The organism is Leptospira dzoumogneensis, assembly GCF_004770895.1.
GTDB lineage: Bacteria > Spirochaetota > Leptospiria > Leptospirales > Leptospiraceae > Leptospira_B > Leptospira_B dzoumogneensis.
On sequence record NZ_RQHS01000015.1, the window covers coordinates 1 to 57,671 of the forward strand.

Consider the following 57,671-nt stretch of genomic DNA (forward strand, 5'->3'; position numbering starts at 1 on the left):
TTCCCCTCCCGGGTGAACTCCTTCAGGCGTAAAGACCATATTAATTACGTCACTCAACCGGTCAAATCACTTTTGTAAAAATTGATTCGAATTTCCGGAGAAAATTCAAAGAAAACAAAGGAATTTTTGGAAGTTTTTCGGAAGAAATTCCATAAAAGGATTCATGATTTCGTTTTAAGATCCGACAGACTTTCGGACGCAAGAATTAATAATTTATTTCAAAATGAATATTATAAAAATATAAAGTTTTTCTTTTACTTACGGCTTCTTGTGAATATTTTTGAATAACAATTTTGATTCACACAGAGGCGCAAAGACACGGGGGTTTCTTGTCTTTGCGGCAGAGATACGTAGGACTTTAGTCCTGGCGAAGCCAGGATGAGCGCGACTGCGCGAATCCGTAGTAGCTCGACCCGAGTGAAACGAGGGGGCCGCCCCCATTGAGATCGCTGCGGAATGTTGCAAAAAAGTCTATGTTTAGGAAGAAAAAGGAATTCGAATTTAGGGTTTAGAATTTCAAGTTTCTTGCAAATGGAGAAGGGTCGAAAATTTTATCTTTAGATGAGTTCGTATTTTTCTCCTGGAGAATCGGAACAGACCGGTATGATGGTCGGCTTGCCCAAGGCCAAAAAAGGCGCGAGGGCATTGGTGGTCGCGGGCGGAGGAATGAAAGGTTCCTTTGCAGGCGGGGCTTTGTATGCGATCAATCAGGCAGTGCCTTCTACATACTTCGATCTAATTTTAGGAGTTTCTTCCGGCTCCTGCGCGGCGGCTTATTATACGACCGGCTATGAGACGGATCATGCCCATGGTTTGAAAATTTTGGATATTTGGAGAAAAGAGCTCACGGGCAATCAATTGATCTCTTTTTTAAATCCTTTCCGAGGCAAAACTTTTCTAGATCAAGAATATCTAATAGACTATTTGTTCGGAACTAAGTATAGGCTTCCTTCCGAATATTTGGAGAAGAAGGAAACTTCTCCTTTTTATGTGGTGGTCACGAATCTTGCAAAAGCAAGAGCGGAATATGTGAAGGCCACCGCTTCTAACGTTCTGAATTTATTGAAGGCAGCAACTTCTTTGCCTATCGCCACTAGAGGAAAATGGAAATTGGGCGGGCAATATTATGGGGATGGCGGGATCTCGGATCCGATCCCAGTAGAGTCTGTTATCCAAGCGGGTTATAAGGATATTACGGTTGTATTAAATAGTCCCGAGGACGAATTTTCAGATCCGATCCCCGGATTCCAAGGCTGGCTTTCTTATCCTTCTAATAAAAAACTTTCTCATATGATCACTAAGGTGCATCATACTATGTACAATCGTGCGGTCCGTATCATCCAATCTCCTCCTAAAGGTGTAAAGATCAGAGTGATCTCTCCGGATGAATCCGAATTGAGCATGGTAACTACCAGCTCTAAACTTTTGAATCGTTCCGTTACAAAAGGTATGGAAGCCGGACAAAGATTGGTCGCGAATATGATCGCAGAGATCTCCGAACTCAAAAACAAATCCAAACTTTTAAGAAAACTTTGGCTTCCTACGATCCGTCCGGAAGAAGGTAAAGGTTGATCTAAGCGGCTTCCGAAAATCTGATCTTTTTTAGATCTTCTTTTCTTTTTAATTCGGAAATTGCAAAATAATATGCTTTTCGAACGGAATGTTCGCTGAGTCCCAAATACCATCCTATCTTTTTGAAACTTTTTTCCTCAGTTACTGCCCCGCATATTTCGAGTAATTGTTTTCTGGAAATTTTCCATCTTTCTAAATTTTCGAAATGATGGATCTGCATGTTTTGGTAAAGTCTGGAAAGTTTTTCGTTTAGTTCTTTTTTTCTAAGCCAGGATTTTCTTTCTTCTTCTATATCTTTTGAATAATAATCCTTCAGTTTTAGTTTTTTCTTTTTGAGTTTAGAATAGAATAATCTAGATTCTTTTAAATTCAAAGGGACCCTATGTTTTAGCTTGAGAATAAGAGAAGAGATCGGGTCCATTTCGGATAGAATGTTTTGGACCAAACCGGAAGTTTCCTGGGTTTGGCTGAGTATTTCGTTAGTGAACTCCGATCTTGGATCGTAAAATCTTTCGAATCCATCGGACAAAATTTCGCTTCGATTGAGTCGGATCTCTTTTCTTCTTTGGTTCCATATTAAATTTTTGGTATATGTTGTGAAAAACGCTGGGAAATTGGAATATCCTCTTTTTTTGAATAAATGTAATACTTCTTCCGCGTCCAAAACCAGTTTTAGAACGATTTCCGAACAGGAATCTTCGTCCAAATGGTATCTTCCTTTGGCGAGTGCCCAGGCCCAGATCCATGCTTCTTTTAGAAAATTTTCGGAGTTCCCTTCCCTAAAATAGAATTCAACGGAAGAGATCAGTCTTTTGTCTTTTTCGGTGTATTTTTCCATGATCGGATTTCGAAGAAGAAGACCCGATCTTCTACAAATATAAAAATGGAACCGTTCGCCTTAGATCCTAAATCGGGAACTAAGACGAACTTTTTCGTATTTTTTAATTCGCGATCCCTACCGTAAGATTTGCGATATATCCTCCGGTAGAAGAATCCTCAGTGATCGTACATAATTCCAAACTTAGATCCGAACTAGAGTTATTGAATATATTATCATAACAATTTCCCGGAACGGAAGTATTTTGGCCATGAGCGGAATACAGAGAAGTAGTATATACTGTTTTTGTAATATCTTCCGGGAAAGCGATTTGAGAAGTTGCCACAAGCCCGCTATTCAAATATACCTGAAAATGGATATGAGTCACCCTTCCCGCATACCAACCTGGATAGATCGTGGTAAAGTTCACGATCCCGGAACTATCAGTGAGTTGTATTCCTCTGCAAAAAGTTTCTCCTATATAATTTTTGTTACCCAAATATCCGGATTCATTGTATCCTGAATAATATCCGTCCTTATCACAATGCCATACATCCACTCTTGCATTCGAGATCGGATTACAATTATCGTTTATATTCTGGATCGTTAATACAAGACTCAAAGGGATCCCTGTCTTTCCCTCGGTGATATCTTGGCGGAAATAAGAAGAATTAGAACTCAGATCCAAAGGATAAGGGCCTTCCGTTTCGTGTGGGATCAAAGCGCATACGGAAGAATCGGAAACATCTGCAGCATTACAGGAAGAAGTATCCAGAATTCCCTGCAATAAGCCAAGATTAGAAGGAGAACTATCCTTTTGAGAATTACAGGAATTAGCAAGCCCTGTAAAAACGGCACCGGACACGAATATACTTTTCAGAAAATCTTTTCTTTTCAATGCAAACTCCGTATTCTCTCAAATTGAACGAGAGAATGATTTAGATATTTTTTGCATCTAGATAAACCCGGTCGAAGCAGAAGGTTCCCGGAAAAATAGAAGAGAAAGTTTTTTACAAAATAAAAATCATAATTCTTCGGATAACAATGTTCCTTAAGGATGAAAGATCTAAAATGAAACCAAATCCGATTAAATTAGGTCGGAATAAAAAACAAAACCAAGGAACTAACAAACTCCCGCAAGAGACAAACATTATGAAAAAACTAATTTTACATTCTATACTAGCGCTCACCTTAACAGGAGCAGCATTCGGACAACCCGGCGGAGGACCTGGAGGTCCTCCGGGAGAAGATCCATGCAAAACGGAAAGACAAACTTATTGTAAAGACTCAAGGCATGGTCATGAGTCCGATCGTTGTCTTAGAGAATATATTTCTAAATTATCAGAGACTTGCAAAAATCATGTAAACGAAATGATGTCTCGTTTCGAAAAATTCAGATCGGCTTGTGCGGCCGATGAAGAAAAATATTGTAAGAACGTGGAACGTGGACCTGCTCATATGAGATGTATGAGAGAGAATGAAAGCAAGTTATCCGCTTCTTGCAAAGCGGCGCTTCCACCTCCTCCACCTGGAAATAGGATGTAGATATTACGCAGGCAAAATCCCAGGATCATACTCATCCGTAGGTAAAGGAGTGCATCCAGGGATTTTGCTCCAGTCCGGTTCGTCTCCGATATGGCGATACGAATGAGTCCAGAGGATCCTATCTTTCAAAACTAAAAACACAGCAGGCATTCTGAGTAAATGTCTGCCTTGGACCCCGTAAAAGTTTCCTTTTGCAAGTGCGCGTACTGCACTTACCCAAACTTCCGGGCCTGCTAATTCGATTAAATTCCCTTCCTGCACTTGGATCAGTTCATATAAGGAAGCGTTTGGATTTGAGATCGCTTTTGCTTCCGGCCAGAATCTGGAAAAAAATTCTTCTCCTTCTCTCTCTGAGTCCGGATACACAAATAAAATCGGCGGGAATGCGGCCATTTCGGAACTGAAAAGCCTAAGGTCTTCTACCGTTTCTCTGCAAAAGATACAACCAAGATGACGCAGAAAAACTACTAAACTAGGTTTTTGAGGAAGATTGTCCCCGAAACTTAGTCCGGTTAAATTTCTTCCTTGGACCTGGGATTCCAAAATTTCTTTCGGTAGGAATTTCATCTCTCTTTCAAATCTTCTACGATACCGTAAAGGAAATCGATTGCTTTTCTAGTCCTTAGACGAATTTCTTTCTACAATGGATTTGCATCTTATAGACATTATCATCTCTCTTCTGACCCTCACAGCAATGGAAATCGTTCTAGGAATTGATAATATTGTGTTTCTTTCCATAGTTGTTGGTAAACTTCCTAAAGAACAACAGGCAAGCGGCCGCACGATCGGTCTTTTAGCTGCTTTAGGCTTCAGGATAGGTTTGTTATTTACCGTAAGCTGGCTTGCAAGTCTTACAAACGGACTTTTCCAAGTGGGAAATTTTACGGTAACCGGAAGAGATCTGATCATGCTAGGCGGAGGACTTTTCCTGATCGCAAAAAGTACAAGCGAGATCCATCATAAAATGGAAGAAGGTGAAACGGATCTGGATACAGGAGCTTCTCCTTCCTTTTTGAATGTGATCGTGCAGATCATCATTTTAGATATTATTTTCTCGGTAGATTCCATCATTACCGCAGTCGGACTTTCCGGAAATCTGATGGTCATGGTACTTGCAGTTATCATCTCTCTTGTGATCATGCTGATCTTCTCAGGGAAGGTAAGTGATTTTATCAATGAACATCCTACCATGAAAATTTTGGCTCTTTCCTTTTTGATCATGATAGGTGTGATGTTATTCGCGGACGGTTTACATTTCCATATTCCGAAAGGATATATTTATTTCTCTATGGCGTTCTCACTTCTTGTGGAATTCATAAATATGCGGGTTCGTAAGGCAAATCAATCCCCTTAAGAACTCTGGAATTGATACGAGCCTTGCGATTCCAGACCGCCCAGCTCAGATTATAAAGTGGAGAAGACCAGAAGTTCGGAAGAATATTCCCGTTCACTGCAAGTTCCAATACTTGGTTTCTCCATTTTTTATAAAGTTTATCCACCTCTTCCAAAGCTTCTTTAGTCACGGGATCCAGGGAAAAATTCCTGGCTTGGCCGAGGGTATATTCTACTTTTTGAATATATTTTTCCTGCTTCTCCTTTAGCTCAGCACTAAAGATAGAAACCGCTTTATCATAATTTTTCAGACAAAGTCTATATAAAATTTCATGATTCCACCAAAGGGAAGAATCCGGACTGGCACCTGGCTGCACAATATCTCCCTCTAAGAAAGTTTTTCCTGGAATGGAGAATGGAATAAAAACGGATAAAGAAGGTATAGAACAACCTGTCGCCCAAAACTGAGAATAAGCAGGACTTGTATCCAGTTCAGCCACAAAAGAAGAAGTTGTTTGGTTGGGAGAAAAAGGACCTCCCGCATGAAGACAAACGGATCCCATTCCGGACTGAGTGGGAGAATATCCTATACTCTTAGAAGGAAAACCTCCTTGGCTGATGGAAAGAGGAACACTTCCTTTTTCCTTGCCTTCCAACCTTAGGATCTGCATCGCCTCTGCAACACCCAACTTAGAACCGAAAAATTTTCCTCCTCCCGTGACGATCTCTCTCCTAACTTTACATTTACTGAAACTAGTAAATAGAGAATCTGAGAATGCTTCTTTAAAGGAGAAGTTCTCCCCCTTTTTCAGCCAACCTTTTGCTCTTGCAAAATCGATCGCATGCGAATGAAGTCCGTCATAATCGGACTCTAAGGTAAGACCGTTTGAGATCGCATAAAAACCTTTGATCTTCTTCCAAGCCCAATATCTATCTGCAGTTTCCAGAACATAAGCTTCTTTAGGATCGGCGATTATAAAACTATTATGATAGAAGAAGTTCCGATTGGAATAACCGCCGCATGCGTCCTGGCCGAATCTTTCTAGATATTCTATGATCAGATCTCTTGCATCTGCAGCAGTATCGGAACGTTCCAATCCGAGACGTAAAAGATCCATTCCAGTAAGACCGTCATTCTTCTTTTCGATCTTAAGTTTTGTGAATACCGCCTCGTTACCGATCACAACACCTTTGGAATTTGCTCCCATCTCCGCTCCCCACATATGAAGAGGACGAGAGATCAAAACTTCTCTGGATTTTTTAGAACTGGGAACATCTATAAAGGTAAGTCTTTGTTGGCTTTCCTTAGATATTTTTTCAGGATATCTTACCAGACATTGGGGCTCGTTAGGTTCTCTATCCGAATTTTTTCCGAAGATCATTTTTCCGGAAGAAGTAGAATCCGGAGTGGCCACGAAAGTATCACACATAGGCAGGGATACTAACTCCTCTCACAAGAAGAGCAAGATGTTTTTTAGTTTAGAGAACTTCCAAAAGTAGCATAGTCATATCGTCCTTAGGCGGAGAAGAATGTAGTCCGAGAACCGCTTCTCCCAAAGAATCCAAAAATACTCTGCCGGAAAGAGATATATAATCCCGGATCAGATCTAAGAATGCATCGTAACCGAAAAATTCTTTTTCTTCCAAATAAAACTCGAACATTCCATCCGAGAATAGTATGACTCTATCACCTGGTTCTAATAAAATTTCATAATCTCGATTGAATAATTTAGGAAGAGCAAGAAGCACCGTTCCCTTCCCCGTCAATTCTTGGACGGAACCATCCGACTTGATCAAAACCGCAGGATGATGTCCCGCATAAGAATAGGTCAAAGATCTTTTTTCTCGATCCAATCTCATATAAACTGCGGTGATAAAAAATCCACCGATCATAGTCATCAAAGACTCGTGGATCAGAGTTAGACCTTTAGATGGACTTTCCGCTACAGGAGCAGTGGTCTTAAATGCCATTACTGCCATCGCAGAAACCATCGCTGCAGAAACTCCATGACCCGCAGCATCCGCAAAGAAAAAGTCAAGCTCCCCTTCTTTGCCTAGATTCGTTTTGATCAGGTCCCCGCCCACACTTTCCAAAGGTTTAAAATAAGAATAGATCCTAAAATTTCCTGCTTCCGGAAATTCAAGATCCACAAGACCTTTTTGGGTTTTCTGAGCTATTGATAATTCTTCTTCTATATTGATCTGGAATTTTTCCATCTGCACATCCGCTTCTAATAAAGTTTCGAATGTTCTCATTCTAAAACCGATCACAAGCACGGATAAAACACCCGAAGAGATCAGGCCGAAGTAATACATCCCAACATCTATCTTGGGATCTTTCACATGTATTCCTACAAAGAATGCGATCGCTATGAATAGTAGAAGGACCGGAATTAATACCCTGCGATTATTGATAGAAACGCCTGTGCTAAATACAACTAGTATCAATCCGAAAAGGTAACCCAGATACAAACCGTTCACATATAAAAGATAAAATGAATGGATACTCATCACAGCGAAATGGAAGAGTAAAACGGATTCGCAGTATTTTTTAAAATTTTCGAATTTAAAACTTAAGAATAGAGAGATACAGATTAGAGTAACGTGAGCGACTCTAATCCATCTTGGATCGGAGAGTCCCTCGGAAGCAGGATCGCCTAACAATAAACCGAACCCCGCGAAAAAAAGAAAAAGGAACATCGCGAAACGAAATCGCGAAAGAGATTCCTCTGATAAGAATTCTTTTACGCTTGTGATTGCCGGCGTTTCATTTGTTTTGTTGGAAGAATTGTTCCTTGTAGACATCTGGAATTGCCACCGGTTTACCAGTAGAAAAATTAAACCATAACAGCTCCGCTTTTCCAGTCAACACGCATTCCCCTGCTTGGTTCCACATGGAACAAACGATTGAAAAAGATCTGTTCTTAACGGATTCTAATTTTACGGAAATATCAATCGTTTCCGGAAAACGAACCTGCTTTCTATAATCCATTTCAATATGAGTCAGGACCGGTCCGCCTTCCATAGGTTTCTGAGGGGATTCCCAAAGGCCCATATCGTCGAAGTAGGAAGCTCTTGCAGTTTCGAAATATCTTGCATAGACCACATTATTCACGTGACCGAATGCATCCATATCTCCCCAAGCTACTTTTTGTTGAACACTGTACGGGTATTTTTCCGGTTTAGACATAGAGCTAGAAAAATCAAAGGGACTAATTCTGTAAATCAGGACTTCTTCAAAAACTGTGCATACTTCTGAAAGGAATCTTTGTATAAACCCGGTGTAATATATTCTTCCAGACTAGAAAGAAAAACCTCAAAGCCGGACAATAGAGTCACCACTTCTATCTCTTCTTTACCATCGGAAAGAAAAAACGCAGATCTTTCGAATCGAACGGATTGAATATCCTGCCAAAGGATCCTTTTATGTTTTCGGAAAACTCCCTTAGACAAAATTGCATCCTGCTCCAATATAATTCTATAATTCTTACAATAGAGAATAAGCAAGGTTCCTATCGAAAAAAGAACAAAAGACACTAAACACAAAATTGGATCCGGAAAACTGAAGATCCCATTCTTCTGAAAATTAAAATAAGTATCTCCTAAAAGAACAATTGGGACTAGCAAAATTAAAAAGAAACCCGCAAATCTATAAAAGATGGGTAATCTCAAATAACGTTTTGTATTCTTTTGGAGCTGAAGTTTATCAGTATGTTTAATAAAATATTCGAAGGTATATGTAAGAGAAAATGCAAATACGGACCCAAGCACCAAAACCAGGGCCGCTTCTTTCGAGAACCATTCTACATTTATAATATTCATGATCTAAGACAATTGCAGTGGAAGATCTGCTTTATAAGCCGGATTTTGTACTCTTACGAGCGATGATCATTTATCTTGGTCTTTCAGTTACCGAAAAGACTCTTTGCTCTCTACCCGCGGCCCTGCAGAACCAACGATGGCCGCCTATTCGAGATTGCACCCGGGAGGGTTTACATTGCCCGCCTTTTCACAAAAGCGGCGGTGGGCTCTTACCCCGCCATTTCACCCTTACTAGAAAACTAGCGGTATATTTTCTGCTGCACTTTCCATATCCGGTTTCTTACGATCCCGAACTCCGGGAATTACCCGGTCCCGCGGTTCTATGGTGTCCGGACTTTCCTCACAAACTCTCCGAATGAGGGAAAATCCACTCGATCAGAAAAGAAAGCGCGACCATCCGGCAGACCTTCCAAAACGAATTTAGAAGAATTCAATGCAAAGGCTATCTGTTTTTTAATCTCACGCAGAGACGCAAAGCCGTGGAGAAAATCAAACTCTGCGTCTCCACGCCTCTGCGTGCCAATGCAGCTCCGTGTGAAATAAAAATGTAAAAAAAAAGCTCTCTCAATTTTGCAACCTTCTACGCGAATAAACCTCATATTTAGCAATGTCATCAAAAAGCTCTGCACAAAAGCCCCATCCTGGAAGTTCTGAATTAGCCAGAAAAGCGTTACGTTGGTTCGGAAGACTCTATGGATCCTTATTTTATAAAACAGAAGTTTACGGATTAGAAAACGTACCTCAAACCGGAAAGGTCCTGGTACTCTCCAAACACCAAAGGAATGATGATATTCCGCTAGGACTTGCTAAAGCATTATATCATAGAAGAATGGATATTTGGGCGATCATGAAAGATTCCCTCGCCGCCCCTATTTTCATGGACTATTTTCTAAAATGCGGAGGAATTCCTCTCAATAGAAAAGAACCTAGAAAAAGTAAGAACGATCTTCTATTTGCTAAGAAGGTACTAAACGAAGGCAATATGCTCGTGATCTTCCCGGAACAAACCACCATTCCTTATAAAATGGGGAAAGGCCGGCCAGGTGGATTTAGATTCATTGTAGGAAAGCCGGAAGAGCCTTTAGCGGTTCTATGCCTAGGATTGGAATATAAGCCAAGAGGATTCTTGCGTAGGACCAGTTTTATAGTCCGAGCCGGAAAACTTAGACATTTTGAGCCTGATATGGACCATGAAGATTTCCTCCACGATTGTATGCACGAGATCGCAAGCCTCACAAGTCTCAAATACCCATTCGAACAGGCTAAAAAATCAGCAGATCCTGAATTAGAAGAAATTATTGGCTAAAAGCTCCGCGTCTTAGCGCCTCTGCGTGAGTAATAAACGCGACAGTGATGCGAAGGGCTTGTCCGGCTTGCCGGATGAGCGCGAATGCGCGAACCCGTAGCAGCACGTTCCGAGCGAAAGCGAGGGGTCGCCCAAACCTTTAATACCTTCCTAACGGACTGGAAGGAACTCCTTAACACCCCTCCCCATATACAACCGTAAATCTGCCGGATATACTCTCATGCCAGGTTCCGGGAAATTTTCAGGTTTAAGAATAAAAAAATCGGAAAAATCCCAGAAACTTGGCACGGCGTTTGCACTATATTAGACAAAGCCTCGGCTGGGAGATAAAAAGATGAACAAATTAATTAAAATTGCCCTAATTTTAAGCATCTCCACTGCAATTTATGCAGAACCTGAAACCAATGTGATCGAAAGTTCGCTCAAGAACTACACACCGGAGACAGATACCCAGCTGGCAAATAAGCTTACTGCCCTCGGAAGCCTAAAACAAAAAACCAGGGACTACGAAGGTGCAATCGCTTTTTACGACCAGTCCTTAGCAGTGAGAACAAAAATCGGCGATAAAGAAAGCTCCGGATACGCTCTGGTTCTTTACCTGAAATCAATCTCCGAATTCCGTCTCGGCAAATCCTGCCAAGCCTTAGAGAACATTAAAGAAGTTATCCATGTATACCAAAAGATTGGTGACCTTGATTCCGCTCTTCACGCAGAGGAAGAAGGTCTTAAAAAATACCAGGAAGCATGTAGCCTGGCTTTTGCGAAACAGCCAAGCCTGACTCTAAACAAGGACTAAGAAACGCTAGGAAATCATCCCATCTCTAGTTCTAACTTCCCTGGTCCGCCCCTTTCGGGGCGGGCGCTTTTTTTGATTTGACTCTGATTTTTTCCATCCTAATCTTACAGGAATTCCTGGGTTGGGATGACTCCCTTTCTTTCCCGTCCAAAAATACGTTTCTTTCCTTTTTTCAAACGCATATTGTATGCTATAGTCAAACAGAGAGAAGCCAATAAATAAAAATCCGCGGAGGCTTTACATGAAAATCGTTTTTAATTGGAAAAACTTGGATCATTCCGGAACGGCAGAAGATTATGCCGAAAAAAAATTAGAACGAGTCTCTAAATACATACAAAAGTTAGTTTCGATGGAAATTTCATTCGAACAGGTGCACGGGTTGATCAGCGCTAATTTAAATTTAGCCGCGGACGGAAGTAAATTTAACGCACAACACGAAGACAAAGACATTTATTCCTGCATAGACGGCTTAGAAGATAAGATCGTAAAACAAGTAAGCAAACACCACGATAAAAAAGCCGCTCATTGATGGACCAAGACAGGAAGTACGAAGAAGCGATAAAACATTTATCCGAAGGAGAGTTCGAACTCTCTAGGAATATATTCGACTCCCTATTGGAAGAAGATCCGGAAAACCCCGAGTATGCCTCGGGGTTTTATATTTCCTCTTTCTGGGATCATAGAATAGACAGGATCCATCTCACAAAAGAAGGAAGAGAACGAACGGGGCTTCTATTGGAATTCCTGAAAGACTTCGATTCTGTTTATAAAAGTAAATCATTTCCGAAAGAACTCTCTTATCATTCTGCGATGAGTTCTATCCTGCAGGAAACCACCGACCAAGTTCGGATCGCTCTCAGAAAAGAAGGGATACAATCTCTTTCTCCTGGACTGATCGCAGAACTCGCCTATAGACTTTTACTTGCAGAAGATACGGATCTTGCCTCCGAAGTTCTCCGAGATTCTTCCGGACTAGAAAGATTTTCCCCTGAGTTATTATTTTTCAGAGCGGAATGTACCTACTTAAGCGGACAACATTCTCAAGGACTTTTGCTCTATAGAGAGGCTTTTCTAAAAGAGCCCAGCGCTATCCGACTGGAATCCGTTCGTTCAGAGCCTATCTTCTCCGCGATACAAATCTTAAGAGAGGAATTCAAAGAAGAAGGTGAACTGAAAGAAGCATTGCCTGTTCTTCTTCTAGAAAGAGGAGTGTTCAAAGAGATCCGCAAGATGAGCGATAAGGAACTGGAAGCGTATCGCTCCGAATTGTTTAGACTCCGAGATTCTTTGGGTCTCCGAAAAGGTGGAACCGAATTTAAAGTAAAGTGCAGAATGATCCAACTCTGCTGTGCACTTCTCGACTCCAGAACTTCTATTCTGTATGGAGAAGTGGCCCAGGAAGCAAAACGTATCCTGGATTCTTTAGACCCGAACTTATATCATAAAAGACTGAAAGTTTGAGACGCTGAGAGATTATCGAGGCGCAGTGCTTATTCTCACGCAGAGACGCGAAGACGCAGAGAAAAATTTTAGGGCTGACTAATGCCTAAAAAACTCAGCGACTCTGTGCCTCTGCGCCTCTGCGCCTCTGCGCCTCTGCGTGCTAAACCGCAGCTTTAAAAATTACTTAGAAGTTGATTCCAGAACGTGGCGGATCTCTTGAGCCGTTCTATAATCACCCTTTTCAATAAAGTACTGCTCTAAAGAACCTAATGTCTTGGAAGCTTGGGGATTTTTAGAGATCTCAAGAAGATGACGTGAATTCAGATCCACATCCACTCTTGCGGAAGAAGGAAGATCCACGAATTCACGGTCTTCGCCTACGGTGAGAGTTCCGGATCTTTCCGCCAAACTTGTTTCGTTGGAAGAAGAAAAGCGGCCTACCGTAACTGCGAGAACTAGGATTGCGAGAGCTGCGCTGAGGGAGTATTGGAAAGAACGGTTCCAGACAAAACTGCGGGAGAACTTGGACCAGGAGGTTTCTTCGTCGAATCGGACATCTTTGAGTAGATTCGTGAGTCGAAGATCAAAGTCCTTGGAGAGGCTGATATCCTTCATTTGTTCCGTTCGCAGTTCAGATACTGCTCGAACCAAAGAATTTTCTAATTTGACATGATCCGGATCTTCCTTCTGAAAAATGGAAGAAAATCCGAACTTTGTTCCCTGCTGTTTACTTGTTTGTTTTTCCATACCTTACTACCTAAAAAAGCCTTCGCTCTTCCCATCTTTCATAATCAGATGTTTCAAAAATTCCTTTGCCTTAAAGAGCCGGCTTTTGACTGTTCCGATATTGGTTCCGAGGATCTCTGCTATTTGTGAATAGGACATTTCCTCGAAATACCGGAGCTCGATGACTTCTTTGTATATATCCTCGAGTTCGTTGATTTTGTTGATTAGATAGTTGCTCTCGTCGGAAAGTTCTACTTTTTTTTCGAAGCTGACACGATCGTCAGTGACCTGGAATTCGGAGTCATCCATGGAATTCTCCCTGGCACGTTTTCTTTTGGCCAGAAGGTCCTTGGATTTATTGACCACGATGCGGTAGAGCCAGGTATAGACCCCGGATTCTGCCCTAAAATTGCGTATGGAGCGATATCCAGAGATCAATGCGTCCTGGACGATATCCTCTGCGTCATCCCCGTCTTTTACCATGGAGACAGCTTTTCTGTATAATCTTTCCCTATAAGGGCCGGTAAGCTCTATGTATGCTTTGTCGTCCCCTTCTTTGATCCGTTTTAGAAGTTGGATTTCTTTTTCTCTTACGGTTTGTTTGCGTTGAGGATTGTCGGTTTCGATCATTAGAAGCCTTTACGACATAGGTAGGCTCTTTGCCGGCCTTTGCAATAAAAATATGACGTAAGGAATTTTGCGCAACCGTATACGATTAGGATTTTAACCTTCTAGGGAAAGATTGATGAGTATAAGAGACTCTGTCAGTTCTAAAGGATCTCTAAAACGTATCCCGTATAAGAACTTTCGTTTTGAATCCACCTGCTTTGGGATTTTCCAAACTACGTCCCCTAAAAATTCCAAACGTTTGCCGGTCCTTCTTTCGATGACCGAGCCTTCGATCGGAATGGAGCCCGGCAAATCTTCGCCGCTCATTAATATACAAATTCCTGATTCGGAAATATTACCTAGTTTACCTTCTAACGTGATAAGCCCTGAATCCACCTGCACGATATACTCGTCGAAATCTCTGGGATAAAATCTGGGACTCCTAGGTTTTTGGCCGGGCTCGCTCATCGATAAGGGTTCAAATTAGAAACGAATTCGACAAGTGTCCAGCGTTTTACTTTTTTCAGAAGTCGAAGTAGATAAAAGGGATCTCTCCGTCCGGACTTAAGATCGCAAAGCAAAATGCGATCAATGGATAAAGAGAAAATTCCAACCAGACTGGGATCTTGAACTCCTTTCCTTTTTCGTAAATAAGCCAACCAAGATAATGTCCAATGATCACACAAAGTATAGCCGGGATACCTTGCTTTAACATATAAGGTCTAAGTTCTCCGCTTTGGTACACATACATTCCGTGTATCATTTTCAGAGCGGATTCTATATTTGCGGATCGAAAGATCACTCCGAATGTGACCGCCACTGTACTTGCATATAAAACTCTAACAGGGGTTAACGCCTTATCCCAAGAATCCGGAATTGTCAGGTTCGGGAACCATTTCGCTTTCCATTCTTTTAATACGGATTCTATTAATAGAAATCCGCCTTGGATGGAACCCCAGATGAGGAAGGTCCAATTGGCTCCATGCCAGATCCCGCCTACAAACATTGTGAACCAAACATTGAATCTATGACGGAATAACCCCACACGATTTCCACCTAAGGAGATATACACATAATCTCTGAGCCAAGTGGAAAGAGTGATATGCCATCTTCTCCAATGTTCCGTAACGGATTGGGAAATATAAGGCATTCTAAAGTTTTCGGGTAGCTCATAACCTAATAGAAGCGCTGCAGAATATGCCATATCGGTATAACCGCTGAAATCGCAATAGACCTGCACCCAGAAAAGAAATGCACCTAACCAAAGCGCTTCCGTAGAATAAACATCCGGGTTTTTAAAGATGAGATCGGCGATCGGAGAAATATTATCCGATAGTACAACCTTCTTAAAATATCCCATTAGAAAATAACGGATCGCTTTTCTGAATGGGATATCTTCTATCTTCTTCTCTGTTTGTAATTGAGGTAAAAAACTTTTAGCGGTTACGATCGGTCCAGCTACCAACTGAGGGAAGAAGGAGACGAATAACGCAAATCGTATGAAATTTTTTTCGGAAGGGATTGCTCCTCTGTATACATCAATAGTATAACTCAAACTCTGGAATGTATAAAATGAGATCCCTACAGGAAGAACTATTTTAAGAACAGGAAATAAACTTTGGAAGCCTAAAGTATGCAGTAGTGCGTTCAGGTTCTCGCTTAAAAATCCGTAATATTTAAAAAATCCTAAAATGAATACAAGATTCAACACCAAGCTGATCACGATCATTCTCTTGCGGAAAACTTGGTTCTTGGATTCGAAGATCAGATCCGCTAAAAAGAAATCGATTAGTGTGGATAATAAGATCAACCCGCCGAATTTCCAGTTCCAGCTCATGTAGAATATATAACTCACGATGAGCAGGAAGATATGGATAAGAGATTTGCGTAGTTTTGGCTCCGGAATAAGCGCCGGTAAAATATACCAATGGGTTACGAATACGAATGAGAAAAAAAGAAAAAATTCAAGCGTGGGAAAGATCACGTAGGTTCCCTAAATAAAACGGGCATCCGTCTTTCGGTCCAGAAATACCGAGACTGGAACTAGGTCAAGGGATTCTCTTTCCTTTATTGGATCCCTTTAGGGCAGGAATTTTTCAGTCAAGATTTTGCCCCACAAAAAGGAAGGGAGAATGTAAATCTCTTGCAAGATTTTTTCCATACTTTATTCGTAGTTTCGCATTCCATTCATATAAAGGAGTTCCGTTTTCAATGGTGAAAAACGTATTAAAAAAAATCATCCTGACCTTGGTACTGGTAGGAGCTAGCTTCGGTTCCTTAGCGAACTGTTTCGGAAAATTTGCACTTGTAAGAGTTTTCTACAATGCTAACGACGGGATCAATGTAGGCGGCGGCCTTCTTGCTAAGATCGTAAAAACGGTTCTATTCTATATTCCTTTCGGATTTTTAATGGCAATCGGCGGATTTATCGACTTTATTCTTTTCAACCTGATCGAGTTCTGGTCCGGAAGCAACCCGGTAGGACTGAACGAGTATGATAAAGAAGGAAGATACGCAAAATCTTTCGAACAAGACGGAGAAAAACTGACTTTGGTTTATACTGAATTCGGTTCCAGATTGGATCTGACTGCCGTTTCTAAAGAAGGAAAATCAGAAACCCTTACTGCTTTCCGCTCTCAACCTGGAAAATTTTTCGTAGAGAGAGAAGGACAACTTTCAGAGATCGAAGTTACTTCTCAATCAGTAGGGTCCCAAGTGATCTTAAAACTGACTGAACAAGGTAAATTAAAATCTTCTAAAGTAGTAGAAGCTCAAAGTTTACAAGACCTTCAATTGAGAGCTTCCGAATCTCTCTAATCGGTATAAATGATCCGTCCTCAAAGGGCGGATCATTTTCCTATATATCTACTCTCTATTTTTAAAACAGAATTTTTTCCAAGCCCACGTTTCGCAAACCATCTAGGATTTGCTTCCACCGCATACATTACCTTTTGTGTGGAATGATACAGAACTTGTGTTTGGTTCGGTGCCATTTCGTAAACGTCTACGAGTCTCTTGTCTTTTGAGAAATAACCGATACTCAAAGGGATTAAAGTATTCTTCATCCAAAAAGATAGATGATCCTCCGTAGGAAAGATGAAGATCATTCCTTCATTCTCCCCTAATTTTTTACGGAACATCAATCCTCTCTGTCTGGACTCATCCGTATTTGCAACTTCCACAAGGAGAGCGTGCTCTCCTATATAGATGGTGGTTTTTTCTAAGTATAGAGGAGAATTATATTCTCCCCAGCCCGCCATCGGAAGGCAGAACAGAAAAAATAGAAATAAGAATCTGAAAGTTTTCATGGATCCTTAAAAATTAGGAGGACGTTTTTCTAAGAATGCTCCCATTCCTTCCTTGGATTCTTTTCCGGAGAATAGATTGGAAAATTCTTTTTTCTCCAATTCTTGTCCCTTGGATAATTGCATATCCAATCCATTTAGGATCACTGATTTTGCGGTGGAAACCGCAATAGGCCCTTTTTTCAAAATGGATTCCGCAGTCGCTTTCGCAGTGGAGATCAGATCTTCTCCGTCTTTAACAAGTTTGTTTAATATACCGATACGATATGCCTCTTCTGCACCGATCATATCTCCCGTGAAGATAAGTTCTGCAGCTCTTCCGTATCCGATGAGTCTCGCAAGCCTTTGGGTCCCGCCGAATCCGGGGATCAAACCTAAAGAAACTTCAGGGAGTCCTAATTTTGCTTTTTCAGAACCTATACGGATATCGCATGCAAGTGCAAGTTCCAATCCGCCGCCCAATGCGAATCCGTTCACTGCAGCAATGGAAACGAGTCTGCTTTTTTGGATACGATCGAATGCGTGTTGTCCCAATGTGGCGAATTTTTCGGCCTCGCTTGCCCCCAAATCCTTCATTTTAGCGATATCCGCACCCGCAACAAACGCTTTTCCCTGTCCCGTGATGATTAACACATGGATTAACGGATCTTTTTCTAAAGTATAGATCGCGCTTGTTAATTCGCTTAATAGTTCTTCGTTTAATGCGTTTAACGCGGAAGGACGGTTGATCTCTAAAATCGCCAGTTTGCCTTCTTTTTGCAAATGGATCAGTGATTCGCTCATGTATTTACTCCATCTCGATGATCAGGAAAAGTGTGTCGTCTTCGAATTCAGCGTCCCCAAAGAATGCGGAGAGTTCGACTTGGACGGCTTCTTTAAACTGTTTTAAATCGGTAAAAGACTTATTTCTGTTCAGGATTTCAATTAGGCCTTCACTTCCAAGCTGTTTTCCTTGCGGATTTCGATTCTCTATCAATCCATCCGTATATAAAAACAACCTTTCTGCAGATTGGATCGGCAAAGATACAAGTTCTGCGATCGGCCTTTTGATCCCGAATCCTAATATACTTCCAGTAGTTTCAATTTCTCTAAAGTCGTTCCCGTTTTGGGAATGCATCAGATAAGGATGTCCCCCGTTCGCAAAATGGATCTCTTTGGAAATAAAATCGAAAAATATATAAACCGCAGAAGCGTGATGTGATTTGAACTGCCTAAGAAGTGTCTCATCCAGATATTCCAATAGCCGGACCGGATGCAGCTTTAGACGATAAGGCATGGTCGCTACCATAATTTTAATAAATGAAGCGACTAACGCGGAGGCGATCCCATGGCCCGCAATATCGGTTAAAAAAACCCCGGTATTCCCTTCCCTTAATTGTATAAAATCGTAAAAGTCCCCGCCGATCTCGTTAGGAGTGGATCTAAATACCTCGTATTTAAAACCTTTGATGCTTACATCTTCCGGAAATAATGTCTCCTGCACTTTTCTGGCAATCTGAAGTTCATGCTGCAAAAATCTATATTCCGAATCCAGCTCGGAAGATATACGGACTAACCTTCTTACGATCACAACAATCGTGGTCCCGATCAAACTTAAGATCAGATAAACCACATCCGGAACGAATAGAACTAAAGGAAATCCTGGAAGAGAGCTATTCTTGAGTTTGAAATAAATAAACCCAAGGTGCAATACTATGGAATAAGTAGCAGTTAAGAAGCAGCCTTTTACCTTGAGGCGGAACATTTGGAATAGGACCAAAAATCCGACAAGTAAGAAGTAATTATTATAAAGTTGTAAACTATGAAGATCATCGAAACTGTAAAAGGATTCGTTCAAGATCAACATTACCAAAAAGATAATGCTAAAGTTTGTACCGTGAATGATAGCAGGAAGATATTTTCTTTGGAAAGAAAGCACCAGGCTTAGAATATTTAAGCTCAAGATCAGCCCGAAATAGATGGTCCCGTGGGGGGAATTTTGTATCTCGGGAATTAGAGCTAAAAAATAAACTAAGAAGTGCAGAAAAAAAGCAAGACGAATGAATGACTGATCGATACGGACGAAGTCTTTCCATGCGCTTACTTCCCTGTAATTAAACTCGGTTTCCAGAAAGGACCAAGGGTTGAGTATTCCAGCTTTTTTATTGGATAGATTCATCTAATATAAATTCGTAAATTTCCGATCCGTTAAATCTGATCTTCATGTTGAAGCCTGATTTAAGATATCGATCTAATTTTTCCGCCAATTCCAAACCTTCTTTAGAATCCTTAATATTAGAATAATAGAAAGCGGATGATTTTGATTTATAGTTATACGGAAATCTTTCGTTAATCAGTAAAGTTACGCGAAATCCGCCGGGCCTTGTCTCTAAAACGATATGACTCACATCCTTACGATTCAAGATCCTCTCATCTATAGGAAGTTCCCAAGGATTGGTCACATCCGAAAAGATCGAGACTCCATAAAGAAACAAAGCGGCTATACATAACAAGAAAGAAGTCCGAGCAAAATTGCCGGGAAATCTGCAAGTGTTATAAAAAAAGACACCGGTCTTCATAAGAGACAGGCACAAATCTTACAAAGGGCCTATGAAATGCAAATCAATATCCCACCCTTTCTCTTTCCGATTTTTTGCGATGCAAAGAAAAATACTTTTCGTTCTAGCTCAAGTTTTGCACATTCAAAGCCGCATGTTTTTGTGTCGATTGTTTGTCTTATTCATTCTTATTTTTGAAACCTTCTACTCTTGCAAAGAAGAAGCAGGAGATCCCAATCCTTATGCGGATGTTCTATCTTCAACTCCTCTTTCCAAGATAGAAAACTATGTCGGGTTGGAGTCTCGGGATTGGTCTTCTAGGATCTATAACTTGGACAAACAAGCCTTAGATTATGTAAATGAGTTAAATCGAGTGGATGGATTTACGGAATCACCTTCTCCTATCAAAAATATAGACACATTCAAATCTATTCTGTTAGATTCATTGAGTTCTCAAACACTGCAGGTCCGGTCTCTTCTCGAAAATAAACTATTTCGTATTTATGTCTGCGAGAATTTAGGAGGATCTGCAGTTACAGGGATCGTACGTAAGGAAGGCAAATCTATAGGAGGATTTGTGATCTTAGATGCGAATACCTTAAATCGGAATGCAAACGATTGGATCAGCTATAAGGAAAATTCTACATTCCAAAAAGGAAATTTAAGGATACGTATCCGGATAGAAGAAGAGAAACAAAACACTAAGGCAAATGCACTTCGTTATATTTTGCTACATGAATTCGGACATATTTTATCCGAAACGGAAAACATAGGTCCAAGTTTTTTCTCGGCTAAAAGATCTTATACGAATTTAGAATTTTATAAAGAAGTTTGGAAATCGGAGAAGGTCAGCTATTTGGATGATTCCCTCTTTACCGTAAGACCTCGGATCCGATTTTATTCCGGATCACTTTCTCTGGAGGATAACTGGGAGAAAATTTATCCTGTCCTTTTGAATACACCATTCCCCACATTATATTCTGCGGCAAATGCTGATGATTTTTTTGCGGATTCTTTTGTTTCCTATGTTCACGTAGTTTTAGAAAAGAAACCTTGGGAATTGGAAATATTAAAGAATGATAAACCGATCTTCAAAATGGGAAACGGTATCACGACAGATTCCCTGGAAGTTCAGAGAAAAATTTTAGAAAAAATTCTTTCTCAGTAATTCTTTCACACGCAGAGGTGCAAAGACGCAGAGTTTTTGAGTTTGTAGGAGTTCCAACACGAGGTTAAAATGCATGTAGGAGTTCCTACATGAGGTCTTACTTGCCAATTTCAAGTGTAGGAATTCCTGCGTGACAATTAAAGCATAAGTATATGTTTTCTCTCTGCGACTCCGTGTCTCTGCGTGAAAAGAACTTTGCGCCTCTTTGAATCTCCGTGCCTCTGCGTGAGAATATCTCTGAGACTCACTTTTCTCTACATCTCAAAGTTTAAACTTATCCACAGACTTCAAAAGTCCTTCCGATTGTTGGTGCATTTCACCTGAATAAGAAGTGAGATCATCCGCTCCGGAAGCAACTTCCTGGGTTCCCTCCGAGATACTTACTATCGTTTTAGTGATCTCGTCAGTAGCCCTCTTCTGTTCCTGGACCGCTTCCTCGATCTGTAAACTAAAACTCATTAAGAAATTCGCAGATTGATGAATGTCCTGTGTATTCTTCTCTTGGGTACGAACGGATTCCAGCACCTTCTTCGCAGATAATCCGAAGGAATCCACTGAGGTTCTCAATTTACGAAGTATATCACTCGCCTCTTTCACCTTAGTGTTCCCGTTATGGACCGCATTATTCGTGGAATCCACAAGCTCTCCTATCTCCTGCACGGAAGAAGAAGTCTGAGACGCAAGCTTACTGATCTCTTCTGCAACTACAGCAAACCCTTTACCTGCTTCTCCTGCTCTTGCAGCTTCGATTGCAGCATTCAATGCAAGAAGATTTGTTTTTTCAGAAATTTCAGTGATAATGGATAAGATCTCGTTAATACGACTCGCACTTTCTCCAATCTCATCCATAGCCTGATTCGTTGCACCCATCGCATTCTCACCGGTAACTGCTCGTTCCTGGGATTCGGATGCGACTTGAGATAATGTTTGCATCTCGTTGTTAATGGTGCCTATCTGCTCACGAAGAAGAACTACGTTCGTATCTATCTCCTTCATATTCTCTATCGCTTTTTCCATGGACCTACGAACATTCTCCGCGGATGCGGCAAGTTCTTCTACTGCTGCAGACGATTCCTCCGCTGCTGACGCTTGTGCTTGGGCTACATCCGAGAAGTTACGACTGGATTCCGCCATTTGATCAGAAGTGCTATTCAGTTTAGTTGAAGAAGTTTTGATATCCAAGATGATCTTGGAAAGATTCACCTTCATCATATCCATTGACTTGAGTAGTTTTCCTATCTCATCTTCTCTTGCTATTTCTATATGAGAAGTCAAATCTCCATCCGCTATTTTCTCCGAGAAACCGATCGCTTCCAAGAGTCCTAAAGTAATGAGTCGATTGAAGATCAAATTCAGAATGATCAGTATCACTACCATGATCACAAGTGAAGACAAAATTGTCTGCAGGATCACCCCTCTCATATCGGACCAAAAGATAGAATCAGGGATGGATACTTCTACGGCCCAAGGTTTATCATAATTTCCTAATAAAAATGGAAAAAAATGATGTCCTTCTCCGCCTCCATGCAGAGAGAAAGGTTTTCCTTTAGCGATCCCTTCCGTGATCTGCTTCAACCATTCTTCGTCCGGGTTCTTTTTCCCGACCAAAGAAGGATCCTTCCCATTTGCGGCATACGTCCCATTTGGAGAAACAAGTGTAAGATAACCTTCTCCCCTAAACGGTTTGATCGGTCCCAATAGTTCCTGCAAGTTTTCCATAGCGAGGTCAATGCCCACTACTCCTGAAAAACTTCCTCCTCTAAATACCGGTTTCACTAAGGAAACCATAAGTACATCCTTTCCACCTACAGGATATGAAAATGGATCCGCGACAAAATCATGAAGTGTCTTTTTAGGAACAGTATAGAATGCCCCGGACTCATCCAGATTTTCGTAATATATCACAGGCTCTACGGTAACTGCACCTTTAGATTTGTTTATATAAGGCACGAATCTTCCTGTGCCGTCATGATAAGGAGGTTTATTCTTAAATCTTGCATCCTGTCCGTCGAAACCGTTAGGTTCAAATACGACCCAGGTCCCGAAATAATATTGATTGGCCTCCACCAATTTCCAAAGAGCGGCTACCACTTCTTCTCTTGCAGGTTTAGAAGATTCTAATATAAATTGGGTTCCCCTAAGGGAACCCAATGCGGAATCCAAAAAGTCCTTTACCTCATAGGCAAATCTTTCTCCGGCCATTCTAGACCCGTCTTCCACCTGATACTTCAGGCTGAAATACGATCCGATAGAGTTGATTACGGTCAAAATAACCGAACCCGAAAGTAAAACTATCGATAGATAAAGTGAAATCCTGAAGCGAATACTCATTTTACATATTCCTTATATACTTAGAAGTTTTGGCTGAACCCTATACTGAACCAAACCAAATGAGAAGGAATTTTCTGCAGAAGATAAGACTCTCTTACTGATTGCCTCAATTGGTCCGGTATAGAAGTGGAGGAATTGATAAAATCCAATACCAACTGATTGGCAGGACCGTTCACCTTTCCAGGATCCACGATCTTACCGTCCTTGGAAGTGGTATTTACATAACCACCAGTCGCTCCGTAATAATTATCTGTATCATACATATATAAATTAGGTCTATATACGTCCGCCGCCTTCACGAAAAACTTTCCGAAAAAGAAAGTGATCGTAGAAGTTATATCCTGGATCCCGTATCTATTATCCACGATATTATTACTCATCGCATAACCTATATTCACCTGAGGAAGTATCCTGAAAAAATTCCCTTCAAAGAACTCATGCCCCATCGTTAAAGACAGATAATTTTTACCCGCCATCAAGCCTGCATTTTCCTGAGAGAATTGAGTATAAAATGAAATTGTAGGATTCGCCCATTGCAAGAAAGGCAATTTCCAAAAGAAAAAATATTCCTGCCAAGCTAAACGGGTGATCTGGGTAGAAGGATTATTCGCTCCGGAAACTCCCTGCGCAGCCGCAGAATTAAATCCTCCTAATGCAGGAGAAGTATAAGCCGCACTCTTTTGGAAAGTGTTATAGAACCAGATACCTGCCGTAAAAGTTCCCCAGCTTGTTTTTTCAAAATTATAATAGAATGCGTAGAATAAACCATCCGATCGTTTCATACCATTCTGTTCTTTTTTGAAACCTGGAACATCCCCGCCGCAAGTGGAACCGGTCGTAGGATTTCCCGCCATAAAGTTTGCCTGAGTATCATACGGACAAGCAGAGTTTAACGCGTCTGGAGAAGGAGCTGAGAACGGGCTTAAAGAACCTGAGGATCCTTGTCCCGCATAACCTGGTCCGGCTCCTCCCGGATACATTTGAAATCTTCCGTCATTATCTCTATCATTACGTTCCGTTAATTGAAAGTTTCCCCAAAACTGTACCTGGAAACCTTTTAACGGAGTATTAAAAGTTACGGTAGGCTGGTAAGAAGGAACGAATGTCATAGCTCTATAACTTTCGTTATTTCTGCGGTTAGCGATCTCTCCGGAGAAACTCAATCCCCGCCAGATAAAGTCCGTGACCACCTCATGTATCACTTCTATAGAAGTATCTCCTCCGTTGCCGTTACTGGATCCTGCGCTTGGACCGTACATATTCGGAGGACCGGTCTCGACATGCCCCTGGGGAACATCTGAAACTTTTTGCGGGGTCGTTTTTTTATCTAAGGTAGAAGTACCGGTATTCTGTTTTCCTTTTTCATAACTTACCTGAGCTACATTGTCCTTATCCACATAACGAACATAGTCATCATTCTCGGCAACCAATACCTTTTCATCATCTTCTAAGATGATCTTACCTCGGACTACCTGTCCGTTCTTTAAACGAACGAAATCGGCTGAGAATATTTCTCCGAAACCGAAAAGAAAAAACAGTCCTGCCGCGAAAGTAAGCGGACGCTTCGGCCAAACTCCAAGGAACATAATTTTGTCTCCAATATAAACTAGGGCGGGCACCCTATTCCCTCTCGATCTTTCCCAAGTACATAGAGCGGTCTTCTACGGGGCGAGAATCCTCAAGGAGACGAAAAGAAATGTTGATTTATATTAACTCGTCACTCAAAAAATTTTATTATGCGAAATATTGATAATTTATTTCTGAACGTTTGAAATGTTTCGAATAGTTCACATTTTCAACCTGGCCGGGATCAGGAAAATTTTGCCTTATTCTTTCCACACAATCACAACAAAGCCCGAATGAAAAACCAAAGCGCCCAGTATTTTTGTTTTCAAAGAGAGGTTTTCACTTTCTATTAAATAGAGAGTGGATCCCGAAAATACGAAACAAATGGACAAGGATCTCCAGAGGGAATTAGATGCGGCGAATCAAAGGATCTCCGAATTAGAGAAAAAAGTAGAAAAACTCTCTCGCTCGGAATCAGACAATCGTCTTTTGAGATCCTTGATCGATTACTCTCCTTCCGCAATCACGATCGTAAATTCGGAGACCGGGATCTTCGAGGTAGTTAATTCAACGGCTGAAATCCTTTTCGGATACACTAGAGAAGAATTCTTAAAATTAGGTCCCGCCGATATTTCTCCTCAATTCCAACCGGATGGAAAAACTTCCAAAGAATCCGCTTACGAAAAAATATCCCTCGCATTACAGGGACAAACTCCGGTATTTAGATGGGATCATTGCAATAAAAACAAAGAGATCATTCCTTGCGAAATACATTTAGTAAAGATCCCTGGTTCCAATAATCTAGTCCGCGGAAACATAATAGATCTCAGAAAAGAACTCGCAGCGGAAATTTTACTCAAGACCAGAGAAGAACAATTAGATCTCGTTATAAAAAGTGCAGACCTTGGATTTTGGGATTGGAATATTCCGAACGGGGTCGTAATACCCAATGAAAGATGTGCGGAGATCCTCGGATACACTTTGGAGGAGTTCCTACCCACCTCCGAATTTTGGAGATCCAGGATACATCCGGACGATCTGCCTCTCATAACGCAGGGATTGCAGGATCATATAGAAGGAAGATCCGAACTATTAGAGAGTGATTTCAGAATGTTATGCAAGGACGGATCTTGGAAATGGATCCGTTCTAGAGGAAAAGTTTGGGAGAGAGATAAGAACGGAGCCCCAGTTCGAGCCCTAGGCATCCATATAGATATTACGGAAAAAAGAGAAACGGAAAAGATCTTAGAAGAAAAGGAAAGCACCTTGGATCTCGCAGTACAAGGCGCTAATCTTGGTATATGGGATTATAATATTATAACAAACGAACATCATGTGGACGATAATTGGCTGAAGATGTTGGGTTATAATCCCGGAGAAATCGTACCCACATACGAATTTTGGAATGAGAGCCTTCATCCGGAAGACAGGGACAAAACAAACTCGGCCTGGCAAAGTTATGTTAAAGGAGAATTACCTTCTTATTCTGCGGCATTTCGTTTAAAATGTAAGGACAGTTCTTATAAATGGATCTTAACCAGAGGTAAAATAGCGGAGAATGATCCGGAAGGAAATCCGGTCAGAATGATCGGAATCCATATAGATATATCGGAACAAAAGCAGACAGAGGAAGAATTAAGAGAAACAAAACTTTTCTTAGACAGGGCCCAAAAAACGGCAAAGATAGGAAGCTGGGAATACGACATACCTTCCGGAAAGATGACGGCTTCCGAAGGTCTTTATCAAATATTAGAAACGAATGATAGAATGCTTGTACCTACATTCGACTATATGCATTCGAATGATAGAGAAAGAGTAGAAGAACATTTTAAAAGATCCGTAATAGAAGGGGTATCTTCAGAGATAGAATATAGATCCATCACACCTTCCGGAAAGGAGAAGATCCTTTTAAACAGGACCGACTTTCTAAAAGACTCCGAAGGAAAGGTGCTTAAACTTTTAGGAACGATCCAAGACATTAGCGACGAGATCAAAAGAAAAAAAGAAGAAGAATACAAAACGAACATAGAAAGACTCACTTCTTCCATTTCCACCGAGTTGATCAATCAACCTATATTAGAAATTGAAGAGGCAATCTCCAATGCGATCTTAAAGATCACCCAAACATTCAAAATGTCCAGGGGTAATTTAGTATTGTACGATACTGAAAAATTGACCAGGACTTTGGTATACGAGTTCATTGTTCCCGAAGCGAAAAACCAAGAGGCAAGCTGGCCTGCGGAAAGCCCGGTAGATCCGAATAATTTTCTCACAAAGAAGATCCTGGAAGGGGAAATAGTCACACTTCAACTGGAAGATTTTCCGGAATCGGATGCACGAAATAAAATGCAGTCTCTGCAAATTCAATTCTTGATCGCAGTTCCTCTTACCTTAGAAGGAAAAGTTGTCGGCGGTTTAGGAATGACTTCCGAAGTCCCTCTGAGGCAATTGGGAATGAAGTTCGGGGAATTCGAACTCGCGAACTTAAAAGCGATCGGAGAGACACTTACTAACGCAATAGAAAGAAAAAGAAAACATAGCGACCTGATCGCGGAAAGGGATCTTCTATCTGAGATCATGAAAACTTCAGTGGCAGCGATCACCGTATTAAATCCTCAGGGAGAAATTTTATACGCGAATCCTTCCGCAGAAAATGTTCTCGGACTAAGTTTGGATGAGATCCAAGAAAGAAAATACAATGCACCCGAGTGGAAAGCTACCTCTATAGACGGAGGAGAATGGACGGCAAACGATCAGCCGTTCATGAGGGTACTTACCTCCGGGCAGCCCGTATACGATGTCAGGCATGCAATAGAGGACGAATTAGGAAAAAAGAAATTTTTATCCATTAACGGAGCACCAATCAAGGATACTTCCGGAAAAATAAAAAATCTAGTCTTCCTAGTAACGGATATTACCGAATCACTTTCAGCCGAAAAGGCATTAAAGTTAAGCGAAGAAAGACTCAGACTTGCGTTAAACGCTTCCAAGATGGGAACTTGGAGCTGGAATTTAACGGATAGAACAGCTCATTGGTCCTTGGATACTGCTTCCATTTTCGGAAAAAATATAGAGGAGTTTGACACCAACACTTCCGTTTTCATGGATCTAGTACATCCGGACGATCAAAACCTGATCCGAAAATACGTAAGAGCGAGTCTATTAGGAAAAGATAATTCCCTCAATATAGAATATAGGATCTTTCATCCTGACGGGACTATCCATTGGCTGGAAGTCAAAGGCCAGGTATATCGGACACCGAAAAGAGTTGCCGCAAGAATGGCCGGGATAGTCGCAGATATCACCGACAGGAAAAAATCGGAGGAAAAATTAAAAGCAAGCGAGGCGAGGTTCCAAACCTTCTATAGATTTGCAAACGAGGCGATCATATTCTTAGATCCAAGAACGGAAAGTATCTTGGATACCAATCCCGCTTTTTTAAGAATATTCGGTTTTAACCAAAAAGACATTCATTCCGTTTCTCCGGTTTCCTTATTCACTCCCGATTCCTGGGCCACATTACATGCAAGAATACGTTCCTTCGAAAGTTCTGAAAATCTGGAGCTGAGAGCGATACGTTGGAACGGCCAAGTGTTTTCCGCAATAGGAAGCGTTCACTTTTATACGGAAAAAGAAACTTACGTAGCTGCAGTAAGCCTTCTAGATACTTCCGCCATCCAAGAGGTGGAAGAATTAAAAGTGATCAATGACGAGATCTCCGTCAGAAATAGACTGATAGAGATGCAAAAAAATGAGTTACAGGAAACATTAGAAAACCTTAAAAAAGCTCAGGCTCAGCTCATCCAATCCGAAAAGATGGCCGCCCTGGGGCAATTGATCGCAGGTGTGGCTCATGAGATCAATAATCCGATCGGGGCAGTACAAGCATCCAACCAAAATCTGCAGGAATGCCTGATCCGTTTTCAAACAATTCTACCTGATGTACAAAATGTATTAACCGGAATGAACTCGGAACAGGTGGAATCTTTCCGCGAATTTTTGAGTCTGGTCAGACAGCCAAAAGACCAACTGGCCGGAATGGAAGAAAGAAACGCCAAAAAAAGTATAGCAGTACAATTGAAAGAATTGAATATTCCTTCTCCTTACTCGATTGCGGATACCCTGACCGATATGGGATTTAGAGAATTGCCTAAGATAGCACTTCCATTCCTGGTCTGTGAGAAAGCAAGTGTGCTCTTGGAATATTCCGCACTGGAAGCATTCTTCTTTTCCAATACGAATACGATACAGATCGCCGTGGACCGGGTCTCTAAGATCTTATACGCTTTAAAAAACTTTTCTCATTTCGATACCACTTCGGAAAAGATCCCTGCATCCATTACTGAAAATATAGAAACGGTCCTCACGATCTATCAAAACCAGCTCAAAAAAGGGATCCAAATCTCCAAAGAATACGAAAATATTCCAAAAACATTATGTTATCCGGATGATCTCATTCATGTATGGACAAATTTGATCTATAACTCTTTACAAGCGATGGAATTCAGAGGGACAATCAAGATCAAGGTTTATCAAAAAGTGGACTCTATCATCGTGGAGATCATGGACAATGGACCTGGAATTCCTGAAAATATTCTGGATAAAATTTTCCAGCCATTTTTCACCACAAAACTTCCCGGAGAAGGAAGCGGTTTAGGACTGGATATTGTGAAAAAGATCGTAGAAAAACATGAAGGAAAGATAGAAGTAGAAACAAGACCCGGATTTACGATGTTCCGGATCCTGCTTCCTTTTTTAGAAGTTAAAGTTTAAACTTATCCACAGACTTCAAAAGTCCTTCCGATTGTTGGTGCATTTCACCCGAATAAGAAGTGAGATCATCCGCACCGGAAGCAACTTCCTGGGTTCCCTCCGAGATACTTACTATCGTTTTAGTGATCTCGTCAGTAGCCCTCTTCTGTTCTTGGACCGCTTCTTCTATCTGTAAACTGAAGCTCATTAAGAAATTCGCAGATTGATGAATGTCCTGTGTATTCTTCTCTTGGGTACGAACGGATTCCAGCACCTTCTTCGCAGATAATCCGAAGGAATCCACTGAGGTTCTCAATTTACGAAGTATATCACTCGCCTCTTTCACCTTAGTGTTCCCGTTATGGACCGCATTATTCGTGGAATCCACAAGCTCTCCTATCTCCTGCACGGAAGAAGAAGTCTGAGACGCAAGCTTACTGATCTCTTCTGCAACTACAGCAAACCCTTTACCTGCTTCTCCTGCTCTTGCAGCTTCGATTGCAGCATTCAATGCAAGAAGATTTGTTTTTTCAGAAATTTCAGTGATAATGGATAAGATCTCGTTAATACGACTCGCACTTTCTCCAATCTCATCCATAGCCTGATTCGTTGCACCCATCGCATTCTCACCGGTAACTGCTCGTTCCTGGGATTCGGATGCGACTTGAGATAATGTTTGCATCTCGTTGTTAATGGTGCCTATCTGCTCACGAAGAAGAACTACGTTCGTATCTATCTCCTTCATATTCTCGATCGCCTTTTCCATGGATCTACGAACATTCTCCGCGGATGCGGCAAGTTCTTCTACTGCTGCTGATGATTCTTCCGCTGCAGAAGCTTGTGCCTGGGCTACATCCGAGAAGTTACGACTGGATTCCGCCATTTGATCAGAAGTGCTGTTTAACTTGGTTGAAGAAGTTTTGATATCCAAGATGATCTTGGAAAGATTCACCTTCATCATATCCATTGACTTGAGTAGTTTTCCTATCTCATCTTCTCTTGCTATTTCTATATGAGAAGTCAAATCCCCATCCGCTATTTTCTCAGAGAAACCGATCGCTTCCAAGAGTCCTAAAGTAATGAGTCGATTGAAAATCAAATTCAGAATGATCAGTATCACTACCATGATCACAAGTGAAGACAAAATTGTCTGCAGGATCACCCCTCTCATATCGGACCAAAAGATAGAATCAGGGATGGATACTTCTACGGCCCAAGGTTTATCATAATTTCCTAATAAAAATGGAAAAAAGTATCTGGTATGACCCGCACCTTTTATCTGAAAGTCCTCTCCTTTTAAACTCAGTTCTTTTACTTGGGCACGTATATTCTCATCCGGAATTGCCTTACCAACTAAAGAAGGATCTCCTCCATTTGCGGCATAGAGTCCGTCCGGCGATACTAGGGCCAAATAACCTTCTCCCCTAAATGGTCGGATCGGCCCCAGTAATTCCTGCAGATTTTCCATGGCGATATCCGTTCCAACTGTTCCTACGAACTTTCCACCTCGTAAGATTGGCTTAACCATGGAAACCATAAGAACATCTTTTCCGCTCACCGAATATACGTACGGATCCGAGATAAAATCTTTTTGGGTCTTTTTAGGAATTCTATAATAAAAGCTGATCGTATCATCCACGTCATAAGATTCTGCGAATGTGATCTTTAAATCGCCGGTTGCCCTATTCCAGTAAGGAATAAACCTGCCGGTCGCATCATGATAAGGAGTATTCTTATATCTTGCATCCTGCCCGTCGAAAGCGTTGGGCTCATATAACACCCAGGTCCCGAAAAAATGAGAATCGGTTTCGGCTAACTTCTTAAGGGAAGAGATCATCTCTTCTCTATTAGGATGAGAAGTTTCCAGCATAAATTGAAAACCTCTTAAAGATCCTAAAACTGAATTTAAAAAATTTGAAATTTCATACTGATAACGTTTACCGGCCATGGTAGATCCTGAATCCACCTGAGACTTTAAACTGAAATAAGAGGAAAATGAATTGATACCCGCCAGAACAAAAGAGCCTGTCAAAAGTACGATCGCTAAGTAGAGTGAAATCCTGTATCTGATACTCATAGTAAAAGCCCTAAATTATATTTTATTCTGATTTTGGAAAGGAGAAGCGAAAGATAGTGCAGCCGGGTTCACTTTCCCAATTCCAACTGCCTCCGTATTTTTTGGAAATGGAAGCCGCAACCGCAAGTCCTATACCTGCGCCTTCTCCTTCCGATTTTCCGGAAGATAAAACTTCTCCAACTTGTTCTCTGATGTTCTTAGGAATACCGGAACCGCTGTCTTCCACTTCACAGACAATTTTTGATTCCGCATCATAGATACTTACTCTAAGTTTTCCTTCCCCGGACATTGCCTGGTATGCGTTATCCACTATCTGCGTCCAAAGCCGTACCAAATCTTCCGGGATACATCTCATGGTCGCTTCGGAAATATAATTTCTTTCGACAGTGACCCTGTTCCCGCCGGCACCTTCATATACTCCGAGCACAACTTCCATCGTATCCGAAACCTTTACCCATCTTTCTTTGTCTTCTTTCGCGGTCCCTGAATAGGTTTCTAATGCGGACACAATTTTATACATTCTATCTGTGGATCTATGAATGACTTCTTCCGAAATTTCCAGTCCTCTGACCGCCATTAAAAATTCGGAGATACGCTCCCATTCGGAACATCTGCATAATTGAAGAATGAATTCAGGGCAATCCGAAAACCCTAACTCGGCTACGACGGCCGCCTTATCCCCGGCATCCTCTATTTGTTCCTGCCTTAAGAAAGCTTCTATGGAATGCCTGGTTTCCCTGAACTTTTTACCGATCTGTTCTTTATGATTTTCTAATGTTCTCTTTAAGGTGATATTAAAAAACTCCCTTTCCATCTCGTCTGCTTGGGTTAGGTATTCGAAAAGAAAAGGCAGAAGTATCGTAATTCTTTTTACGTAAAAGGAAATATTCTCCCTGGACGCTCCGATCGCTCCGAGTGGATTATTGATCTGGTGGCTGACAGCGCCGGAGATCCTGCCTATCGCAGCTAATCTTTCGTTCCTAAGTAAGGTTTCTTGAGCGGTTTTTAATTCCCCTAAGGTGACTTCCAATTCTTCTTTTTGAAGGCGGATAATTTCGTTACGTGAATAAATTTCGGCAGATTCTCTTAAGATCTTTTCCGATCGGATCTGTTGATCGATCGCGACCAGTAACTTCTCCTTCATATTTTCCAATGTTGTAAAAAGATGATGGATCTCATCCTGAAATTTCCTAGTAGGGATCTGAGCGGAATAATTCCCTGCTCCCAAAGAATCTGCAAATGTGGTCGCTTCGGATAAACCTTCCGAGACGTATTTACAAAAGAATCTGTCCAGAAAATACAGACATACGGGTAAAAGCGCAAACGTGATCAGCAAACATCTTAGAATGATAGGTCCCAGATCATTCCAAAGGACCGAGTCCGGAACATAAACTTCGATCGCCCAGTTCTTTCCATAAGTTCCCATACTGAATGGAAATATGTAGGAGTTCCCACCTTCTACCGGATAAGCGAAAGGTTGTCCGGAAGCTAAGGATTTTTGGATGGAATCTTTTACTTCAGGAGTTCCAGCATTCTTTCCCTGCAAAATTCCTTTGGCACCATGGACCGCATATTTTCCACCTGGAGAGATCAATGCCAAATGTCCGTCACCGAACGGTCTTTTGGAGAATAATTCTTCCTCCAGATCGGAAAGTTTTAGGTCCAGGCCTACGATCCCTATAAATCTTCCCTCACGGCTGATCGGCCGGATCAAGGAGATCATAAAAATATTCACTCCTTCTAACGGATAAAAATAAGGTTCTCCGACAAAGTCGCTTAACGTGGCTTTCGGGATCTGGTAGTAGTTACCGCTTTCGTCGGTATTATCATAATAAACACTTTCTTCTAAACTGATCTCATCCGGATCCTTAATACTTCTATGAAAGTATGGAACAAATCTACCCATAGAGTTGGAACCTTTACGCCCGACAAACGAAGCGTCCTTTCCATCAAAAAGATTCGGTTCGAAAACCGCACCGGCCCCTAAAAATCTTTTATCATTCTGAAAAAGATCCACTAGATCTTTTTCAACGGAAGCGCGAGAAGGACGAGTAAGTTCCCAGCGAGTTTTAGCTTCTCCCACTTTGTTAATTGCTTCGGAGAAAATTTTACGCACTTCGAAGGATGCACCTTCCGCTTTTGCAAACGCAGCTTCTTGGGAAGAAACTTTGGAATCATAAAATGCGGCTGCGGCCACTAACATAGTTAGCAGAACTGAGAATGCAAATAGAACAATAGCGCAATAAAGAGAGAAGCGCGTTCGAAGGCTCATTATGCCCCCCTATTTATTTAAGGGCTGAGGTGATAGTGGTTACTAATTCTTTTTCGTCCCAGGGCTTTTTCAAGTAGCTGTATAAATTGATCTCTTTTTTTAAAGCTTCGACGGAAGCAATGTCAGCATGACCTGTGATAATGATCTTTTGGATCTCCGGATATCTCTGGTGAACGATCCTCAAAAATTCGTCTCCTTTGATATTGGGCATCAGCCAATCGGAGATTACGATCAGGATCTTAACTCCTTCCGTTACCAATTCTTCAATGATCTGCATCGCTTCGGACGCATCTAGAGCGGTCTCATAACGATAAGTATCACCCAGATGTCTTTTGACTTGGGACTTCATACTCATCAAAATGAGCGCTTCATCATCAACAAAAAGAATCGCTTTCTCCACCGCTCCCCCGGTACCAACGTATAAATTAGACGAACAAAAACGAAAAAACCCCGGCTCAAAATCCGGAGCAAAACAAGGATACTTACTCTATAAATTATGTTTGCAACTCATTTTCGACTTTATCCCACGAAAGAATGAGTTACAAGGCTGCTTGGAAAAAAATAGACCAAAGTACCTATTCAATAATTTTTATCGAAACCGGGGTTATGTCAGGAGAAGGCTGCATAATCAGATATCCTTGCGAATATTCTATGCCTAGGGAACGTACAACTTTCAGTTCTTCCGGAGTAGAAACGAATTCCGCGACTACTTTTGCTCCGATTCTATGCGCAAGTTCTGTGATTGCAGAAGTCAGGATAAATGCTGTCCGATTTCTTTCCAAAGATTGGATAAATTTTCCATCTATCTTGATGAAGTCGGGTTGGATCTCCAGTAATCTGGAAAAATTCGAATGTTCCACTCCGAAATCGTCGATTGCAATTTTTGCTCCCATCTCTTTCAGTTCTGCGATCACCTTCAGTCTTTCCGGATTTCCGTGAAAACTTGCGGTTTCTAAAATTTCGAAAGTAACTCTGGAAGGATTGATCCCGTAATGTTCCATACGAGAAGCCGCCCATTTCGGAAAACTTGGGCTCTCTAATTCAGTTTCAGACAGGTTAATGGAGAATGAATAAGAAGAATCCGAAAATTTACGAAGTGCTTTTTCGAAAAGTATAGGGCTGATCCTTCTCAAAAGACCGGTAGACTTTGCTAGATATAAAAAACTTGCGGGAGCATAAACTTTTCCGTCTTCCACGATCCTTGCAAGGCATTCGAATTTTTCCACCTTACCTGTTTGATTGTCCATGATCCCTTGGAAATAAGGCACAACATTTCCTGAATGGATCGCTTGGTTCAGTCTTTTTCCCAGATCCATATTGATCTTATAAAGATCTTGGTCGTCCATCTTCTCGGAATAAGAGTAGATCCCGGATTCCGAATCGAATTCAGGCTCTTGGCTTGCTTTTACGAGCGCGAGTCTCGCCTTATAATACAGATCTTTTTTTCCATTGGCAGTGGCTATAGTCGCGTTGATCCGGAAAGAAATTCCGGACGCAGTAAAATAATCGGAGCGTAGAAGTATCCGAAATGCGATTAGATGCGGAAGGAACTCCTCTTCCGGCACTTTAGAGAGGATTGCTACTTCATCTTCATATACGTGGAAGATCTCTCCATAGTTCCCTAAGAGAGATTTCATGGAATCCAGGAACTTCTTCATTAAATCCTTATAGAGAGAAACTCCGAAATCCCTTGTGGTCAAAGAAGTGGACTCTATTCGTATCAATGCGAGAAGAGAATCTTCCTTTTCTTCCGCAGCGAGATCCAATCTTCTTCTTAAGGATTCCAAATTGGGAAGTCCGGAGTCCCTATTATAAAGAAGTGCTTCTTCTAATTTTTTATTCAGCTCGGAAAGAGAAATATCTGATTCATAAGAACGGACCGCTTCTTTTACGGTCATGAGCAGATCGTTCGAGTCCCAGGGTTTGGAAAGATATCTGTATAAGTTCGCCTTGTTAAGTGCGTTTCCCACGGACTCCGCACTCGCCTGTCCTGTGAGCATGATCTTTTTTGTATTCGGATTTGTCTCCTGGATCCGGATCAGGAACTCGTCCCCTCTGATCCCCGGCATGACCTGGTCGCTTAATATCGCTGGGATATGAATTCCGGCCTGGTTACATTCTTCTACTATTTGGAGTGCGAGTTCTGCGCTGTCTGCAGCTTCTATTTGATAACTTTTTCCGAAGGCGGATTTGAGCTGTTCTTTGAGTCCTCTTAAAATGATCAGCTCGTCGTCGACGCATAAGATCACCGATCTTTTAGGTGATTCGTCGGATGATCCATTTTCTTGGTTTTGCACGATCGGATACTCGTAGAACTTGGAATTAGACGTGGAAAAAAAGAATTTCCGGCCCAGGCCGAAGATTATTTTTATTCTTAGCGAACGTATAATTATGATAAAAATAATTTTCGAAAACGATAAGGAAGTATTCCTCGAACCTTCCGAATTAAACAAGTCATTATTACAAATTTCACTGGATGCAGGCATTCCTCATATACACGCATGTGGAGGTAACGCACGTTGCTCTACTTGCAGGGTACTGATCCAAGACGGGGACGAATATCTTCTTCCCCGCAACGAAAAAGAAACGGCGCTCGCTCAAAAGAAAGGTTTTCCGGATAACGTAAGACTCGCCTGCCAAACAAAGACCACGGGTGATATAGTACTCAGAAGACTGGTGATAGACGAGGCAGACAGGGCTCTTGCATCTACATTCTCAGATCTGATCTCCGGGATAGAAAAACCTGTCGCGATCTTATTCAGCGATATTAGGGGTTTCACAGGTTTTTCGGAAAGTCATTTGCCTTACGATGTAATCCATATTCTGAACCGCTACTTTTATAGGATGGGAGATAAGGTCCTAAAATACGGCGGGATCATAGACAAGTATATAGGTGACGGACTTATGGCGATCTTCGGTTTGGAAGATCCGGATCCGGTCCGTGCAAATCTAAATGCGATCCGCTCGGCACTCGAGATGAGATCCGAATTAGAAAGTTTGAATACTTATCTTCAAAATCATTTAGGTTCCGAATTCGAAATAGGGATCGGTATCAATTATGGAACTGCAATTTTAGGAAAGTTAGGACATCCTTTAAGCATGTCGTTCACAGCGATAGGAGACACGGTCAACTCCGCAAGCAGGATCGAGACTACCACTAAAAAGGCGGGAGCAAAGATCTTAATTTCCCAAAAAGTTTATGAATCCGTAAAGGACAGAATTCTTAAAGGAAGAAGTTTCGAAACGAAACTGAAAGGTAAAACCGGAAATTATAGAGTACACGAAGTATTAGGAACTAAGAATAATTGTGAAGGAAGCGCCTGGCAAGAAACAGGATATAGGATCTGGGACAAAATAGATCCTACGGAAGTCGGGGCCTGGCTTCGTATGGTGTTTCACGCTTCTTCCATTTTTTCCTCGGATGGAGAATGGTTAGGTCTCGAAGGTTCTATTCGTTTTCCTACCATCTTAAATGACGAGAATAATCGCGGAGTCATAAAACAAATTGAAGAGATCATCCATTTAAAGGAAGAAATGGAAAAAGAAGGAAGAGTTGGGATCCCTTCTCTTTCGGATATGATCGCTCTTTCTGGAGCACTTGCACTCCAAAAAGCGGGAGGACCTCAGGTCCATATTCTACCTGGAAGAAAAGATTCTAGTTATCCAAGCGGAAGAATGCTTATGCCTGTGGATAGTCCCGATGTAAAAGATTCTCTGGATTATTTTTCTATGATGGGATTTTCCACAAGAGATACAGTTCTACTCATGGGAGTCCATACATTGGGCTGGCATGCTAAGGGTTCATTTACGGAAACTCCGAATATATTCAATAATCATTATTTTAGGGATCTACTTTTGGATGGCGGAGTCAGAATGCTCGCCACAGACAGGGCATTGCTCGGCTCGGAAGAGACCAAAAGAATGGTGATGGAATATGCACTCAACGAGTCCTTATTTTTCAAAGACTTCCAAGGACTTTACCAAAGATTGGTAGAACAAAAACGATTGGAAGAATCCTGACTCCGTTTTTTCCTGGAATTAGATGCGATTCCAGCCCGCTTTAGACAAGATCCCGGCTTATGAGGCCGGCAAACCGATAGAACTAGTCGTACGTGAATACGGAATTTCTCCGGACAAGGTTCTCAAACTTGCTTCCAACGAAAATCCATACGGTGTATCCCCCAAGGTTTCCGAAGTCATTAAAGAAGCGGTCTACAAGATGCCTTTATATCCTGACGACTCTTATAAGGCGTTAAAGGATGCACTTGCAAAAACTCACGGGGTGGATTCAAAAAACGTAATACAAGGCAACGGTAGCGACCAAATATTCGATTTTGCCACACGATCGGTTTTGAATCCTGGAGATAAGATCCTCCAAAACGGTAAAACATTCTCAATGTATTCTATTTACGCAGGGCAATGCGGCGCAGAGACTATCCAAACAAATTCAGAACTTCATGATCTGGACCAATTTCTGGACCTGTATAAAAAACATTCTCCTAAGATCATATTCATTTGCACTCCTTGTAATCCGATAGGAGATGCTTTGGATCAGTCGGATCTATATACTTTTCTACAAAAAATATCCTCCGATACGATGGTCGTATTGGACGCAGCCTATATGGAATTCGGAAAGATCAGAAATCCTAAAAAAGAAGTCCAAGCTTCAGATGTAATTTCAAAATTCCCGAATGTATTGTATACAAACACATTCTCCAAAATTTACGGATTAGGCGGAATGAGAATCGGATACGGTATCGCTTCGGAAGAAATGATCCGTGCATTCTACAAATTAAGACCTCCATTCAATGTTTCTCAACTTTCTCAGTTGGCTGCGGCTACCGCGTTGAGCGACAGGGAATTTGTGGAGAATTACCTCAAATCAAACTTAAAAGAGATGATCCGTTACGAAGAGTTCGCAAAGAAGAAGGGACTATTTTATTTCGAATCCTATGCTAACTTTATCACGATCAAATTGGACAAAGCAAAATTGGATTCCACCCAAACCTTCGAGACACTCTTGAAGGAAGGGATCATATTAAGAAATCTGAAAAGTTACGGATTGAATGCTCTGAGAATTACGATTGGAAGGCCGGAACAAAACGACCGAGTATTAGAAAGGCTTTCGGAACTCCTCTAATTAGGAGCTCCGGTTTTATTTTTCGTAAAGATCTGGTCTCAGTCGAACCACTTTTTCGTCTCTGCTTTCTGCCTTTTTAGTGGAGAAATTTACAGCTTCCGAGCGAGCAAATTCCTTTCTGACTTGGATCGGTCCAGCGGATTGGAATTGGCTTTTTTCGTTTTTCTCTTTTTCGGATCGAAACATTCGAAACCTCCTTTTTTCGTCTTGGGGGTAAGACCCGCAGTTTCCATATTTAGTTTCGTCTGGAAGCAGCGATTTCCTTACCGTATTATGTCAAAATTTTCTAGTTCTTTATTAACTTACTCCCTATCTACAACAAGCGGATGACTAGAATATTACAGAAAGATATTTCTTTTAAAGTGAAGGTAGGAACTCCTTTCCGAAAATCCAGAATGGAATACTCGAAAAGGAGTCTAGATCGGATCAGGCTGCAACAGAAGATCCGGATTTTTGGGATAATACTCCTACTCCCGATAATGTATCCTTCACAGGGCAGATCCTTTCTATATGAGCAAGTAGAGAATCCACATTTTCTTTAGGAGAATCCGTTTGGATATCTACTCTATAACGGATCTGGGAAAATCCAGGACGAACAGGTGCAAGTTCTTGGAAACCGTCCAAATCCAGATCTCCTTCCACGAATACATGGAAATCCTTTAATTCTACCTTATGAGCCGGAGCATACAAAGAAACTAAAACTCCTACACAACTTGCGAGTCCACCTAACACGAGTTCAACTGGATTCGGCCCTTGGTCCGTTCCACCTAAAATTTCAGGTTCGTCCACTACCCATTTATGATTCCTGGATTGTAGGTTTAGTTTCAAACCTCCCGCCCAAGAAGCCTTACTTTCGAATACAGTATTTGCCATATCTTCCTCCCGAAGTTAAAATCATTCGGGATCCTAGCTTTTAGATGGAAAGAATTTAATATGTTATTACGGATATTTTAGACGCTTTATTGAACAAAAGAATGGACCCTTGCCCAATCACTTGGTCTTACATTTTTTCGCCCGGCATTGCGGAGATATATTCTTGTACCGGACCATCTCCGTAACCTTTTTCTTAATCATCTAATCCCTTTCCTTTCAGAATATGAGGGATGTACTTTTCTATCCTCGCCTCTCTGGTCTTAGATTGTTTTGCGGAAGAAAAATGAAGAAGATAACCTCTTTGCCTACCCGGAGTTAAGGAATCAAAAGCGGATCTTAAGTTGGGAGATTCTTCTAGCTTGCTTAAAAATTCTTCAGGCATATCGAACTCTTTTGTCTTTTTGAAATTCACTTTTTGTCCGGACTTTTCCACTTCAATTGCATTTTTGATATAAGATTTTAAGGAAGTTTTGAGTTTATCGATCTCTTTTAGATTGGTAAATCGGATCTGACGAGCAGACTGCACATTTTTGGTTTGTTGGATAAGGACCCCTTTAGGATCCTTTAATAAAGCCCCTTTAAAAAACAAAAAAGCGCAGTATTCTTTAAATCCATGTATCAAAACTATATTATTGTTTTGAAATGTGTAACAAGGTTGACCCCATTTTAATTCTTCGGTAAGTCCGGAAGCCAAAGCGATCTTACGCATTGACTCATATTCTTCTTTCCATTGTTTGGCTTTATTAAAAAAGAAATCAACCTTAGGATTCATTTATGATTCACCCTTGTAATTTTCTATCAGCCGGTCTGAAATACCAGGATACTATCGTAAGCACCAGCAATAATGCAGGTCCGAAATATTCTTTTGCTCCGTCCCCGGCTGCAAAATGAGAGAACACTGCTCCAGACATTGTAAAGAAAAATCCAGCGTAAGCCCATTCCTTTACCAAAGGAAATTTAGGAACAAGCACTGCGATTACCCCTAATAATTTCCAAACTCCTATTATGATCATCAAATATGCGGGGTAGCCTAAATGTGCAAACATATCCGCTTCTTCTTTCATTTGGATGATCTGTACGATCCCTGTCGATACCATCCCTAAAGAAAGCCATGCAGTAGCGATCCAGTATATAACTTTGTTTCTCATGTCAAATATCCTATTTTAATTTATTTGCGGCTTCTTGTAATCTATTATGAGCCAAGTTAATTCCTTGAGCGAAAGGAAGTTTTAACAGTTGGTCTCTGAGTGAGACGGACTTAAATACAATATGCATCGTAAGTTTACTTTTTTCTTCGCCCAAGGATCCGAATTCTAAGAACTCGAGCTGAGGAGGAAAAGGTGAATTTTCCATCTCGAAAGTGCGGGTGATCTTTTGGTCCGGAACAAATTCATGGATAACACCGTTGAATCCGTGTTTGTTTCCATGAGGATCCGTGGTCACAAACTGCCAACTTCCGTGATTCTTACCTTCTAATTTCAGGACTTTTGTTCCCATCCATTCTTCCACGATTTCCGGCTCTATATGCGCCTTAAAAAGTAGATCCACAGGAAGATCGAATTCTCTGGTGATCAGCAATTCTTGTTTGCCGTCTTCTGCATCAATTTTGGTTTTTATTTCCATATTCTATTTTCTTGATCTGTATTTTTTCATTACCGATTCCAGCTTATTGAATCGATCGTCCCACATTTTACGAAATGGTTCTATAAAGTCGGCAATTTCTTTCATCTTATTCGGATTCAATTGGTAATAAATTTCCCTGCCGTTTTGCTCCTGTTTTAACAATTCGCACTCGGTGAGTATTTGTAAATGTTTGGAAACGGTCGGCCTGGCAGTATCGAAATTGGAGGCAATCGCCCCTGCGGTCATTGCCTGAGAAGCCACTAATAGAAGTATTGCTCTTCTAGTAGGGTCTGCTATAGCCTGAAATACGTCCCTTCTTAGATTCATTATGTAGTCACTTAACTACAAATTAAATGTAGCCATTTAACTACGCAACAATTTTATTTATATTTGCTCCGAATGGAGGAGGATCTTGGATTAAAACCCGCCAGGGATGCGGAAGGCAGAGGCGGCCTACTTTATAAAAAAAATAATATTATTTATTCGTAATTTTTTCCGGAAATTTTTTTCCAGATGGAAGCAAGATGTTCCCTGATCTTTCCTTCCATTCCGTTTTTGGTAGGTTTATAGAATTGAGGAGGATTGTCGGAAAGATCGTCCGGGAAATAGGAGAATGGTACAAATCCGCCGAAATCATGAGGGTATTTATAACCCTGGCTAGCACCTTCTTTTTTGTGAGTAGAAGTAGGAGCGTTTCTAAGTCGATTCGGGATCTTTAAACTTGGTCCTCTTTCTTTTACGAAAGAAAGTGCGGAACCGATCCCTAAATAAGATGCGTTGGACTTAGGGCAAGAGGCTAAGAATGTGGTGACCTGTCCTAAAACAATCCGTCCTTCCGGCATTCCGATCGTTTCCAAAGCATGAAGTCCAGCGACCGCCAAAGGTAAACCGTGAACGGAAGCATTTCCTATATCTTCGGAGGCTAGGATAATGAGTCTTCTTGCGATGAAGAGTGGATCCTCTCCTCCTTCTAACATCATTGCTAAATAGAATAATGCAGCGTCCGGATCACTTCCTCTCACTGACTTTATGAATGCGGAGATCACATCGTAATGACTTTCTCCGCTCTGGTCATATTCGATTACCCTGCTTTCTAAAAATGTTTCTATATCGGAGGCTTCTATCTGGACTCCTGAATCTCTGGATAGAACAAGTCCTTCTAAATTGGAGAGTAGTTTTCTTGCATCTCCTCCTGAGTAACGTACTAAAAGAGAACTTGCTTCTTTTGTAATATTCGGTTTCGGATCTAAGGATCCTATTCCTCTGGAAAGTATTTCCAAAAGATCATTTTCTCCGAGTGGTTCCAGCTTGAGCACTTGGCATCTGGATAATAGCGGTCTTGTAATTCTAAACGATGGATTTTCAGTAGTGGCACCTATGAGAACGATTCCCCCGGTTTCCACACCTCTTAATAAACTGTCTTGCTGGGAAGAACTGAATCTATGGATCTCATCCAAGAAAAGAAGTATACTTCCTTCTTTTTCGGATCTTTCTAATAGTTTTTTGATATCCGCAACGCCTGTTGTGACTGCATTATATTCCACAAAAGGTAATTTCCAGGTATTACCTAAGATCCTGGCGATCGTGGACTTTCCCGTTCCGGGAGGTCCGTATAATAGAATGCTTACCGGTTCTTTATATTTTTGTAATTGAAGCTTTGCCTTTTCCTGTCCAATGACCTGGGCGAATGAGGTTGGCCTGATCTTATGGGGAAGAGGTGCTCTTTCAAATAGACTGCCCAAGTTCTTCTTCCAATTCTCTTTGGATCTTACGTATGCAGGAACGGATTGTGGAATTGCATACATCGCAGGCGCTATGGCAGCATACTAAGGATTGTTCTCTGATCTTTCCATCCAATACATTCTCCACCAATTCGGAAATACGAACAGGTAGAGCGAACCAATCTAAATTTTCTAAGATCAGTTCTTTTCTGGTTTTAGGAATGAGTCTGGGAGAATCGTCCTTCATCTAAACTTTTGTACCTTTACTTATAGTTCGAGTCAATCCGAATGTTTAGATCCCGATCCATCCGCCCTTTATTAGATAGTAATAAAGAATAAAACGGGGGATCCTAAAAAGTGCAGCCGCGAAAAAAAGATCGAGCCTCATCTTCATTGCGCCTGCCGCTACCGAGGTCCAGGAATAAGGCAATGGAGTAAGTGCAGCAAGAACCACCGCCCAGAACCCGAATCTTTTTACGTAAACTTCCAATTTCTCTTCGTGATTCCGAATGAATTTGGAGAATACGGTTAACTTAGGAAGAAGGAACCTTCCTTGAGAATAAGAACATCCTCCTGCAAGTAAAGACCCTACGGAAGCAAAGAAGATTACCCAGAAATCCGGCATCTTTGTAGCAACCGCCAAGATCAAGAATGTATCCGGAGGAAAGAATACATGCACTGAATCCGCGACGAATATGGAAAGCCCGACTCCCCATACTCCAGTGTAATCCAAAAAGAGACCGGCAACCTGAGTGACTCTTTCATTAAAAAATCTTGCGAGTACTAGTACGATTAATAACAAGATCACACTTGCGATCAATGTTTGTCTGACCAAGGAGGAGATCACATTCTCCGTGGAATTTTTTAGTTCTTGGGATTCCGTTTTCAAATTTTACCTGCGATGAAACATTCTTTCCAGATCTTCTCTGGTTAATTTGACCAAGGTGGGTCTTCCATGAGGACAACGGGACGGGTTCTCACAATAACTCAAACGGTTGAGCATCTCCGCGATCAGATGATCCGAAAGTTGATCTCCCTTTTTAACTGCGGATCTACAAGCTACACATTTTGCCATAAGATCGTATAACTCAGGCTCAGGAACTTCTTTGCCTCCCGTACGATTTAGAAAATCCAGAACGATCTCTTTTTCATGTCCTGGTAGAAAGTAACCCGGAACTTCTCGAAGTACCATTGTGTCCTCTCCGAGTGAATCCAATTTTAGACCGACTTCTTGGTATTCTCCTAATCTATCTTTAATATCTTCCGCTTCTTGTTTGGAAACAGGGATACGGATCGGAGTGAGAAGAGGTTGTATTCCGTAATTTTTCTTTTTCAGTTTTCTTAATACTTCTTCGTAACGGATCCTTTCATGGGCAGTATGCTGGTCTATGATATAAAAACCGTCTTCTCCTTCCGCCAAGATGAATGTCTCGAATAATAATCCGAAATGTTTTTTAGGAATAAATTCTGAATGTTTGATCGGTATATCGGTCAAATCGTCCAACCTGGAACCCGGCCCGACTGCTTCCACAGGAAAAGAAGGAGAATGTTTTACTTCTTCATAAAGTGCTCCTCCTAAAAGTTGTTGTTCCGTTCCGGCGGAAGAAGTGCTGGAGAAGGAATATAATGTGGATTCCATCTTTTTAGGTTCAGGTCTCAAAAGCCTGTTCTTTAATTCCAAAAAGCTGACCGGTGTGCTGGATCTGAGTTCTTTTTGGATGAGCTGCAGGAAGAATGTATTAAACCCTTCTTCGTCCAAGAAACGGATCTCTTTTTTAGCGGGATGAACGTTTACATCTATGGACTCAGGATCCACTTCAAAAAATAAAAAACAATATGGGTGAGCGTTCGGAGGAAGAAGTTCATCATAACATTTTTTCAACAGATGAGAAGAATATTTGATCTCCACAGGTCTTCCGTTCACGAATATGAATTGTCCCGTACGATTTGATTTATAAAAATCAGGATCGCTGATATAACCTGTTGCCTTCCAACCTTTTTTTTCCAGTTGGACCTCCAACAAGTGATCCCTGAAATTTTCTCCGAATAGATCTATGATCCTTTCTTTTTTATTTTTCGGAGGAAGTCTATAGATCTCTTTATGATCCTGAACGAATCTAAATCGGATATCTTCTCTTGCGAGAGCCTGGACGGTTACTTTATCACGGATCTTCTTATCTTCCGAACGAACCGATTTTAGGAATTTCCTTCTGACCGGAGTATTATAGAATAGATCCTCAACCAGGATCTTAGTTCCTTGAAAACCGGGGATGGACTCTTTGGAAAGTATCTGTCCTTTTTCCGCCCTCACCTTCCAAGCGGTAGGGAGTCCTGTTCCAGTCTCTATAGTGAGTTTGGAAACGGAGGCGATGGATGCCAATGCTTCTCCCCTGAATCCATAAGAAGAAACTAATTCAAGATCTTTTAATGTACGGATCTTACTTGTGGCATGTCTCTGTATTGCAAGAGGGATGTCCTCTTCTTCTATTCCGGATCCGTTATCCGAAAGAAGAAGTGAGGTCAAACCTCCGTCCCTGGATTCCACTTCGATCGTATCTGCGCCCGCGTCGACCGAGTTCTCCATCATTTCTTTCAGGACGGAGTGAGCGGATTCTATCACTTCCCCTGCGGCGATTTGGTTGATTAATTCCGGACTGAGTTCTTGGATCCTTCCCATATAGTTTGGACCCAGCTTGGAAGGTGGAAATCTTATGTCAAGATTGGATTTCCGGTTTAGATAGTGCTATTTCCAGTATGAATTCGGAACCTTTTCCAGGCGTACTTTGGACGGAGATATCCCCGTCCATCTTCTGAGCGAGAGCCTTACAAAGTGCGAGCCCGAGCCCTGCTCCTTGGAAAGGTTTAGTGACTCCTGAATCCACCTGTTGGAATGGATTGAATATAGAACCGAGTTTATCTTCCGGAATTCCTATACCTGAGTCTTGGACCCTAAATCTAAGTCTATAATCCAGATTGGTATCCTGGATTTTTTCTCCTGAAAGTTTGACGAATCCTTTTACCGTGAACTTCTCCGCATTTTCCAAAAGGACCAAAAGCATTGTTTTAAATCTTTCTTCGTCGCCTTCTACGATCTCCGGAAGGTTATCAGAAAGTGTCACGCTGAAATCCAGATTCTTTCTACGGATCTTGTCTTCCACCCTCATGGCCGCTTCGTAAACGGAAGCTTTCAGACTAAAACGTTTATTCAAAAGATATAATGTACCTTTTTCCAAACTGGAGGCGTCCAGCATAGAGCCCAGGATGACCATCATCGCATCCCCGCTTCTTTTGAGTAACTCCAACATTTCTTGATGTTCCGGTTTGAGATCCGAATCCAATAACATCTGAGTGATCCCCATGATCCCGTTCATAGGAGTTCTGACCTCATGGTCTACGTTTATCAAAAATTCACTTTTTGCTTTGTTGGCGGCCTCTGCCTCATCTCTTGCAAATTCCAATTCCCTGGTCCTTTTTCGGACCAACTCTTCCAGGTTGGTATTTAAAATTTCTTGTACCTTCTCTCTTTCTCTAAATCCACTCAACATCTTGTTGGATAAAGAAAGTGAATTTCCGAGTACGAATATTCCGACACCGATCCCACTCAGTTCCCATGAATCTAAAAGTTCCGCATGGAATAGTATCTCGCTTATCATGAAAAATAATAAGAAGATAAAACCGGTGAGATAAATATAAGCTCCCACCATTTTACGAGAAACTGCTTTTGCTAAAACAACCAAAGAACAGGCACCATTAAATACGAATAGGAGGTAAGAAGGATTGATCAAATAAGAATAGACCGCGGGTCCGGTAAACAAAGTGATTAAAGTAAAAATCCCTGCGAAAATATATCCTAACTTCAGGAATTTTTTTCCGAAGTTCATAGGAAACACTTCTAATAAAAAGTGCTGAGCCAAAGGCATTCCCATAAACCAGGAAATAAATTCAGTCCTAAGATATATTTCAGGTCCTACTAAAAAATGCTCGGGGAATAATCTGACTCCGGTGGAATATAACCTAAGTCCCACCGTGATGGAAAGGATCCCGAGTATCAAAGCGGAAGAATCTTTTTTATAAAAAACAGATACAAAAATATGGAATAGACCTAAAAAGAAAAGTCCTCCGCAGAGTATTCCTTCTAAGTCCCTTCTATCCATATAATATCGGCCTACACATTCCGGAGTGCCTAAGATAGGAGGTTTCCAAAGTCCTCCCTTTCTGTACTGATAATTTGAAATTTCAAAATCAAGATGCACAAGGCCTTGCCATGCGGGAAGAATAGAATAACTGGTCCTAAGTTCCAGACCATCTTCGGTCGGATCTCCTACCTTCCCCACTTCGTTAATTATTTTTCCGTTAAATAGTATTCGATAATTTGTTCCCTGGTCATAAGAAACTAAATGTAAACTTTCCACCGGGGTAGAAGAGACTAAGTCCACTCTATACAATGCTTTTCCGTATTTTGGGAATTCTCCCTCGTCGGAACCGGGCCAATCATGTTTGGTCCAACTGCCCGGAACAATACTTGTGGAAAATTTTTCAGGCTCTTTAGGAAGACTTGTATCAGGAGTGGAGCCTAACCAGGCGAACTTCCACTCTCCGGTCATTCTAAAACATTTTCCCTGCTCCCTGGATTTTTCCCAATCTATAACACCATTCTCTAATAAAGCCTTTTTAGGAGAAGGTGTACAATACGCGGAAAAGAAGAATGCCGCAATTAGAACGATAGACTTCCGTTTTGAGAAAATTCCCATAGAGTTGGCTATCTTTTATCGATTTATCGGAAATCGTCCAGGACAAAATACGGACTAAAATAGTAAGAATTGCTTGGTAGGAGTTCCTACAATCGGATTTTCCGATTCTACAAAATTCCGGCCGCGCCCCTCGCGAACGACCCATAGGAAGTGAGCGAGTCTGAGATAGCCGGAGGCGTTTATCGAAGACACGCCAAGCTATCTGCACTCGGGTCAGGCTCTTCGCTCCAATCAGCGAAGCACCATACCTTATTTCGTAAGAAAACTCTTTTCTTTTATTCCAAGCATCCATGTAAAACTCAATTGCATTCATTTTCTCGCACAGAGACACGGAGACGCAGAGGCACAAAGACGCGAAGAGTTTTGCGATTAGAAAAGTTTTAGGCCATTCTTCCTCATGCTATTTTCATTCCGAGGTTGCGCAATATGAATATTACTTAACGTTTGTAAATTTTGGGGACAAGACAAGCTAATGTCCTCCCTCTCTGCGTCTCCGTGTCTCTGCGTGCCAAAAATCTCGGCCTCTCTCAAACCGAATCCGCCTGAGAACTGATAAACGGAGCCTTAGGAGATAGGAAGTATCCGCTTAAAGAGGCGAATAATACGGGAGTAAAATTGGAAACTCCTGTCAATCCGGTGAGTAATATAGTGGTGCTGATAGGCGTTTTGGTAACGGAAGCGTTCACGGATGCCATCAAACAGATCAGTAGAAAAGATTCGTTCTCGGACGGAAAGAAATCCATAAAAAATCTACCTGCTACTGCTCCCACAAAAAATAACGGGATGATAATCCCTCCTCTCCAACCGCTGGAAACAGTGATATTGATCGCCAATATCTTTAATAGAGCTAAGGTCCCGAAAAAGATCCAATTCCCTTTGGTGACCACTATCTCATTCAACTGGTCATGTCCGAAATAACGGGTAAGCGGTTCGTAATAAGCAATACAACCTAAGAGCAATCCGCCGATCGTGGTCTTTACAAAAATAGGAAGAGTTATTTTAGAGAAAGAAAATTTAGTAATTCTGAATATTCCATAAAAGATCCAGCCGACTATTGCTCCTGCCATTCCGAATCCGATGGCGTATTGGAAATCTTCTATCCCACCCGGAACATATTGAGGAAATTCCCAAGTGGGCCCGATCCCCATATCCGTCATAAATAAGAATACAAAATAGGCGCTACAACTGGAGAGGAATGCGGGAAGAAGTGCCTCGTAATATTCTACCACATGTCTATGTTGTAGAATTTCCAACGCGAATAATGCCCCTCCTAAAGGAGAACCGAATAGAGAGGTAAATCCCGCTGCCATTCCGGCAATAGTCATGGATCTAAGCTCTTCTCCTTCTAACCCTATCTTTTCGGCAAACCAACTTCCGAAAGATCCGGTGATCTGAACGAGTGGGGCTTCCGGTCCAGCGCTTCCTCCGGAAGAAATACTAAGCAAAGAAGACAAACTCATAGAAGGATTGTTCTTAGGGTCGAGTTTTCCTCCCCTAAAACGAATATTATCGATTACTAATGAAATTTCTCCAGGTTCTCCCAAGAAATAGATTAGAAGACCTATACCTAGCCCTGACAAAGTCATGATCAGAACGATCGAATTGCCTTGGAAACCGGCTAAAAGTTTAGTAAGGTATTCCAGGATTTTCCAGAATACTGCGGAGAATACTCCCGCAAATAATCCGAGGAGTACGTACAAAATACTCCATCTGGAAAGCATGAATGGATTCTTTTTAGATAAAATGAAAACTGGATTTTTTAAAAGAGCTTGGATCCGATCCATATATCTGCCGGTTTGAAAAGTTCAGACAAAAAGAACAGACTCTTTATTTTTCGAAGTGATTACTCCGATTTTATGGACCAGTTCTCCTTTTTCTTCCAAAGCCGCAGTCGCATCTGCTACGGACTCTGGAGAAACGATGACTATGTATCCGATTCCCATATTAAAAGTGGAATACAATTCCTTTTCGGATAAAGAAGGAAAATCTTTCTGAACTCTGGCAAAGAAAGGATTTTCAGGAAGTTTATTCCTGTGGATCTCCACTGCTAAGGAATCAGGTAGCACTCTAGGAATGTTTTCATAAAAACCTCCTCCGGTGATATGCACCATTCCTTTTACTTCCGCCTTCTTGGTCAGGTTCAGTATACTCTGTACATAAATTCTTGTAGGACGAAGTGCGAATTCTTTTAAGAAATCGACTAACCCTGGATCTGCGGGAAGTTTTCTTCCACCTTCTAAATACAATTTACGGATGAGGGAAAATCCGTTGCTATGAGGACCGGAAGATTCCAAACCTAAAACGATGTCTCCTGGTTTGATCTTGGATCCATCTATTAAGTCTTCCTTCTCCACTGCACCCACTACGAATCCGCCTAAATCGTATTCGTCCGGATCCATTGTGCCGGGATGTTCCGCAGTTTCTCCGCCGAGTAATGCTGCGCCTGAAAGTTTACATCCTTTTACGATACCTGCAACGATCCTTTCCATTCTTTCCGGGATCAATTTACCGCATGCTATATAATCTAAGAAGAATAAAGGCTCTCCACCTGAGACAAGAATATCATTCACGCACATCGCAACTAAGTCTATGCCGATCGTATCATGGATATTGAATAAACGAGCGAGTTCTACCTTGGTGCCTACGCCGTCTGTGCCGCTGAGCAATATCGGGTTTTTATAATTTTTGAGGAAGGAAACGTCGAATGCGCCTGAAAATCCTCCCAGCCCGCCTAAAACTCTAGGGCCATGGGTGGATTCCACGTTTTGTTTGATCTTTTTAACGAATTCTTGGCCGGCTTCCGTATCGACTCCGGAGGATTTATAACTGATTTCTTCTTGCATGGACCCGCTCCAGAACAGAATTCCCGGATCGGGTCTAATGCCCAGAAAAAAAGCTATTTCATTTGGTCGATTTGTTCCATTGCTGAGAGCTCACCCGCAGCTGCAGGGCGAACTTTTAGAGCCTTGATCCCCGGTCCCAAGTCCACTGCTTCTCCCGCTTTTACCAAAACTCTTGCTTCGTCGTCTTTTCTGGTGATCTGAACACTACCTTCTCTCACTGCGAATGTTCCGGTTTCGTTGGCAGGGTTCACTTGGCCCCAGAATTGGGTTCCTCTAACAGCAGCTACTACGGTTGGAGTGTCGATTGAGATGGATTCGTTCTTTTTCAGTTTGGCGACTTTTACCAAAATATTACCTGAGTTGATCTTAATATAATTTTGATCCGCTCTCAATGCAGCGATAGAAGCCTCTGAACCACCTAAGAGTCTAACTGTCCCTAAAGTAGTGGTTAGGTCTAAGGTGGCGTCCTTATCCGTTTTTACGATTTCTGATTCAATAACACGATCACTTGCTTTCAGAACGGAGCCTGCTTTTTCCGCAGTCGCTTTTCCTACGATAAAGGAGACGATTGCATCCGTAGTTTCTTCTTCTTTAGGTCTGCAGAAGAAGAATAGGCTTGGAACTAATAGGATCGTAACTAGCTTTGATATGGATATAGAGTTCATACGGATTCATAAAGCTAATACAAAGCGTCTAGACCGGGAACCAAAAAAATAGTCTTTTGGAAAAAAATTTCCACCTATTATGGGGATACCTTTTGTAATAACCGAGAGGCCAGACCTTCCGTTTCCTTTAGGTTATTAGGGGAAGAAAAGAAGAGAGTGTAATTAGGCTGCCCTTGTTTTTCATCCAAATGAAGAGATCTGACTAAATGGCGGACAGTCCCCAGGTTACCATCATGAAGGATCGCCTCCGGATAAAGGTCTTTGATTTCGTTTTTCAAGAATACGTAATGTGTGCATCCCAATACAAGAGCCTTAATTCCTTGTTCTTGCGGGATTTTTAATATGTTTTTAAGAAGAAGTTTGGCATCTTCCCATTTTCCACGATCCACGAGTGCTGCAAGTCCGTCACAATTCAGGTGAACCACTCTTTCGGAGGCGCCTAATTCGGATTTTAAGTCCTGTAATTTTTCCTCCCTATGAGTAACTGAAGTTGCGAGTAACGCAATTTTTTCTCCGGGATGAGCGAGAAGCGCTGGTTTGATCGCAGGCTCCATGCCGAATACGGGTACGGATAATTCTTCCCTTAGTCTATAAGCGGAAGCGGAGGTAGCAGTATTGCAAGCAAGAAGGATCGCATCCACTTCTTCCTTTAAGAAGATATTACACACGTTACGAGTGAGATCTAAAACTTCGGAAGTTTGTTTTTCCCCATAAGGAGCATGAGCAAGATCCCCGTAATAGAGAAAATTTACGGAATAGGGAAGATCCAAGAGTTCCTTTAGAACGGAAAGTCCTCCCATTCCGGAATCCATTACTCCGATCTTAGGAACTCTTTCTTTATTGTTTCTCATATCCTAAGCGGAAGCTGTATAGTCCTCTATACTTTTTCTCAAAGTATTATAGATCCAACGGAATTTTTCCTCGTCTTCTTCCAGAAGAGTGACCCTAAAACCGTCTCTATCCGTACAGAAAGAAGAAAGTGGAACCACACAAATACCTGTAGAAGCCAGAAGATAATACACAAATCTACGGTCCGGAGCACAATTCCCGAGAAGAGGACGGATAAATTCCTCCGCCTGAAGATTAGAGATCGGAAGAGTCATCTTATCTCCCAAAACTCCCTTATCAAATGCAACAGTAAGATAGAATGCACCCTTAGGTTCTACAACAGTAACACCTTTGAGTCCTTTAAAAGACTCGGTGGCAAGTTTTGCCTTCTTCCTGAACTTCTCATTTCTTTCCTTTAAGTGGGGAAGGAACTGAGGATGGGAATATACTTCCGGAATTGCCATCTGAGGAAGTGTGGTGGAACATACCTCCAACATCTTAGCGTCCAAAAGAGATTTTGCATAACGTGCAAAAACGGGATCCTTGTCTTTGTTGAATATCTCCAGCCAACCGCATCTTCCACCCGGCCAAGGAAATTCCTTGGACACGGAACGAAGAGCCATTCCAGGCACCTTATTTCCTATCACTTCCGAAAGATGGATCGTTCCGGTCTCCGAATAATTCACATGAGCGTATGTCTCGTCGCAGATGAGCATTACATCGTATTTTTCCGCAATCTTAACGATCTCACGCATTACATTTTTATCATATACTGCGCCGGTAGGATTATCCGGATTGATGAGAAGAATTCCAGCAATCGAATCGTTGTATTTGACCTTATTCTCTATATCTTCCAGATCAGGCATCCAACCCTGCTCCGGATTCAAATTATAGGTCATATGCTCATAACCTGAGTGAGCCGCTTCCGCAGAAGATAGTGTAGAATATGCAGGACTTGGTCCTATAACTCGAGCTTCTCTTCTTAAAAATCCGAAAATTTTAGCGACTGCGTCACCAAGTCCGTTGAAGAATAATATATCCTCCGCGGTGATCTGGGCTCCGCCTCTTTCGTTCACTTTATCCGCTAAAAAATTTCTGGTCTTCTCATATCCTTGTGTAGCCGTATAGGCCCAGGACTTGTCTTCGAGGATCAGATCCGAAACGATCTTTTTCATCCAAGGAGCGACCTTCTCTCCTTTTTGTATGGGGTCCCCGATATTCTCGTACGTGATCGGAACTCCAAGAGCTTCTAACTTTTTAGCGACTCCTACGATCTGACGGATCTCGTAAATGAGAGCATCAGCACCGCTATGAACGATATTTCTTCTCATGTCTAGCCTTATGATTTTAGAAAAATTATTTCTGTATCAATCTAACGGTCAGTTCTTGCAGGGATTTTTCCCTGTAGATCCTAAGTTTTAACCTGCCGCCTAATCCTACTATTCCGACCTGTTCCCTCAGATCATTAATATTTTTAACTTGGACTCCGTTTGCTTCCATAATGAAATCATATCGTTTCAAACCGGAACTTTCCGCAGAAGAACCCGAGTCCATATCATAGACCAGAACTCCTTTCCAGTCCGCAGGGATCCCGAGTGCCTTTCTGTGATCCGGAAGTGGGACAGTCGCCATCACACCCAGAGTTGCAGGTCTGATAATTCTGCCCTTATTCTCTTCGATAAGCTGGATTATCTTTTTGGCATAATTCATCGGGATGGCAAAACCGATGCCGGTGTTTCTACCTGAGTCGCTCCGGATCAAACGATTGATCCCGATTACTTCTCCGTAAATGTTTAGAAGAGGTCCGCCGCTGGAACCGGGATTGATCATGCTGTCAGTTTGGATATGGGTCTGGCCTGTCTCGTCCAGATCTTCTCTATATTTTGCAGAAACCACACCCACTGAAAAAGATCTTTCTAAACCGAAAGGAGAACCGATTGCGATCGCCCAGTCCCCCACTTCTATCTTGTCGGAATCGCCGAAAGAAACGGGTTTGAGCCCGCTTCCTTCTTTAATTTTGAGAAGAGCGATGTCCGCTCGTTCATGGCTTCCCACAAATTTAGCGGGGAAAACACTACCGTCTGAAGCGATCACTTCTATACTTTCTGCGTCAGAGATAACGTGAAAATTTGTGACAACATATCCTTTTTCGTGGATTAAAAATCCGCTTCCGAAGGAGGAAAGTTTTTCGGTGCGATAATCGAAATATTGATACGGACTTGTGATCGCTTCCGTTTTTTTGGTTCTGATAGAAACTACAGAATCCTTGGAAGAATTATAAACATTTCGGAAAGCATTCTGCAATTGGATCCCGGCTCTTTGGTCGGAATAGCCGAGCGGTTTGCCTCCTCGGAAAAAGGAGGACAAACCTCCTTCTCCCGGAAGAATGAGGACGAATAGGAATAAAACCAAAAGTCCGATATTGACCCAAACGATTTTAGGAAGACGAATATTCATGCAATCAGACTCAACCCACCTTCTACCTAACGGAAAGAATCGTCGACTCGGATTCTTTTCCGGGATACCCGTTTTGTTTTTTCTATTCTTTTCCGGCCAAGGATGTATTCCTTATCTCTATCATCTTGGAAAAGAACAGGCAAAGATCCTGCTACAAAGAAAAGCGATCCCAGAAGTTTTAGCAGATCCTGAAATACCGGAAACTACAAAAACAAAATTAAAAGAAGTGGAGAAGATCAGAGATTTCGGCGTCCAAGAACTGGCACTCTCTCCCGAAGGTGGATTTAAAAGTTTCGTACAATTGGACCGGCCTGCAATCGGTTGGCATGTAAGCGCCTGCCATCCTTTACGTTTTGAATCCTACACTTGGTGGTTCCCAATCGCAGGAACAGTTCCTTATAAAGGATATTTCTCATTAGAAAAAGCGAAAGAAGAAGAACAGTCCTTGAAAGAACAAGGCTTCGATACTAGAATACGGATCACTGCGGGATATTCCACTTTGGGATGGTTCGAAGATCCGCTATTCTCCTCCCAACTTTATGAAGATCCGGGAGATCTGGCCTCGATCGTCATCCATGAAATGGCACATGCTACGGTGTATTTTCCGGGAGATTCCTTATTTAACGAAAGTTATGCGAGTTTCGTAGAAGATGCCGGTTCAGATGAATACGTCCTAAAGATCGGCGGCCCAAAACTTTTAGAAGAAAGAAAAAGATCGGAAGAAGAAACGAAACTTTATAAAAATATAATTATAGAAACTGCAAATTTACTCAAAGCCGCATATTCGGAAGGCGGCACGGAAGATGTTCTGCGCAAGAAAAAGTCGGATATCATTTCAAATTTTCGTAAAAAGATCCTACAAACGAAATGGACTAAGATCAATTCCAAAAAACTTGCAGAAAGAGATTGGAATAACGAGGATTTTATAGGAATGCTTAGATATAATTCCGGATCTGGGTACTTTAAGAGAAGGTTTGAAGAAGTTGGAAAAAACTTTTCTAAGTTTCATGAGGAGATGAGGAAATTGAAAGAGAAGAGTGCGGAGGAGAGGAAGGCATTGCTGGAGGAGAAGTAAATCTGCCTGTTTGTTGGAATTCCTACAGACTTAGCGTGTAAAATTTAGTTGTGGAGATGAGGATTTCGTGATATAGGGGACAGCGCTCTCCCACGAGCCACTCCCCGCCACCCGAACCTGGGCGGGGGCGATCTCGAACCAATGTAGGAACTCCTACATGTTACTCTTTAACAACAAATGAAGTAGTGAACAACCTGTAACCGTTCCAATACTTATCCACCGGATACACTTCTCTCATCGTATCCATCGTTTTCAGAAAACGGCTTCGAAGAGAAGTTTTAGGGTCTTCCTTTCTGGAGGAAATCTCTTTTAAGAATCTAGAATTATGGGTATCCGTCTGGGATCCAAGGTTTACGATCCCCGGCCCCTTCCAGGATTTTCCTAAATAATATAATGAATCTCTTAAGCTTAAAGAAGCATTCCCCAAACCTTCTAAGAAAGAAGAAGCCAATATCCAAACACCCTGCAAAGTTCCCGGCTCCGCTTCGGAAACGGATCTATTCCCAAATAAAATTCCTTTCTCTCTATCTTCCACCAAAGGGACACGAAGCACATGAAAAGGAGTGATCGAAGGATTTCCCTTAGGGGAAAGTTCTAAGTTTTCCAATTGGAGCAACTGTGAATACCAACCCGGAGAGCTTGGATCATCCTTAGTGACGATCCCAAACCCATCCCAGAATTCTTCTTTTTCCTTATGCACCGGATTTTTCAATAATGTCTCCGGATCTGCAACATAATAGATCTCTTCATCCGCTTTAGGCAAAATTGGAGCCAAAAAATGATAAGAAGAAAGATATAGATACGTGGTCTTATTTTTAGAAGGACGGATATTCTGGCGTATCTCGGTTTCCAAAGCTTCTCTTAATAAAACTTCAGCTCCACCCTTATCCGCTTCCTCGTTATATTTATAAATAGAAGCTCGGACCTTTCGATTGTCCTTAAATGCAAGATCTCCTTTAGATTTACCTTTTGTAAATTTGATATAAAAAGTTTTCAAGCCCAGGTCCATCAATGCCAAGAACTCTTGGTTTTCAGGGATTTTTTCCTCTAATACAAAGGACACCTTGTTAAAGTTAGGAAGATCGGAATAAGAAATAGGACGCCCAAACAAAGCGGAACGAACCGCGGAAATTTTATCCTTGATCAATCCCAGGTCGAAGAAGGTTTCGGAATCGTTCTGCTGAAAGGAAAGGGTCTGTAAATATGTTATAAAATCGTTAAGTTCCCTTCTTTCGAAAGAGCTGAACTTTTTCTTTTTTCTATGTTTAACGAAACGATTCGCCAATTCCACAAATTCGGAAGACTTTTTAGTCGAAGCGTTTTCATATTCGGAAAGATATTCCGAAAAACCGGATACGGATATTTTGCCGGGCTTTCCACCTTCTAAATAAGAAATTTTGGAATTTATAAATTCGATTTCGGAAGAATAGATCTCATCCGAAATTCCTTTTGTTTTGGAGATCCAATTCTTTGCCTTATCATAATCTCCTCTGGAAAGATAAGCTTTTGAGAACTCCAACATGATCCTAACTTGTCTCGGAAAATTTTTCTTAAAATTTTCCTGGTCCACAAAAGAATTCAAAAATTCTTCCATTTCCTTTCCGGTTTCTTCTGGAAGGGAATAACGTAATAGATCCAACACGGAAGATCTGGACTCTGTATCTAATGTTTGGAATAAAGCCTTGGAAGAGCTATGGATCTCTGAATATAAAGATAGAG

General features: G+C 41.5%; 52 protein-coding genes and 1 other RNA gene (1 of these 53 running past the window's edge). 13 read left to right on the top strand and 40 right to left on the bottom strand.

Features of this window, described 5'->3' with window-relative positions:
• Positions 1–561: 561 nt before the first annotated feature.
• Complete coding sequence (locus tag EHR06_RS09390; protein ID WP_135756769.1) at positions 562–1,572, top strand: patatin-like phospholipase family protein; 1,011 nt, start codon at positions 562–564, stop codon at positions 1,570–1,572.
• 1 nt (position 1,573) lies between these two features.
• Here EHR06_RS09390 and EHR06_RS09395 read toward each other — a convergent pair whose 3' ends face one another.
• Positions 1,574–2,410, bottom strand: coding sequence for an RNA polymerase subunit sigma-70 (locus EHR06_RS09395; protein ID WP_244288557.1), 837 nt, complete (start codon positions 2,408–2,410; stop codon positions 1,574–1,576).
• 103 nt (positions 2,411–2,513) lie between these two features.
• Entirely contained in the window at positions 2,514–3,287 is a 774-nt protein-coding gene (locus EHR06_RS09400; RefSeq protein ID WP_135756770.1) for an intradiol ring-cleavage dioxygenase, read from the bottom strand.
• A gap of 254 nt (positions 3,288–3,541) precedes the next feature.
• Here EHR06_RS09400 and EHR06_RS09405 point away from each other — a divergent pair, with 254 nt between their 5' ends.
• Entirely contained in the window at positions 3,542–3,934 is a 393-nt protein-coding gene (locus tag EHR06_RS09405) for a hypothetical protein (protein ID WP_135756771.1), read from the top strand.
• Between the two features lie 3 nt (positions 3,935–3,937).
• Here the strand turns inward: EHR06_RS09405 and EHR06_RS09410 are convergent, their stop codons facing one another.
• Positions 3,938–4,501 (bottom strand): SelL-related redox protein, encoded by a 564-nt coding sequence (locus tag EHR06_RS09410; protein WP_135756772.1) that lies wholly within the window; start codon positions 4,499–4,501, stop codon positions 3,938–3,940.
• Positions 4,502–4,577: 76 nt separating this feature from the next.
• On the opposite strand from EHR06_RS09410, the gene EHR06_RS09415 reads away from it, so the two are divergent.
• On the top strand, positions 4,578–5,288 hold the full coding sequence (locus tag EHR06_RS09415) for a TerC family protein (protein WP_135756773.1): 711 nt from the start codon (positions 4,578–4,580) through the stop codon (positions 5,286–5,288).
• Here EHR06_RS09415 and EHR06_RS09420 read toward each other — a convergent pair.
• The 5 genes from EHR06_RS09420 to rnpB form a co-directional block, all read right to left on the bottom strand.
• Complete coding sequence (locus EHR06_RS09420) at positions 5,248–6,696, bottom strand: peptidase C69 family protein (protein ID WP_135756774.1); 1,449 nt, start codon at positions 6,694–6,696, stop codon at positions 5,248–5,250. The genes EHR06_RS09415 and EHR06_RS09420 overlap by 41 nt on opposite strands.
• A gap of 49 nt (positions 6,697–6,745) precedes the next feature.
• The gene (locus EHR06_RS09425) at positions 6,746–7,930 is read right to left on the bottom strand and encodes a PP2C family protein-serine/threonine phosphatase (RefSeq protein WP_244288558.1); all 1,185 of its coding nucleotides are present in this window, start codon (positions 7,928–7,930) and stop codon (positions 6,746–6,748) included.
• Positions 7,931–8,033: 103 nt separating this feature from the next.
• Positions 8,034–8,456 carry an acyl-CoA thioesterase gene (locus tag EHR06_RS09430; RefSeq protein ID WP_086446347.1) on the bottom strand — a complete coding sequence of 141 codons (423 nt, stop codon included), beginning with the start codon at positions 8,454–8,456 and terminating at the stop codon, positions 8,034–8,036.
• 35 nt (positions 8,457–8,491) lie between these two features.
• Positions 8,492–9,088, bottom strand: coding sequence for a hypothetical protein (locus EHR06_RS09435; protein WP_135756776.1), 597 nt, complete (start codon positions 9,086–9,088; stop codon positions 8,492–8,494).
• A 17-nt stretch (positions 9,089–9,105) separates the two neighbouring features.
• Positions 9,106–9,497, bottom strand: an RNA gene (gene rnpB / locus EHR06_RS09440) — RNase P RNA component class A.
• Between the two features lie 198 nt (positions 9,498–9,695).
• Here rnpB and EHR06_RS09445 point away from each other — a divergent pair.
• The 4 genes from EHR06_RS09445 to EHR06_RS09460 all read left to right on the top strand — a co-directional run bounded on the left by EHR06_RS09445 (position 9,696) and on the right by EHR06_RS09460 (position 12,651).
• A complete protein-coding gene (locus tag EHR06_RS09445; RefSeq protein ID WP_135756777.1) occupies positions 9,696–10,394 on the top strand; it encodes a lysophospholipid acyltransferase family protein in 699 nt (232 codons plus the stop codon).
• A gap of 334 nt (positions 10,395–10,728) precedes the next feature.
• Positions 10,729–11,190 (top strand): tetratricopeptide repeat protein, encoded by a 462-nt coding sequence (locus EHR06_RS09450; RefSeq protein ID WP_135628546.1) that lies wholly within the window; start codon positions 10,729–10,731, stop codon positions 11,188–11,190.
• 241 nt (positions 11,191–11,431) lie between these two features.
• Positions 11,432–11,719, top strand: coding sequence for a ribosome hibernation-promoting factor, HPF/YfiA family (hpf, locus tag EHR06_RS09455; protein ID WP_086446306.1), 288 nt, complete (start codon positions 11,432–11,434; stop codon positions 11,717–11,719).
• The gene (locus EHR06_RS09460; RefSeq protein ID WP_135756778.1) at positions 11,719–12,651 is read left to right on the top strand and encodes a hypothetical protein; all 933 of its coding nucleotides are present in this window, start codon (positions 11,719–11,721) and stop codon (positions 12,649–12,651) included. Before hpf ends, EHR06_RS09460 begins: the two co-directional genes overlap by 1 nt.
• 162 nt (positions 12,652–12,813) lie before the next feature.
• Here EHR06_RS09460 and EHR06_RS09465 read toward each other — a convergent pair whose 3' ends face one another.
• The 4 genes from EHR06_RS09465 to EHR06_RS09480 all read right to left on the bottom strand — a co-directional run bounded on the left by EHR06_RS09465 (position 12,814) and on the right by EHR06_RS09480 (position 15,952).
• Positions 12,814–13,380, bottom strand: a complete 567-nt coding sequence (locus EHR06_RS09465) for an LIMLP_12425 family protein (RefSeq protein WP_135756779.1) — start codon at positions 13,378–13,380, stop codon at positions 12,814–12,816.
• A gap of 6 nt (positions 13,381–13,386) precedes the next feature.
• A complete protein-coding gene (locus tag EHR06_RS09470) occupies positions 13,387–13,989 on the bottom strand; it encodes an RNA polymerase sigma factor (protein WP_135756780.1) in 603 nt (200 codons plus the stop codon).
• Between the two features lie 93 nt (positions 13,990–14,082).
• Positions 14,083–14,436, bottom strand: coding sequence for a PilZ domain-containing protein (locus EHR06_RS09475; RefSeq protein ID WP_100722852.1), 354 nt, complete (start codon positions 14,434–14,436; stop codon positions 14,083–14,085).
• 55 nt (positions 14,437–14,491) lie between these two features.
• A complete protein-coding gene (locus tag EHR06_RS09480; protein ID WP_135756781.1) occupies positions 14,492–15,952 on the bottom strand; it encodes an MBOAT family O-acyltransferase in 1,461 nt (486 codons plus the stop codon).
• A gap of 227 nt (positions 15,953–16,179) precedes the next feature.
• Here EHR06_RS09480 and EHR06_RS09485 point away from each other — a divergent pair, with 227 nt between their 5' ends.
• On the top strand, positions 16,180–16,785 hold the full coding sequence (locus tag EHR06_RS09485) for a DUF3332 family protein (RefSeq protein ID WP_135756782.1): 606 nt from the start codon (positions 16,180–16,182) through the stop codon (positions 16,783–16,785).
• A gap of 32 nt (positions 16,786–16,817) precedes the next feature.
• On the opposite strand, the gene EHR06_RS09490 is transcribed toward EHR06_RS09485, so the two are convergent.
• The 4 genes from EHR06_RS09490 to EHR06_RS09505 are packed head-to-tail and all read right to left on the bottom strand — an operon-like array spanning position 16,818 to position 19,765.
• Positions 16,818–17,276: a DUF192 domain-containing protein gene (locus tag EHR06_RS09490; RefSeq protein ID WP_135756783.1), complete on the bottom strand. Its 459-nt coding sequence runs from the start codon at positions 17,274–17,276 to the stop codon at positions 16,818–16,820.
• A gap of 6 nt (positions 17,277–17,282) precedes the next feature.
• Complete coding sequence (locus tag EHR06_RS09495; protein WP_135756784.1) at positions 17,283–18,056, bottom strand: enoyl-CoA hydratase-related protein; 774 nt, start codon at positions 18,054–18,056, stop codon at positions 17,283–17,285.
• A 4-nt stretch (positions 18,057–18,060) separates the two neighbouring features.
• Positions 18,061–19,431 (bottom strand): PP2C family protein-serine/threonine phosphatase, encoded by a 1,371-nt coding sequence (locus tag EHR06_RS09500; RefSeq protein WP_135756785.1) that lies wholly within the window; start codon positions 19,429–19,431, stop codon positions 18,061–18,063.
• Positions 19,415–19,765 (bottom strand): hypothetical protein, encoded by a 351-nt coding sequence (locus EHR06_RS09505; RefSeq protein ID WP_208757770.1) that lies wholly within the window; start codon positions 19,763–19,765, stop codon positions 19,415–19,417. Before EHR06_RS09505 ends, EHR06_RS09500 begins: the two co-directional genes overlap by 17 nt.
• 199 nt (positions 19,766–19,964) lie before the next feature.
• On the opposite strand from EHR06_RS09505, the gene EHR06_RS09510 reads away from it, so the two are divergent.
• On the top strand, positions 19,965–20,978 hold the full coding sequence (locus EHR06_RS09510) for a hypothetical protein (protein WP_244288559.1): 1,014 nt from the start codon (positions 19,965–19,967) through the stop codon (positions 20,976–20,978).
• Between the two features lie 261 nt (positions 20,979–21,239).
• On the opposite strand, the gene EHR06_RS09515 is transcribed toward EHR06_RS09510, so the two are convergent.
• Positions 21,240–23,309: a methyl-accepting chemotaxis protein gene (locus tag EHR06_RS09515; RefSeq protein WP_135756787.1), complete on the bottom strand. Its 2,070-nt coding sequence runs from the start codon at positions 23,307–23,309 to the stop codon at positions 21,240–21,242.
• 20 nt (positions 23,310–23,329) lie between these two features.
• Positions 23,330–24,895: an LA_0442/LA_0875 N-terminal domain-containing protein gene (locus tag EHR06_RS09520; RefSeq protein ID WP_244288560.1), complete on the bottom strand. Its 1,566-nt coding sequence runs from the start codon at positions 24,893–24,895 to the stop codon at positions 23,330–23,332.
• Positions 24,896–25,259: 364 nt separating this feature from the next.
• On the opposite strand from EHR06_RS09520, the gene EHR06_RS09525 reads away from it, so the two are divergent.
• Positions 25,260–29,648: a PAS domain-containing protein gene (locus EHR06_RS09525; protein WP_135756788.1), complete on the top strand. Its 4,389-nt coding sequence runs from the start codon at positions 25,260–25,262 to the stop codon at positions 29,646–29,648.
• Here the strand turns inward: EHR06_RS09525 and EHR06_RS09530 are convergent.
• From EHR06_RS09530 to EHR06_RS09545, 4 genes are all read right to left on the bottom strand, one after another.
• Positions 29,638–31,704, bottom strand: a complete 2,067-nt coding sequence (locus EHR06_RS09530) for a methyl-accepting chemotaxis protein (protein WP_135756789.1) — start codon at positions 31,702–31,704, stop codon at positions 29,638–29,640. The genes EHR06_RS09525 and EHR06_RS09530 overlap by 11 nt on opposite strands.
• A gap of 22 nt (positions 31,705–31,726) precedes the next feature.
• Positions 31,727–33,976 (bottom strand): ATP-binding protein, encoded by a 2,250-nt coding sequence (locus EHR06_RS09535; RefSeq protein WP_135756790.1) that lies wholly within the window; start codon positions 33,974–33,976, stop codon positions 31,727–31,729.
• Positions 33,977–33,989: 13 nt separating this feature from the next.
• Positions 33,990–34,376 carry a response regulator gene (locus EHR06_RS09540; protein ID WP_008597002.1) on the bottom strand — a complete coding sequence of 129 codons (387 nt, stop codon included), beginning with the start codon at positions 34,374–34,376 and terminating at the stop codon, positions 33,990–33,992.
• A gap of 175 nt (positions 34,377–34,551) precedes the next feature.
• Positions 34,552–36,273, bottom strand: coding sequence for an EAL domain-containing response regulator (locus tag EHR06_RS09545; protein ID WP_135756791.1), 1,722 nt, complete (start codon positions 36,271–36,273; stop codon positions 34,552–34,554).
• Between the two features lie 94 nt (positions 36,274–36,367).
• Here EHR06_RS09545 and EHR06_RS09550 point away from each other — a divergent pair, with 94 nt between their 5' ends.
• Positions 36,368–37,996: a peroxidase family protein gene (locus EHR06_RS09550; protein WP_167492285.1), complete on the top strand. Its 1,629-nt coding sequence runs from the start codon at positions 36,368–36,370 to the stop codon at positions 37,994–37,996.
• 22 nt (positions 37,997–38,018) lie between these two features.
• Positions 38,019–39,116: a histidinol-phosphate transaminase gene (gene hisC / locus EHR06_RS09555; protein ID WP_135756792.1), complete on the top strand. Its 1,098-nt coding sequence runs from the start codon at positions 38,019–38,021 to the stop codon at positions 39,114–39,116.
• Between the two features lie 15 nt (positions 39,117–39,131).
• Here hisC and EHR06_RS19130 read toward each other — a convergent pair whose 3' ends face one another.
• From EHR06_RS19130 to EHR06_RS09635, 17 genes are all read right to left on the bottom strand, one after another.
• Positions 39,132–39,302, bottom strand: coding sequence for a hypothetical protein (locus EHR06_RS19130; protein WP_165780259.1), 171 nt, complete (start codon positions 39,300–39,302; stop codon positions 39,132–39,134).
• A gap of 240 nt (positions 39,303–39,542) precedes the next feature.
• Positions 39,543–39,989 (bottom strand): OsmC family protein, encoded by a 447-nt coding sequence (locus EHR06_RS09560; protein WP_135756793.1) that lies wholly within the window; start codon positions 39,987–39,989, stop codon positions 39,543–39,545.
• A 193-nt stretch (positions 39,990–40,182) separates the two neighbouring features.
• Complete coding sequence (locus EHR06_RS09565) at positions 40,183–40,761, bottom strand: YdeI/OmpD-associated family protein (protein WP_135756794.1); 579 nt, start codon at positions 40,759–40,761, stop codon at positions 40,183–40,185.
• A 7-nt stretch (positions 40,762–40,768) separates the two neighbouring features.
• Positions 40,769–41,137 (bottom strand): DoxX family protein, encoded by a 369-nt coding sequence (locus EHR06_RS09570; protein ID WP_135756795.1) that lies wholly within the window; start codon positions 41,135–41,137, stop codon positions 40,769–40,771.
• Positions 41,138–41,147: 10 nt separating this feature from the next.
• Positions 41,148–41,612 (bottom strand): SRPBCC domain-containing protein, encoded by a 465-nt coding sequence (locus tag EHR06_RS09575; RefSeq protein ID WP_135756796.1) that lies wholly within the window; start codon positions 41,610–41,612, stop codon positions 41,148–41,150.
• A 3-nt stretch (positions 41,613–41,615) separates the two neighbouring features.
• Positions 41,616–41,939, bottom strand: coding sequence for an ArsR/SmtB family transcription factor (locus EHR06_RS09580; protein WP_135756797.1), 324 nt, complete (start codon positions 41,937–41,939; stop codon positions 41,616–41,618).
• A 152-nt stretch (positions 41,940–42,091) separates the two neighbouring features.
• A complete protein-coding gene (locus EHR06_RS09585; protein ID WP_135756798.1) occupies positions 42,092–43,354 on the bottom strand; it encodes a replication-associated recombination protein A in 1,263 nt (420 codons plus the stop codon).
• The gene (locus tag EHR06_RS09590; protein ID WP_086446281.1) at positions 43,338–43,580 is read right to left on the bottom strand and encodes a hypothetical protein; all 243 of its coding nucleotides are present in this window, start codon (positions 43,578–43,580) and stop codon (positions 43,338–43,340) included. Before EHR06_RS09590 ends, EHR06_RS09585 begins: the two co-directional genes overlap by 17 nt.
• A gap of 45 nt (positions 43,581–43,625) precedes the next feature.
• Positions 43,626–44,222, bottom strand: a complete 597-nt coding sequence (locus tag EHR06_RS09595) for a YqaA family protein (RefSeq protein ID WP_135756799.1) — start codon at positions 44,220–44,222, stop codon at positions 43,626–43,628.
• A 3-nt stretch (positions 44,223–44,225) separates the two neighbouring features.
• On the bottom strand, positions 44,226–46,010 hold the full coding sequence (gene mutL, locus EHR06_RS09600) for a DNA mismatch repair endonuclease MutL (protein WP_135756800.1): 1,785 nt from the start codon (positions 46,008–46,010) through the stop codon (positions 44,226–44,228).
• 37 nt (positions 46,011–46,047) lie between these two features.
• Entirely contained in the window at positions 46,048–48,084 is a 2,037-nt protein-coding gene (locus EHR06_RS09605; protein ID WP_135756801.1) for a sensor histidine kinase, read from the bottom strand.
• Between the two features lie 527 nt (positions 48,085–48,611).
• Positions 48,612–49,868, bottom strand: a complete 1,257-nt coding sequence (locus EHR06_RS09610; RefSeq protein WP_135756802.1) for a chloride channel protein — start codon at positions 49,866–49,868, stop codon at positions 48,612–48,614.
• A 21-nt stretch (positions 49,869–49,889) separates the two neighbouring features.
• Positions 49,890–50,927, bottom strand: coding sequence for a phosphoribosylformylglycinamidine cyclo-ligase (gene purM, locus EHR06_RS09615; RefSeq protein ID WP_135756803.1), 1,038 nt, complete (start codon positions 50,925–50,927; stop codon positions 49,890–49,892).
• 53 nt (positions 50,928–50,980) lie between these two features.
• Entirely contained in the window at positions 50,981–51,592 is a 612-nt protein-coding gene (gene lsa19 / locus EHR06_RS09620) for an adhesin Lsa19 (protein WP_135756804.1), read from the bottom strand.
• A gap of 77 nt (positions 51,593–51,669) precedes the next feature.
• Entirely contained in the window at positions 51,670–52,443 is a 774-nt protein-coding gene (murI, locus tag EHR06_RS09625; RefSeq protein ID WP_135756805.1) for a glutamate racemase, read from the bottom strand.
• A gap of 3 nt (positions 52,444–52,446) precedes the next feature.
• Complete coding sequence (locus EHR06_RS09630; RefSeq protein WP_135756806.1) at positions 52,447–53,751, bottom strand: pyridoxal phosphate-dependent aminotransferase; 1,305 nt, start codon at positions 53,749–53,751, stop codon at positions 52,447–52,449.
• Positions 53,752–53,776: 25 nt separating this feature from the next.
• Positions 53,777–54,877 carry a S1C family serine protease gene (locus EHR06_RS09635; RefSeq protein ID WP_135756807.1) on the bottom strand — a complete coding sequence of 367 codons (1,101 nt, stop codon included), beginning with the start codon at positions 54,875–54,877 and terminating at the stop codon, positions 53,777–53,779.
• Here EHR06_RS09635 and EHR06_RS09640 point away from each other — a divergent pair.
• Positions 54,876–55,952, top strand: coding sequence for an aminopeptidase (locus EHR06_RS09640; protein ID WP_135756808.1), 1,077 nt, complete (start codon positions 54,876–54,878; stop codon positions 55,950–55,952). The genes EHR06_RS09635 and EHR06_RS09640 overlap by 2 nt on opposite strands.
• Positions 55,953–56,112: 160 nt before the next feature.
• Here the strand turns inward: EHR06_RS09640 and EHR06_RS09645 are convergent, their stop codons facing one another.
• Positions 56,113–57,671 carry the end of a TolB-like translocation protein gene (locus tag EHR06_RS09645; protein ID WP_135756809.1) on the bottom strand. The gene runs 6,034 nt beyond the window's last position, so only the last 1,559 of its 7,593 coding nucleotides appear in the window; the start codon falls outside the window, past its right edge; it ends in the stop codon at positions 56,113–56,115.

Excerpts from the sequence above, each read along its gene's own strand:
- EHR06_RS09640 (WP_135756808.1), top strand. The coding sequence starts at position 54,876 with ATGCAATCAGACTCAACCCACCTTCTACCTAACGGAAAGAATCGTCGA.
- EHR06_RS09405 (WP_135756771.1), top strand. The coding sequence starts at position 3,542 with ATGAAAAAACTAATTTTACATTCTATACTAGCGCTCACCTTAACAGGA.
- EHR06_RS09435 (WP_135756776.1), bottom strand. The coding sequence starts at position 9,088 with ATGAATATTATAAATGTAGAATGGTTCTCGAAAGAAGCGGCCCTGGTT.
- EHR06_RS09635 (WP_135756807.1), bottom strand. The coding sequence starts at position 54,877 with ATGAATATTCGTCTTCCTAAAATCGTTTGGGTCAATATCGGACTTTTG.
- EHR06_RS09490 (WP_135756783.1), bottom strand. The coding sequence starts at position 17,276 with ATGAAAACTTTCAGATTCTTATTTCTATTTTTTCTGTTCTGCCTTCCG.
- purM (WP_135756803.1), bottom strand. The coding sequence starts at position 50,927 with ATGCAAGAAGAAATCAGTTATAAATCCTCCGGAGTCGATACGGAAGCC.
- EHR06_RS09590 (WP_086446281.1), bottom strand. The coding sequence starts at position 43,580 with ATGAAGGACGATTCTCCCAGACTCATTCCTAAAACCAGAAAAGAACTG.
- EHR06_RS09495 (WP_135756784.1), bottom strand. The coding sequence starts at position 18,056 with ATGAGCGAATCACTGATCCATTTGCAAAAAGAAGGCAAACTGGCGATT.
- EHR06_RS09420 (WP_135756774.1), bottom strand. The coding sequence starts at position 6,696 with ATGTGTGATACTTTCGTGGCCACTCCGGATTCTACTTCTTCCGGAAAA.
- EHR06_RS09565 (WP_135756794.1), bottom strand. The coding sequence starts at position 40,761 with ATGAATCCTAAGGTTGATTTCTTTTTTAATAAAGCCAAACAATGGAAA.
- EHR06_RS09445 (WP_135756777.1), top strand. The coding sequence starts at position 9,696 with ATGTCATCAAAAAGCTCTGCACAAAAGCCCCATCCTGGAAGTTCTGAA.
- lsa19 (WP_135756804.1), bottom strand. The coding sequence starts at position 51,592 with ATGAACTCTATATCCATATCAAAGCTAGTTACGATCCTATTAGTTCCA.
- EHR06_RS09610 (WP_135756802.1), bottom strand. The coding sequence starts at position 49,868 with ATGGATCGGATCCAAGCTCTTTTAAAAAATCCAGTTTTCATTTTATCT.
- EHR06_RS19130 (WP_165780259.1), bottom strand. The coding sequence starts at position 39,302 with ATGTTTCGATCCGAAAAAGAGAAAAACGAAAAAAGCCAATTCCAATCC.
- hpf (WP_086446306.1), top strand. The coding sequence starts at position 11,432 with ATGAAAATCGTTTTTAATTGGAAAAACTTGGATCATTCCGGAACGGCA.
- hisC (WP_135756792.1), top strand. The coding sequence starts at position 38,019 with ATGCGATTCCAGCCCGCTTTAGACAAGATCCCGGCTTATGAGGCCGGC.
- EHR06_RS09515 (WP_135756787.1), bottom strand. The coding sequence starts at position 23,309 with ATGAGTATTCGCTTCAGGATTTCACTTTATCTATCGATAGTTTTACTT.
- EHR06_RS09430 (WP_086446347.1), bottom strand. The coding sequence starts at position 8,456 with ATGTCTAAACCGGAAAAATACCCGTACAGTGTTCAACAAAAAGTAGCT.
- EHR06_RS09570 (WP_135756795.1), bottom strand. The coding sequence starts at position 41,137 with ATGAGAAACAAAGTTATATACTGGATCGCTACTGCATGGCTTTCTTTA.
- EHR06_RS09535 (WP_135756790.1), bottom strand. The coding sequence starts at position 33,976 with ATGAGCCTTCGAACGCGCTTCTCTCTTTATTGCGCTATTGTTCTATTT.
- EHR06_RS09580 (WP_135756797.1), bottom strand. The coding sequence starts at position 41,939 with ATGAATCTAAGAAGGGACGTATTTCAGGCTATAGCAGACCCTACTAGA.
- EHR06_RS09410 (WP_135756772.1), bottom strand. The coding sequence starts at position 4,501 with ATGAAATTCCTACCGAAAGAAATTTTGGAATCCCAGGTCCAAGGAAGA.
- EHR06_RS09475 (WP_100722852.1), bottom strand. The coding sequence starts at position 14,436 with ATGAGCGAGCCCGGCCAAAAACCTAGGAGTCCCAGATTTTATCCCAGA.
- EHR06_RS09525 (WP_135756788.1), top strand. The coding sequence starts at position 25,260 with ATGGACAAGGATCTCCAGAGGGAATTAGATGCGGCGAATCAAAGGATC.
- EHR06_RS09415 (WP_135756773.1), top strand. The coding sequence starts at position 4,578 with ATGGATTTGCATCTTATAGACATTATCATCTCTCTTCTGACCCTCACA.
- EHR06_RS09390 (WP_135756769.1), top strand. The coding sequence starts at position 562 with ATGAGTTCGTATTTTTCTCCTGGAGAATCGGAACAGACCGGTATGATG.
- EHR06_RS09470 (WP_135756780.1), bottom strand. The coding sequence starts at position 13,989 with ATGATCGAAACCGACAATCCTCAACGCAAACAAACCGTAAGAGAAAAA.
- mutL (WP_135756800.1), bottom strand. The coding sequence starts at position 46,010 with ATGGGAAGGATCCAAGAACTCAGTCCGGAATTAATCAACCAAATCGCC.
- murI (WP_135756805.1), bottom strand. The coding sequence starts at position 52,443 with ATGAGAAACAATAAAGAAAGAGTTCCTAAGATCGGAGTAATGGATTCC.
- EHR06_RS09450 (WP_135628546.1), top strand. The coding sequence starts at position 10,729 with ATGAACAAATTAATTAAAATTGCCCTAATTTTAAGCATCTCCACTGCA.
- EHR06_RS09485 (WP_135756782.1), top strand. The coding sequence starts at position 16,180 with ATGGTGAAAAACGTATTAAAAAAAATCATCCTGACCTTGGTACTGGTA.
- EHR06_RS09500 (WP_135756785.1), bottom strand. The coding sequence starts at position 19,431 with ATGAATCTATCCAATAAAAAAGCTGGAATACTCAACCCTTGGTCCTTT.
- EHR06_RS09510 (WP_244288559.1), top strand. The coding sequence starts at position 19,965 with ATGTTTTTGTGTCGATTGTTTGTCTTATTCATTCTTATTTTTGAAACC.
- EHR06_RS09520 (WP_244288560.1), bottom strand. The coding sequence starts at position 24,895 with ATGTTCCTTGGAGTTTGGCCGAAGCGTCCGCTTACTTTCGCGGCAGGA.
- EHR06_RS09630 (WP_135756806.1), bottom strand. The coding sequence starts at position 53,751 with ATGAGAAGAAATATCGTTCATAGCGGTGCTGATGCTCTCATTTACGAG.
- EHR06_RS09395 (WP_244288557.1), bottom strand. The coding sequence starts at position 2,410 with ATGGAAAAATACACCGAAAAAGACAAAAGACTGATCTCTTCCGTTGAA.
- EHR06_RS09530 (WP_135756789.1), bottom strand. The coding sequence starts at position 31,704 with ATGAGTATCAGATACAGGATTTCACTCTACTTAGCGATCGTACTTTTG.
- EHR06_RS09550 (WP_167492285.1), top strand. The coding sequence starts at position 36,368 with ATGATAAAAATAATTTTCGAAAACGATAAGGAAGTATTCCTCGAACCT.
- EHR06_RS09465 (WP_135756779.1), bottom strand. The coding sequence starts at position 13,380 with ATGGAAAAACAAACAAGTAAACAGCAGGGAACAAAGTTCGGATTTTCT.
- EHR06_RS09460 (WP_135756778.1), top strand. The coding sequence starts at position 11,719 with ATGGACCAAGACAGGAAGTACGAAGAAGCGATAAAACATTTATCCGAA.
- EHR06_RS09605 (WP_135756801.1), bottom strand. The coding sequence starts at position 48,084 with ATGGGAATTTTCTCAAAACGGAAGTCTATCGTTCTAATTGCGGCATTC.
- EHR06_RS09560 (WP_135756793.1), bottom strand. The coding sequence starts at position 39,989 with ATGGCAAATACTGTATTCGAAAGTAAGGCTTCTTGGGCGGGAGGTTTG.
- EHR06_RS09575 (WP_135756796.1), bottom strand. The coding sequence starts at position 41,612 with ATGGAAATAAAAACCAAAATTGATGCAGAAGACGGCAAACAAGAATTG.